Source organism: Primorskyibacter flagellatus (genome assembly GCF_900176485.1).
GTDB classification, from domain to species: domain Bacteria; phylum Pseudomonadota; class Alphaproteobacteria; order Rhodobacterales; family Rhodobacteraceae; genus Primorskyibacter; species Primorskyibacter flagellatus.
The window spans coordinates 114042-170402 of record NZ_FWYD01000003.1 but is presented as its reverse complement, the minus strand read 5'-3'; the positions used below and the strand labels follow the sequence as shown (position 1 = coordinate 170402).

The 56361-nt window shown below is 60.8% G+C and carries 56 protein-coding genes (2 of these 56 running past the window's edge); 26 read left to right on the top strand and 30 right to left on the bottom strand.

The genetic code is table 11. From position 1 onward, the window contains the following. The 6 genes in view from dxs to B8991_RS06230 are tightly spaced (at most 40 nt apart) and all read right to left on the bottom strand, a layout consistent with a single transcriptional unit that may run on beyond the window. Window positions 1–1543, bottom strand: the 5' portion of a protein-coding gene (gene dxs / locus B8991_RS06255; RefSeq protein WP_084351495.1) for a 1-deoxy-D-xylulose-5-phosphate synthase. Its footprint begins 386 nt before the window's first position; the window shows 1543 of its 1929 coding nt (coding positions 1–1543); the start codon lies at window positions 1541–1543; the stop codon falls past the left edge of the window. A 23-nt stretch (window positions 1544–1566) separates the two neighbouring features. After that, on the bottom strand, window positions 1567–2484 hold the full coding sequence (locus tag B8991_RS06250) for a polyprenyl synthetase family protein (RefSeq protein ID WP_084351492.1): 918 nt from the start codon (window positions 2482–2484) through the stop codon (window positions 1567–1569). Next, on the bottom strand, window positions 2485–2727 hold the full coding sequence (locus B8991_RS06245) for an exodeoxyribonuclease VII small subunit (protein ID WP_084351489.1): 243 nt from the start codon (window positions 2725–2727) through the stop codon (window positions 2485–2487). Then, on the bottom strand, window positions 2724–3650 hold the full coding sequence (locus tag B8991_RS06240) for a histone deacetylase family protein (protein ID WP_084351487.1): 927 nt from the start codon (window positions 3648–3650) through the stop codon (window positions 2724–2726). Before B8991_RS06240 ends, B8991_RS06245 begins: the two co-directional genes overlap by 4 nt. A 40-nt stretch (window positions 3651–3690) precedes the next feature. Further along, window positions 3691–4392, bottom strand: coding sequence for a response regulator (locus B8991_RS06235; RefSeq protein ID WP_084351484.1), 702 nt, complete (start codon window positions 4390–4392; stop codon window positions 3691–3693). Beyond that, window positions 4389–4901: a MarR family winged helix-turn-helix transcriptional regulator gene (locus tag B8991_RS06230; RefSeq protein ID WP_084351482.1), complete on the bottom strand. Its 513-nt coding sequence runs from the start codon at window positions 4899–4901 to the stop codon at window positions 4389–4391. The genes B8991_RS06235 and B8991_RS06230 overlap by 4 nt, the downstream gene beginning before the upstream one ends. A 164-nt stretch (window positions 4902–5065) precedes the next feature. On the opposite strand from B8991_RS06230, the gene B8991_RS06225 reads away from it, so the two are divergent. Then, the gene (locus B8991_RS06225) at window positions 5066–5935 is read left to right on the top strand and encodes a branched-chain amino acid aminotransferase (RefSeq protein WP_084351479.1); all 870 of its coding nucleotides are present in this window, start codon (window positions 5066–5068) and stop codon (window positions 5933–5935) included. Between the two features lie 109 nt (window positions 5936–6044). On the opposite strand, the gene B8991_RS06220 is transcribed toward B8991_RS06225, so the two are convergent. The 4 genes from B8991_RS06220 to B8991_RS06205 all read right to left on the bottom strand — a co-directional run bounded on the left by B8991_RS06220 (window position 6045) and on the right by B8991_RS06205 (window position 11323). Further along, window positions 6045–7223, bottom strand: coding sequence for an ABC transporter permease (locus B8991_RS06220; RefSeq protein ID WP_084351476.1), 1179 nt, complete (start codon window positions 7221–7223; stop codon window positions 6045–6047). A gap of 5 nt (window positions 7224–7228) precedes the next feature. Beyond that, the gene (locus B8991_RS06215; protein ID WP_084352183.1) at window positions 7229–8908 is read right to left on the bottom strand and encodes an ABC transporter permease; all 1680 of its coding nucleotides are present in this window, start codon (window positions 8906–8908) and stop codon (window positions 7229–7231) included. Window positions 8909–8995: 87 nt separating this feature from the next. Then, window positions 8996–10111: an extracellular solute-binding protein gene (locus B8991_RS06210; protein WP_084351474.1), complete on the bottom strand. Its 1116-nt coding sequence runs from the start codon at window positions 10109–10111 to the stop codon at window positions 8996–8998. A 108-nt stretch (window positions 10112–10219) separates the two neighbouring features. After that, window positions 10220–11323, bottom strand: a complete 1104-nt coding sequence (locus B8991_RS06205) for an ABC transporter ATP-binding protein (RefSeq protein ID WP_084351471.1) — start codon at window positions 11321–11323, stop codon at window positions 10220–10222. A 397-nt stretch (window positions 11324–11720) separates the two neighbouring features. Here B8991_RS06205 and B8991_RS06200 point away from each other — a divergent pair, with 397 nt between their 5' ends. The 3 genes from B8991_RS06200 to B8991_RS06190 are packed head-to-tail and all read left to right on the top strand — an operon-like array spanning window position 11721 to window position 14715. Beyond that, window positions 11721–12917 (top strand): M24 family metallopeptidase, encoded by a 1197-nt coding sequence (locus tag B8991_RS06200; RefSeq protein WP_084352181.1) that lies wholly within the window; start codon window positions 11721–11723, stop codon window positions 12915–12917. Next, on the top strand, window positions 12914–14074 hold the full coding sequence (argE, locus tag B8991_RS06195) for an acetylornithine deacetylase (RefSeq protein ID WP_084351468.1): 1161 nt from the start codon (window positions 12914–12916) through the stop codon (window positions 14072–14074). The genes B8991_RS06200 and argE overlap by 4 nt, the downstream gene beginning before the upstream one ends. Before the next feature lie 26 nt (window positions 14075–14100). After that, entirely contained in the window at window positions 14101–14715 is a 615-nt protein-coding gene (locus B8991_RS06190) for a GntR family transcriptional regulator (RefSeq protein WP_235866561.1), read from the top strand. Between the two features lie 84 nt (window positions 14716–14799). On the opposite strand, the gene B8991_RS06185 is transcribed toward B8991_RS06190, so the two are convergent. The 6 genes from B8991_RS06185 to B8991_RS06160 all read right to left on the bottom strand — a co-directional run bounded on the left by B8991_RS06185 (window position 14800) and on the right by B8991_RS06160 (window position 18280). Beyond that, window positions 14800–15360, bottom strand: a complete 561-nt coding sequence (locus B8991_RS06185) for a F0F1 ATP synthase subunit B (protein WP_084351463.1) — start codon at window positions 15358–15360, stop codon at window positions 14800–14802. Window positions 15361–15365: 5 nt separating this feature from the next. Further along, on the bottom strand, window positions 15366–15935 hold the full coding sequence (locus tag B8991_RS06180) for a F0F1 ATP synthase subunit B' (RefSeq protein ID WP_084351460.1): 570 nt from the start codon (window positions 15933–15935) through the stop codon (window positions 15366–15368). A gap of 87 nt (window positions 15936–16022) precedes the next feature. Further along, the gene (locus B8991_RS06175) at window positions 16023–16247 is read right to left on the bottom strand and encodes a F0F1 ATP synthase subunit C (RefSeq protein ID WP_084351458.1); all 225 of its coding nucleotides are present in this window, start codon (window positions 16245–16247) and stop codon (window positions 16023–16025) included. A 78-nt stretch (window positions 16248–16325) separates the two neighbouring features. Continuing rightward, a complete protein-coding gene (locus B8991_RS06170) occupies window positions 16326–17081 on the bottom strand; it encodes a F0F1 ATP synthase subunit A (protein ID WP_084351455.1) in 756 nt (251 codons plus the stop codon). Continuing rightward, complete coding sequence (locus B8991_RS06165; protein ID WP_084351453.1) at window positions 17071–17412, bottom strand: AtpZ/AtpI family protein; 342 nt, start codon at window positions 17410–17412, stop codon at window positions 17071–17073. Before B8991_RS06165 ends, B8991_RS06170 begins: the two co-directional genes overlap by 11 nt. Window positions 17413–17746: 334 nt before the next feature. Further along, window positions 17747–18280: an OmpA family protein gene (locus B8991_RS06160; RefSeq protein ID WP_218673191.1), complete on the bottom strand. Its 534-nt coding sequence runs from the start codon at window positions 18278–18280 to the stop codon at window positions 17747–17749. 340 nt (window positions 18281–18620) lie between these two features. Between B8991_RS06160 and B8991_RS06155 the strand changes: the two genes are divergently transcribed. Next, a complete protein-coding gene (locus tag B8991_RS06155; RefSeq protein ID WP_084352177.1) occupies window positions 18621–18956 on the top strand; it encodes an ArsR/SmtB family transcription factor in 336 nt (111 codons plus the stop codon). A 3-nt stretch (window positions 18957–18959) separates the two neighbouring features. Here B8991_RS06155 and B8991_RS06150 read toward each other — a convergent pair whose 3' ends face one another. Both B8991_RS06150 and B8991_RS06145 read right to left on the bottom strand, forming a co-directional pair. Further along, complete coding sequence (locus tag B8991_RS06150) at window positions 18960–19859, bottom strand: DMT family transporter (RefSeq protein ID WP_084352179.1); 900 nt, start codon at window positions 19857–19859, stop codon at window positions 18960–18962. Continuing rightward, window positions 19859–20737, bottom strand: coding sequence for a LysR family transcriptional regulator (locus tag B8991_RS06145; RefSeq protein WP_084351447.1), 879 nt, complete (start codon window positions 20735–20737; stop codon window positions 19859–19861). The genes B8991_RS06150 and B8991_RS06145 overlap by 1 nt, the downstream gene beginning before the upstream one ends. Window positions 20738–20858: 121 nt before the next feature. Here B8991_RS06145 and B8991_RS06140 point away from each other — a divergent pair, with 121 nt between their 5' ends. Then, window positions 20859–21455: an FMN-dependent NADH-azoreductase gene (locus B8991_RS06140; protein WP_084352175.1), complete on the top strand. Its 597-nt coding sequence runs from the start codon at window positions 20859–20861 to the stop codon at window positions 21453–21455. Between the two features lie 57 nt (window positions 21456–21512). Here the strand turns inward: B8991_RS06140 and B8991_RS06135 are convergent, their stop codons facing one another. The 3 genes from B8991_RS06135 to B8991_RS06125 all read right to left on the bottom strand — a co-directional run bounded on the left by B8991_RS06135 (window position 21513) and on the right by B8991_RS06125 (window position 26008). Continuing rightward, window positions 21513–24167 (bottom strand): peptidoglycan -binding protein, encoded by a 2655-nt coding sequence (locus B8991_RS06135; RefSeq protein WP_084351444.1) that lies wholly within the window; start codon window positions 24165–24167, stop codon window positions 21513–21515. A 3-nt stretch (window positions 24168–24170) separates the two neighbouring features. Next, window positions 24171–25403 carry a biopolymer transporter ExbB gene (locus B8991_RS06130; protein WP_084351442.1) on the bottom strand — a complete coding sequence of 411 codons (1233 nt, stop codon included), beginning with the start codon at window positions 25401–25403 and terminating at the stop codon, window positions 24171–24173. Window positions 25404–25480: 77 nt separating this feature from the next. Next, the gene (locus B8991_RS06125) at window positions 25481–26008 is read right to left on the bottom strand and encodes a gamma-glutamylcyclotransferase (RefSeq protein ID WP_084351439.1); all 528 of its coding nucleotides are present in this window, start codon (window positions 26006–26008) and stop codon (window positions 25481–25483) included. A gap of 66 nt (window positions 26009–26074) precedes the next feature. Between B8991_RS06125 and B8991_RS06120 the strand changes: the two genes are divergently transcribed. Both B8991_RS06120 and B8991_RS06115 read left to right on the top strand, forming a co-directional pair. Then, window positions 26075–27049 carry a DUF2125 domain-containing protein gene (locus tag B8991_RS06120; protein WP_084351436.1) on the top strand — a complete coding sequence of 325 codons (975 nt, stop codon included), beginning with the start codon at window positions 26075–26077 and terminating at the stop codon, window positions 27047–27049. Window positions 27050–27543: 494 nt separating this feature from the next. Continuing rightward, entirely contained in the window at window positions 27544–28845 is a 1302-nt protein-coding gene (locus tag B8991_RS06115) for an acetylornithine deacetylase/succinyl-diaminopimelate desuccinylase family protein (protein ID WP_143514503.1), read from the top strand. A 129-nt stretch (window positions 28846–28974) separates the two neighbouring features. Here the strand turns inward: B8991_RS06115 and panC are convergent, their stop codons facing one another. Together panC and panB are read right to left on the bottom strand one after the other, a co-directional pair. Next, window positions 28975–29835, bottom strand: a complete 861-nt coding sequence (panC, locus tag B8991_RS06110) for a pantoate--beta-alanine ligase (protein WP_084351434.1) — start codon at window positions 29833–29835, stop codon at window positions 28975–28977. Then, a complete protein-coding gene (gene panB / locus B8991_RS06105; RefSeq protein ID WP_084351431.1) occupies window positions 29832–30671 on the bottom strand; it encodes a 3-methyl-2-oxobutanoate hydroxymethyltransferase in 840 nt (279 codons plus the stop codon). Before panB ends, panC begins: the two co-directional genes overlap by 4 nt. 160 nt (window positions 30672–30831) lie before the next feature. Between panB and B8991_RS06100 the strand changes: the two genes are divergently transcribed. The 6 genes from B8991_RS06100 to B8991_RS06070 all read left to right on the top strand — a co-directional run bounded on the left by B8991_RS06100 (window position 30832) and on the right by B8991_RS06070 (window position 37972). Further along, window positions 30832–32310 carry an ABC transporter substrate-binding protein gene (locus B8991_RS06100; RefSeq protein ID WP_084351428.1) on the top strand — a complete coding sequence of 493 codons (1479 nt, stop codon included), beginning with the start codon at window positions 30832–30834 and terminating at the stop codon, window positions 32308–32310. A gap of 156 nt (window positions 32311–32466) precedes the next feature. Further along, window positions 32467–33411 carry an ABC transporter permease gene (locus tag B8991_RS06095; protein ID WP_084351425.1) on the top strand — a complete coding sequence of 315 codons (945 nt, stop codon included), beginning with the start codon at window positions 32467–32469 and terminating at the stop codon, window positions 33409–33411. After that, window positions 33408–34235 (top strand): ABC transporter permease, encoded by an 828-nt coding sequence (locus B8991_RS06090; protein ID WP_084351422.1) that lies wholly within the window; start codon window positions 33408–33410, stop codon window positions 34233–34235. The genes B8991_RS06095 and B8991_RS06090 overlap by 4 nt, the downstream gene beginning before the upstream one ends. A gap of 26 nt (window positions 34236–34261) precedes the next feature. Continuing rightward, complete coding sequence (locus tag B8991_RS06085; RefSeq protein ID WP_084351419.1) at window positions 34262–35869, top strand: ABC transporter ATP-binding protein; 1608 nt, start codon at window positions 34262–34264, stop codon at window positions 35867–35869. A 284-nt stretch (window positions 35870–36153) separates the two neighbouring features. Next, window positions 36154–36894: an SDR family oxidoreductase gene (locus tag B8991_RS06075; protein WP_084351413.1), complete on the top strand. Its 741-nt coding sequence runs from the start codon at window positions 36154–36156 to the stop codon at window positions 36892–36894. Window positions 36895–36973: 79 nt separating this feature from the next. Beyond that, window positions 36974–37972, top strand: a complete 999-nt coding sequence (locus B8991_RS06070) for a P1 family peptidase (RefSeq protein ID WP_084351410.1) — start codon at window positions 36974–36976, stop codon at window positions 37970–37972. 159 nt (window positions 37973–38131) lie between these two features. On the opposite strand, the gene B8991_RS06065 is transcribed toward B8991_RS06070, so the two are convergent. Then, on the bottom strand, window positions 38132–38932 hold the full coding sequence (locus B8991_RS06065; RefSeq protein ID WP_084351407.1) for an SseB family protein: 801 nt from the start codon (window positions 38930–38932) through the stop codon (window positions 38132–38134). Window positions 38933–39119: 187 nt separating this feature from the next. Next, window positions 39120–39713, bottom strand: a complete 594-nt coding sequence (locus B8991_RS06060; RefSeq protein WP_084351403.1) for a uracil-DNA glycosylase family protein — start codon at window positions 39711–39713, stop codon at window positions 39120–39122. A 276-nt stretch (window positions 39714–39989) separates the two neighbouring features. On the opposite strand from B8991_RS06060, the gene B8991_RS06055 reads away from it, so the two are divergent. The 11 genes from B8991_RS06055 to B8991_RS06005 all read left to right on the top strand — a co-directional run bounded on the left by B8991_RS06055 (window position 39990) and on the right by B8991_RS06005 (window position 50963). Further along, window positions 39990–40649 carry an ABC transporter ATP-binding protein gene (locus B8991_RS06055; protein WP_084352171.1) on the top strand — a complete coding sequence of 220 codons (660 nt, stop codon included), beginning with the start codon at window positions 39990–39992 and terminating at the stop codon, window positions 40647–40649. After that, window positions 40627–42231, top strand: coding sequence for a KpsE/RkpR family capsule polysaccharide export protein (locus B8991_RS06050; protein WP_084351400.1), 1605 nt, complete (start codon window positions 40627–40629; stop codon window positions 42229–42231). Before B8991_RS06055 ends, B8991_RS06050 begins: the two co-directional genes overlap by 23 nt. 48 nt (window positions 42232–42279) lie before the next feature. Continuing rightward, a complete protein-coding gene (locus tag B8991_RS06045) occupies window positions 42280–43773 on the top strand; it encodes a phosphomannomutase/phosphoglucomutase (RefSeq protein WP_235866559.1) in 1494 nt (497 codons plus the stop codon). A gap of 188 nt (window positions 43774–43961) precedes the next feature. Beyond that, entirely contained in the window at window positions 43962–44882 is a 921-nt protein-coding gene (locus B8991_RS06040; RefSeq protein ID WP_084351398.1) for a manganese-dependent inorganic pyrophosphatase, read from the top strand. A gap of 219 nt (window positions 44883–45101) precedes the next feature. Continuing rightward, entirely contained in the window at window positions 45102–45974 is an 873-nt protein-coding gene (locus B8991_RS06035) for a TIGR01459 family HAD-type hydrolase (RefSeq protein ID WP_084351395.1), read from the top strand. Window positions 45975–46076: 102 nt separating this feature from the next. After that, window positions 46077–46520, top strand: a complete 444-nt coding sequence (locus B8991_RS06030; protein ID WP_084351392.1) for a MaoC family dehydratase — start codon at window positions 46077–46079, stop codon at window positions 46518–46520. 120 nt (window positions 46521–46640) lie between these two features. Further along, window positions 46641–47573, top strand: a complete 933-nt coding sequence (locus B8991_RS06025; RefSeq protein WP_084351389.1) for a bifunctional riboflavin kinase/FAD synthetase — start codon at window positions 46641–46643, stop codon at window positions 47571–47573. Next, a complete protein-coding gene (locus tag B8991_RS06020) occupies window positions 47570–48049 on the top strand; it encodes a YcgN family cysteine cluster protein (protein WP_084351387.1) in 480 nt (159 codons plus the stop codon). Before B8991_RS06025 ends, B8991_RS06020 begins: the two co-directional genes overlap by 4 nt. 3 nt (window positions 48050–48052) lie before the next feature. Then, on the top strand, window positions 48053–49096 hold the full coding sequence (locus B8991_RS06015; protein ID WP_084351384.1) for a threonine aldolase family protein: 1044 nt from the start codon (window positions 48053–48055) through the stop codon (window positions 49094–49096). Window positions 49097–49310: 214 nt separating this feature from the next. Further along, window positions 49311–50363, top strand: coding sequence for a fatty acid desaturase (locus tag B8991_RS06010; RefSeq protein WP_084351382.1), 1053 nt, complete (start codon window positions 49311–49313; stop codon window positions 50361–50363). 135 nt (window positions 50364–50498) lie between these two features. Beyond that, window positions 50499–50963: a MaoC family dehydratase gene (locus B8991_RS06005; RefSeq protein ID WP_084351380.1), complete on the top strand. Its 465-nt coding sequence runs from the start codon at window positions 50499–50501 to the stop codon at window positions 50961–50963. A 1-nt stretch (window position 50964) separates the two neighbouring features. On the opposite strand, the gene B8991_RS06000 is transcribed toward B8991_RS06005, so the two are convergent. Beyond that, window positions 50965–51846, bottom strand: coding sequence for an HpcH/HpaI aldolase/citrate lyase family protein (locus B8991_RS06000; protein ID WP_084351377.1), 882 nt, complete (start codon window positions 51844–51846; stop codon window positions 50965–50967). 215 nt (window positions 51847–52061) lie between these two features. Between B8991_RS06000 and B8991_RS05995 the strand changes: the two genes are divergently transcribed. Next, window positions 52062–53072, top strand: a complete 1011-nt coding sequence (locus B8991_RS05995) for an SDR family NAD(P)-dependent oxidoreductase (RefSeq protein WP_084351374.1) — start codon at window positions 52062–52064, stop codon at window positions 53070–53072. Between the two features lie 2 nt (window positions 53073–53074). On the opposite strand, the gene B8991_RS05990 is transcribed toward B8991_RS05995, so the two are convergent. The 4 genes in view from B8991_RS05990 to B8991_RS05980 are tightly spaced (at most 33 nt apart) and all read right to left on the bottom strand, a layout consistent with a single transcriptional unit that may run on beyond the window. After that, window positions 53075–54421, bottom strand: coding sequence for a sigma-54-dependent transcriptional regulator (locus B8991_RS05990; RefSeq protein WP_084351371.1), 1347 nt, complete (start codon window positions 54419–54421; stop codon window positions 53075–53077). A gap of 33 nt (window positions 54422–54454) precedes the next feature. Further along, window positions 54455–54580 carry a hypothetical protein gene (locus tag B8991_RS22140; RefSeq protein WP_268876729.1) on the bottom strand — a complete coding sequence of 42 codons (126 nt, stop codon included), beginning with the start codon at window positions 54578–54580 and terminating at the stop codon, window positions 54455–54457. A 6-nt stretch (window positions 54581–54586) separates the two neighbouring features. Then, window positions 54587–55906, bottom strand: coding sequence for a c-type cytochrome (locus B8991_RS05985; protein ID WP_143514502.1), 1320 nt, complete (start codon window positions 55904–55906; stop codon window positions 54587–54589). A 4-nt stretch (window positions 55907–55910) separates the two neighbouring features. Next, a protein-coding gene (locus B8991_RS05980; protein ID WP_084351367.1) for a formate dehydrogenase subunit gamma crosses the window boundary here: on the bottom strand, window positions 55911–56361 show its end. The gene runs 749 nt beyond the window's last position; the window shows 451 of its 1200 coding nt (coding positions 750–1200); its start codon lies beyond the right edge, outside the window; its stop codon occupies window positions 55911–55913.

Genomic DNA, 56361 nt, shown 5'->3' with positions numbered 1-56361 from the left:
AGATCGCCACGCCCTTGCCTTCGCGGATCACCCGGCCCTTGCCGATTTCCAGCACTTCGCCGCGTTCCGGCATCTCGACGCCGGTGCCTTCGCCACGCGGATAGCGGAAGGCAATCGGCCCCTCGTCATGCGCGGCGGCGGTGGCGACCATGTGTTTCAGCTCCGCCTCATCGGCAGCCGCCATGACGGTAAAGCCGGGAAGATTGGCGAGATAGGCCACGTCATAACTGCCTGCATGGGTGGCGCCGTCTGCCCCGACCAACCCGGCGCGGTCGATGGCGAAACGCACCGGAAGGCGTTGGATCGCCACGTCATGCACGACCTGATCATAGCCCCGTTGCAGGAATGTCGAATACATCGCGCAGAACGGCCGCATTCCCCCCGCAGCCAAGCCCGCCGCAAAAGTCACGCCGTGCTGTTCAGCAATGCCTACGTCGTAACAGCGGCTGGGATAGCGTTCTGCAAAGAGGTCCAGCCCGGTGCCGTCGGGCATCGCCGCCGTCACGGCACAGATGCGCGGATCCTCGGCGGCCTCTTGCAACAGCGCGCGGGCAAACACCTTTGTATAGCTGGGCGCGTTGGAGGGGGATTTCTTCTGCTGGCCTGTGACAACATCGAACTTCGTGCGCGCATGGCCACGATCATCGGCATCCTCGGCCGGGGCATAGCCCTTGCCCTTCTTGGTCAGCACATGGATCAGGATGGGACCGGTCGCGCGCTGACGGACGGTGCGCAGCACCGGCAGAAGCTGGCCCAGATCATGCCCGTCCAGCGGCCCGATATAGCTGAAGCCCAACTCCTCGAACAGCGTACCGCCCATGGTCATGCCTTTCAGCATATCCTTGGCGCGCCTGGCACCTTCGCGGAACGGTTCCGGCAACAGGCTGACCGCGCCCTTTGCGGCCTGTTTGAAATCCTGAAACGGCGCCTCGGTATAAAGCCTGTTGAGATAGGTGGACATGGCACCGACGGGCGGCGCAATGCTCATCTCGTTGTCGTTCAGGATCACGATCAGGCGCTTTTTCAGATGACCTGCATTGTTCATCGCCTCATAGGCCATGCCCGCGCTCATCGCACCATCACCGATCACGGCAATCGCATCGCCATGCCCGGTCTCGCAGGCACCGCCCAGATCGCGGGCCACGGCGAATCCCAGCGCGGCACTGATAGACGTCGAACTATGCGCAGCACCAAACGGATCATAGGGGCTTTCGCTGCGCTTCGTGAACCCCGACAGCCCGTCCTTCTGGCGCAGCGTGGGCATGCGGTCGCGCCGCCCGGTCAGGATCTTGTGGGGGTAACATTGGTGACTGACATCCCAGATGATCTTGTCGCGCGGCGCATCGAATACGGCATGCAGCGCCACGGTCAGTTCGACCACGCCTAGCCCCGCGCCCAGATGTCCGCCGGTCTGCGACACAGCCGAGATCGTTTCGGCCCGAAGCTCTGCCGCAAGCCGCGCGAGATCCGCATCCGACAAGTGATGCAGGTCGGCTGGCGCGTGAACACGGTCCAGAAGCGGCGTTTCGGGTTTCGGCGACATTGGGGAGCCTCCGGAGGCTTGTGTCAATTCTTGCGCGAGATAACGAAACGAGCGGCTTCCCGCAAGCATTCCGCCGCTGCTCCATAGACAGATAGCGCATCACTCGCTTCGGTCACGAGGGATTGCGCGCGGCGTTTCGCCCCGTCCAGACCCAGATGGCTGACAAAAGTGGCCTTGCCGCGCCCGGCATCCTTGCCCACCGCCTTGCCGACTGTTGCCGCATCGCCGATCACATCCAGAATGTCATCGGCAATCTGGAACGCAAGGCCAAGGCATTCGCCGTAGATACGCAGCTTGTCAGACGCAGCACCCGCCATCACCGGCCCGGCAGTGGCCGACCATGTGATCAACGCGCCGGTTTTGCCTGCCTGCAACTGCGTGGTTTGCTCAAGGTTCAGCGGCGTCTTCGCGGTTTCGGCAGCAATATCCATTGCCTGCCCGCCGACCATGCCATGCGCACCTGCCGCGACGGCCAGCCCGTGGATCAGTGCCACGCAAGGCTTTGCCGGACAGGGGGATTGCGCGGCCAGTTGAAACGCCAGCGCCTGCAACGCATCGCCGGCCAGAACGGCCACGGTCTCGTTCCATTTGCGGTGCACGGTGGGCTTGCCGCGCCGCAGATCATCGTCGTCCATGCAGGGCAGATCGTCATGCACAAGGCTATAGGCATGCAGCGCCTCGATCGCGGCGGCAGCCGGTGCCGCATCCTGCCGGTCGATGCCATGCAGCCGCGCGCCTTCGATCACCAGAAAGGCGCGCAGCGCCTTGCCGCCCTCTACCGCGTAAAGCATCGCCTGCGCCACGTCGCTGTCGAGCCCGGAAAGGGATGTGGCGATCTGTGATTGCGCAAGTTCCGCCGCGCGCGCCAAAGCGGGCTTGAATGGAAGTAAGCCAGTGTCCGGCACGCGGTCCTGTTGCATCGGTGCGCGTATCCCGGACATCTACAGCCCTTCGACCGGCGTCGTCCCCGTCGGCTGGCCATCGGCGTTCAACGTGATGGCCGCGACCTTTTCCTCGGCTTCCTTCAGCTTTGTCTCACAGCGTTTTTTAAGCGCGGCACCACGTTCGTAAAGCTTGATGGAATCCTCCAGCGCGACATCGCCACGTTCCAGCTTGCCCACGACCTGCTCCAACTCGGCCATTGCCTGTTCAAAGCTCATTTCGTCCACAGGGGTTTCGCTCATTTGCCTGCCTCCAGCAATTCCTCGACATGCGCACGGGTGCTTTGCGCAAGCGCCTCAAGATCATAGCCGCCCTCCAGTGTCGAGACCACCCGGCCATCGCAAAGCTCTGCCGCTATTGCGCAAAGCTGACGGGTCAACCAGCGGAAATCATCCGTATCCCAGTTAAGCCCCGCCAACGGATCGTCACGATGGGCGTCGAACCCCGCAGAGATCACGATCAGCTCTGGCTTGAAGGCACGCAGCCGGGGGAAGACCTGCGACTCGTACGCGGCGCGCATCACCGCGCCATCGGTGTCTGGCGCCAACGGGACATTCAGAACATTGTCGAATGCGCCGGTTTCGTCCGGCCTGCCCGAGCCCGGCCACAGCGGCATTTGCTGGCTGGTGACCAGCAGCGCGCGCTTTTCATCCCAGAGCAGATCCTGCGTACCATTGCCATGATGCACGTCGAAATCCACCACCGCGACGCGCGACAGTCCATGATGGTCTAGCGCGTGTTTCGCGGCCAGCGCAGCATTGCCGAACAGGCAGAACCCCATGGCGGTTTCTTTTTCCGCGTGATGGCCGGGGGGGCGGATCGCGCAGAACGCATTTGCTACCTCGCCCGACAGCACCAAGTCGACCGCGCGCACGGCAGCCCCCGCGCCCCGCGTGGCGGCCTCCAGCGAACCGGGCGACAGGAACGTGTCGCCGTCAAGCTGTGCAAGACCTTTGGCCGGGGACGCGTCGCGCAGATCCTCCAGATAAGCCTTGGGGTGGATGCGCAACAAATCATCCTCTGCCGCCATCGGCGCGGTCACGCGCTGCAACTCCAACCCTTCAAGCGCGTGCAGGACATGCTGCAACCTCGCCACCCGCTCGGGGTGTCCTTCGGGTGTGACATGTTCCAGAAAGGCCGCATGGGTAATCAGGGCAGTGGCCAAGGCATCCTCCGCTTTTTATGCATTTTCTGAACCGTGACGATCAGTCAGGGGCCAGCATATAGCCTGCACCGCGCACCGTCTGAAGGTAGCGCGGCTGTTTCGGGTCAGCCTCGATCTTGCGGCGCAGGCGGGTGATCTGCACATCCACAGCGCGTTCCTGGCTTTGGTCGCGATCGCGCCCCAGATCCTCGACCAGTTGCGCACGGCTGACGGCCTCGCCCGGACTGGCCGAGAAAATCCGCATCAACTGGGCTTCGGTCGCAGTCAAGCGCACCAGATCTTGGCCACGCCACATCTCGCCACGTTCGATGTCATAGCGGACAGGGCCGAGAGTCAGCAGTTTTGGGGCCTTGGCATCGGCTTCGGTTTCCGGCATCCGCCGCAGGATCGCATTGATCCGCAGCAACAATTCCTTGGGCTCAAACGGCTTGGACAGATAATCATCGGCCCCGGCTTCCAGGCCAGCGATCCGGTCATCCGTATCCGCCTTGGCGGTCAGCAGCAGGATCGGCGTCTGCGACGTCTTGCGCAGATCGCGTGTCAGGCTGACGCCATCCTCACCCGGCATCATCACATCCAGCACGATCAAGTCGAATTCCAGCCCCGACAGGACGCGCCGGGCATGCGCGGCGTCGCGCGCGGCCGTCACAAGAAAGCCGTGCCGGACCAAGAATCTTTGCAACAATCCGCGAATGCGTTCGTCGTCATCGACGATCAGCAGATGCGCGTCCGGATCACTCATAGGCGTCCCTCCCTGAGCGCACGGTAGTTGTGGCGCATGTCACTGTCCATCATCGCCTCAAGAACCTGACGGAAACCTGCCACCGCGGCTGGTCCGGCATCGCGATATGCAGCACGCATCCGGGCGCGTTGGGCATCGGATAATTTCTGCTCCAACTCCTTGCCCTGCTCGGTCAAGTGCAGGTGGCGTTCGCGCTTGTCCATGCGCCCGATGCGGCTTTCAACAAGTCCGTCGGCGATAAGCGTGCGCAACACGCGGTTAAGCGATTGTTTGGTCACGCCAAGAATATTCAGCAGATTGTTGACCGTGGTGCCCGGTGCGCAATGGATGAAATGCAATGCGCGATGATGCGCCCGCCCGTAGGACATTCCCTGCAAAATGCGATCAGGATCGGCCGTGAAACCCCGATAGGCGAAGAACATCGCCTCAATGCCCTGACGGAGCTGCTCATCCGTCAGATAAAGCAACGCCTCCCCCCCTTGTCCGCCTAGATTTCGTATTTCCGACATGGCTGTTCTCCGGCATTCAGGGCACATTTCCTGCCGGCAATTTTAAGTCAGCCTTATTGACATTCCAAGCCCCAACTGGTAGCGAATCTCAGTTTTCGCGTAATTTTACGTCCACACCGGTCGCAATCTGCGCAATATTTGAAAAGGTAAGGCGGGAGAAAGCCATGGCCGCAGCATATGATGATCGTGACGGCAAGATCTGGATGGATGGGAAACTGGTCGATTGGCGCAGCGCCAACGTGCACATTCTGACGCACGGTCTGCATTACGCGTCCTCGGTGTTTGAAGGCGAACGTTGCTACAACGGCAAGATCTTCGAATCGGTGAAACATTCGGAAAGGCTGCACACGTCCGGCGGCCTTCTGGACATGCCTATCCCCTATTCGGTCGAAGAAATCGAACAGGCCAAATATGATGTGCTGAAGGCAAATGGCTGGGATGATGCATATGTGCGGGTCGTCGCATGGCGCGGCGCTGGCGAAGATATGGGCGTCGCGTCCTCGCGAAACCCTGTACGCATGGCCGTCGCCGCGTGGGAATGGGGCGCCTATTACGGCGATGCGAAGATGAAGGGTGCCAAGCTCGATATCTCCAAGTGGAAACGCCCGTCGCCCGAAACCATTCCCAGCCATGCCAAGGCCGCGGGACTTTACATGATCTGCACGATGTCCAAACACGCGGCCGAGGCCAAAGGCTGTTCGGACGCGATGATGTTCGATTATCGCGGCTATGTGGCCGAAGCGACCGGGGCGAATATTTTCTTCGTCAAGGACGGTGAGGTCCACACGCCCCTGCCCGATTGTTTCCTGAACGGCATCACCCGGCAAACCGTGGTCGGCATGCTCAAGGACCGTCAGATCCCCGTGCATGAACGTCATATCATGCCGGAAGAGCTGGAAAGCTTCGAACAATGCTGGCTGACCGGCACCGCCGCCGAAGTAACGCCCGTCGGACAGATCGGCGATTACAATTTCGAGGTTGGCACAATGGCGCGCGACATCTCAGAAAGCTACGAAAAGCTGGTGCGAAGCTGACACCTGCACCGGGCGTCGACCCGATGCCTCTGCCACACAATGTGAGAGTGGAAAACAAAACAAGGCGAGTGCCAGATGCGCCCGCCTTGTTTTCTGAAATTATCCGCTCTTAGCCGGGGCTCATCCCACGCAGACGTTCGGAACGCCGCCGCAGCATTTCGACAACCGTCAACAAGCAGATAGAGATCGCCACAAGGATGGTCGCCACCGCAAGAATGGTCGGCGAGATCTGTTCTCGCAACCCGATGAACATCTGCCACGGCAAGGTTTTCTGACTGGCAGAGCCGACAAACAGCACCACGACCACCTCGTCGAATGATGTGATGAAGGCGAACAACCCACCCGAGATCACACCCGGCAGGATCAGCGGCATCTGCACCCGAAAGAAGGTCGTGACCGGATCGGCCCCCATATTTGCCGCCGCCCGCGTTAGGGAATTGTCAAAGCCAACCAGTGTCGCTGTCACCGTGATGATGACGAAGGGAATGCCAAGCGCAGCATGCGCCAGGACGACGCCCAGATAGGTGCCCTGCAACCCGATCCGCGAATAGAAAAAATACATCCCCGCCGCCGAGATGATCAGCGGCACGATCATTGGTGAAATCAGGATTGCCATGATCGCGCGCCGGAACGGCACATGCGGTTGGCTGAGGCCGATCGCCGCCAATGTGCCAAAACCCACGGACAGGATCGTCGCCATGGGGGCAATCGTCACCGAATTCCACAACGCCTGTTGCCAGGCGTCAGAGGTGAAGAAATCGCGGTAGTGACGCAGCGAATACCCCTCTGGGTCAAAGCGCAGCATTTCGGGCGTGAAGGTAAAGAAGCTTTCGGCGTTGAAGCTGAGCGGCATGACGACCACGATGGGTGTGATCAGGAAGAAGAAGATCGCACCGCAAATGACGCGGAAAGCGAAATGCCACAACACCTGTCCGGGGGTCAGATAGGGTGCAATCTTGGCGCGATACCGGCCTTCATACAGCCAGTAGGCAAACCAGCCGGTAAACCAGCCGAAAAGCCCGCCAAGCACGGCGCTTGGAATACCTGCAAGGAAAATGCCCAGCACGGAAAAGGCGACGATCAACCCCCAACGCACCGGTTTTTCCGGCAGATCCATCTTCATGATGACAGCCGCGATGGCGGCGAGAAGGACGCCGCCGATCAGGAACCCCAGCAGGGTCGATCCGTTCGCCGTGCCGACGAAGATGCCGAAGAACGCTCCGGCCGCAGCCATGACAGGCACCACGAAGGACATGGGTTTGCGTGAAATCGGTGTAAGTGCTGCCATTGTTTTTACCCCAGTTTCACGTTGTCGATGCCGACAATCTTGTCATAGGCCCAATAGAGGATCATCACGACCGCCAGCAGAATGGTTCCCAGCGCTGCCGCCAGACCCCAGTTGAGCGAGGACGAGATGTGATAGGCGATCCGGTTCGAGATAAACGTACCCGTCGTGCCGCCGACGATCTCAGGCGTGATGTAGTAACCGATGGACAGGATGAACACGAGGATCGATCCCGCGCCAATACCCGGCACCGATTGCGGAAAATACACCCGCCAGAAAGCCGTCCAGTTTGTTGCCCCCAGTGATTTTGCCGCGCGCAGATAGGTTGGCGGAATGGTCTGCATCACCGAATACAGTGGCAGGATCATGAAGGGCAGCAGGATATGCGTCATCGCCACGATCGTGCCGAACTGGTTGTTGATCATCACCAGTCGATCTCCGTCGCCGACCAGCCCCAACCACACAAGGACATCGTTAATTACGCCCTGTTGTTGCAGCATCACCTTCCACGCCGACGTTCGCACCAGAAGCGACGTCCAGAACGGCAGCAATACAAGGATCATCAGCAGGTTGGCGGTGCGCGCAGGCAGGTTCGCCAGGATCCAGGCGACCGGATAGCCCAGCATGATGCAGCTGATCGTGATGACCATCGACATGAACATCGTGCGTTTGAACAGGATGCCATAGATCCGCTCATTCGCGTCGCGCAGCTCTGGCCCGTCCGGGGTCTTTTGCATATCAACGGAGTTGAGAAAATAACCGGAAGTATATTTGGGCGAGTAGGTCTTGATCGTCTGCCAGATTGGCGTGCTTGCCCAATCTTTGTCGATACCTGCGAACCCTTCGGAGAATGTCGTGGACTCGAACCCACCCGCCGCATTTGCGGCTTCCATAAGCAATTCCGCCTCTGGACCAGAGTAGGAGGCAACAGTCGCTCCGCCGGTCAAGTCTTGCCAAAAGGCCGTGTAGACCGGTGACCAAGGATCCTCGGTTGCCGGATTGTCGCCGTCATCTACCCGGACGAAGTTTGCAAAACTGCTATAGGCAGCTGCGGTTTTCGGCAGCAGTTCTTCGATACCTTCGCGCAGTTCCAATTTCGGTGCCAGATCGCCGGAACTTTTCTCCCATGCGTAGGCCTTGTCCTGCCAATCGCCAGACCCCATCAGCAGCGCCCAGGTTTCACCGTCCTCCCAGGCCTCGTTCAGATCCTCGAATTGATCCTGGTAAACTTCGCCAAGATCGTCCAGTCCGCGGCCGGATTTTCGAAACAATGACGATGCGCCGGTGAGTTCATAGTTCAGACGCGACCCCAATCGCGTGTGCAACTTGCGTTCGGCGGCGATGAAAATGTCATAATAGGCGGCTTCATAGACTGCCTCGGAGGGCAGTTCGCCGGTCGTGCTGTCCCAATCGTCCAGCGCCACGACGGTGCGCGGAAGTGTTTCACTGACGATCTGGTTCTCGACGGATCTGAACAGCATATCTGCGATCGGCGCGATAAAGGTCAAAAGGACAAATATCAGCAGCGGCGCTATCAACATCAGCGCCCGAAGTTTTTGTCTGCGCAAGGCGCGCCCAAGGCTGCGCTTCAGCGGTGTACCATCGGCGGCAAGTACGGGGCCGGTGTTTTCATTGTCGGTCAAATTGAGCCCGTCATCCGGCGTCGGTGCTTCGCTCGCGTTGCTCATATCGTCCCCGTTGTTTTTGTTATCAAAGGTCAAAACGAATGGCGTGAAAGAGGCCGACACGCGGCCTCTTTCCGTATTACAGGCGGCTTATTGCGCCAGCCATGCCTGGAACTTCGCGTCGATATCGTCGCGGTAGTCAGCCCACCATGAATAGTTCTGAAGGAACGTGTTCTCGGAGTTGGCCGGATCCGTCGGCATGTGCGGTGCCATGTCGATGCCCAGTTCGGCATGCTGACCCACCAGCGGTGCCGAAGACGCGCGCGCCGGACCGTAAGAAATGTACTTGGCCTGATCTGCCAGGCGCTGGGTGTCCGTCGCGAACTTCAAGAAGTCCTTCACACGGGCCAGGCGTTCCTCGGGCAGCCCAGCGGGAATGATCCAACCGTCAAGATCGTAGACCTGCGCGTCCCACATCATGGCAACCGGCTGGTCCTGCTCTTCGATCACGCTGAACAGACGGCCGTTATAGGTCGAGCCCATGAAAATCTCGCCATCTGCCAGAAGCTGCGGCGTGTCGGCACCAGCCGACCACCAGATCACCTGATCCTTGATCGTGTCCAGCTTGGCCAGCGCCTGGTCCTGACCTTCGTCGGTTTCCAGCACGTCATAGATGTCGTCCTTGGCCACACCGTCGCACAGCAGCGCCCATTCCATCGTGTTGATCGGACGCTTTTCCAGCGACCGCTTGCCGGGATAGGTTTCCAGATCGAACACGTCGCAAATGTCATTCGGCGGCTCGACGCCCTCGGGCACCATATCGGTGCGATATCCGAACGTGGTCGAATAGACGATCTGCGGGATGAAGCAATCGCTGACCAGCAGGTCGCCGAAATCGTCCTCGGCGCTGGTGCCATCGGGTGCGGCGGCCAGCAACTCCTCGGGGTCGTATTCCATCGCCAGACCTTCGTCGCACAGGCGAATTGCGTCGCCCGCTGTCACATCGACCAGATCCCAGGTCACGTTGCCGGCTTCATTCATCGCGCGCAGCTTGGCAACGGCCTCGTTGGAGCTTTCGTCCCAAACGATCGAAACGTCAGGGTGCATTTCCATATAAGGCTCTGAATAGGCCTTTTGCTGCGAATTCTGGTAGGCTCCGCCCCAGGACACGAGTGTCATTTCACTTGCCATGTGGCTTTCAGCAAATGCCGCACCAGCGGCAACAGTGAGTGCCGAAGTTGCCAGTAGGGTTTTCGTCAGTTTCATTAAAATCTCCCAGTTTGCCCAATTCGTAAAGGGGGTCTCGTGCTCGGGCAACAGCCGGCCCCGGACCAGCCGGACACGCCAATGCGGTGTCTCCGGCGATTGTCAGCCCTAGTTCGCGTCGAGCGCACGGCAGTCTTCTGCCTGCCAGCCAATCTCGACGACCTCACCCGGTTTCAGGCGAACCTGATCGGGCGCGTTCCGTGTCTTGATGATGAAATCATCCTTGCCCGCAACCTTCAGGCGGGTTCGGAAGATGTCACCCATATAGATGAATTCCTGCACCTCGGCCTTCAACGTGTGCGAGCCTTCTTCCAGACGGTCGAGATTGAATTCGACACGTTCGGGACGGATCGAGACGCGGGTACGTTCGCCGGGCTTGGAAACGTTGATCGGCTTGGCGTCGATCAGATCGCCATTGTCCAGTTCAACCAGCGCAACACCGTTGGTGATTTCCCGAACCTTGCCTTCAAGCGTGTTGTTTTCACCGATAAACTGCGCGACGAAGCTGTTTTCAGGCGCTTCATACAACGTGTCCGGCGGCGCGAGTTGCTGGATCTTGCCATCGTTGAACACCGCAACGCGGTCCGACATGGTCAACGCTTCGGTCTGGTCATGCGTCACATAGACCACGGTGATGCCCAGATTGTCCGCGATGCGCTTGATCTCGAATTGCATATGTTCGCGCAACTGCTTGTCCAGCGCGCCAAGCGGTTCGTCCATCAGCACAAGCTCTGCCTCAAAGACAAGCGCACGCGCCAGAGCAATCCGCTGCTGTTGACCGCCCGAAAGCTGCGCCGGACGGCGGCCCCCGAAATCGCCCATCTGCACCATTTCCAGCGCGCGTTTGACCTTTTTCTCGCGGTCGGATTTGCCGATCTTCCGAACTTCCAGCGGGAAGGACAGGTTCTCGGCCACCGTCATATGCGGGAACAGCGCGTAGTTCTGAAAGACCATGCCGATGCCGCGTTTGTGCGGCGGAATGTTGTTGATGGCCACACCGTCCAGACGAATGTCGCCGTGGGTTGCGGTTTCAAACCCGGCCAGCATCATCAGACAGGTCGTCTTGCCGGACCCGGACGGCCCGAGCATTGTAAGAAATTCGCCTTTGGGCAAAGCCAGGTTCAGGTCCTTGACGACGAGCGTCTCGCCATCATAGCTCTTCTGCACGCGTTCAAATTCTACGAACGCCTCGCGGCTCGCTGTATCAACCAAACTTGGCTCCCCATATTTTTTCGCGGTTCGTTCCGCATTATCTTCCCTCAACTAAACCCGCTAAGGCCTTTCGTTGCAACCGCTTTGGCTGGAAATAGGCTAAGCGTATGTCAGTGTTACGCAATTCAGGCCGATTCTGCGTATTTTGTACGCAATTCATGGTGTGTTCCTGCTATTGGCAGACGATCTTTGGTCGTGTTTGTCCGCAGGACCGTCCGAGAATCAAAATTCTTCAGTTGATGCGCACAACTTAAAGGCGCACACCCTGAATTTGCTTGTGGATTTGCACAAATTTTAACACGAATCCGCCAAATTCGAGGCCTCATGTCGTTTTTGGATGATCGGGGTTGTGTACATGTACGGCAAACTTGTGAAACCTCAGGCTATGGACACCGCAATGGCATTTCACCGTTTTCACAAAGAACTTCCCTTCACCGCCGCGGAATACGGTCGGCGTCTGGCCCAGACGCGCGCCGCGATGGATCGTGCGGGATTGGACGCGCTGCTGATCACGGATCCTTCGAATATGGCTTGGTTGACCGGGTATGACGGTTGGTCATTCTATGTGCATCAAGGCGTTGTTATTCAGCACGACTTTGATCCGGTCTGGTGGGGCCGACGGCAGGACAGCAACGGCGCGGTTCGGACTGTCTGGATGGCCGACGAACGCGTCTGGGGCTATGCCGACAGTTTCGTGCAATCCACCGAATGCCACCCGATGGACGATCTTGCCGAACGTCTGGTCTATATCGGACTGGAGCGGGCCAGACTTGGCGTGGAAATGGAGAATTATTATTACTCAGCCAAGGCCCATTCTGCGCTGAGTGCCGCAATGCCAAAGGCGACACTGGTGGACGCAACGGCGATGGTGAACTGGGAACGCGGCATTAAGTCCGACGAAGAGATCCTGTTCATGCGCCGCGCCGCCGCGATTTCCGAAAAGATCATCGACGGGCTGGTGGAACGGGTCGAACCCGGCATCCCCAAGAACGAGATCGTGGCCGGGGTCTACCGTGACGCGCTGCACGGGATCGACGGGCATTGGGGCGACTATCCCGCGATTGTGCCGCTGCTGCCTTCCGGATCGGATGCCGCCGCACCGCATCTGACATGGGACGGACGCCCGTTTGCCAATGGCGAGGCGACCTTTTTTGAAATTTCCGGCTGCTATCGCCGCTACCACGCGCCGTTCTGCCGGACGATCTTTCTGGGTCAACCCGATGATACCATCCTGCGGGCCGAGGCCGCATTGGTCGAAGGTTTGGAAGCCGGGCTGGACGTCGCGCGCCCCGGTGCCCGCGCCAGCGACATCGCCGCGGCACTTGCCGCCCCCCTGGACCGCGCGGGGATCGCGCGCAGCGCCCGATGCGGCTATCCGATTGGCCTCAGCTACCCGCCCGACTGGGGCGAACGCACAATTTCGCTGCGGGCCGAAGACGAAACCGTTTTGCAAGCAGGCATGACATTCCACTTCATGCCCGGCCTGTGGATGGAGGACTGGGGGCTGGAGATTACCGAGTCGATCTTGATCCGCGACAACGGCCCGGCCGAGACCTTCTGCAACCGACCACGCAAACTATATGTCAAACCATGAATAACCTCGCCCACACCCAACTTATCCTGCGCGACCTGATCGGCTTTCCGACCGTCTCTTGCGACAGCAACCTCGAAATGATGGACTATATGGCCAACCGGTTGGAGGCATTTGGCGCGCGGGTCGATCTGATGCACGACGAGACGGGCCACAAATGCAACCTGTTTGCCACGCTCGGCCCCGATATCAGCGGCGGTGTCGTGCTGTCAGGTCATTCCGATGTGGTCCCCGTCACCGATCAGGACTGGTCAGGCGATCCGTGGGACATGCGGGAAGAGGATGGTCGCCTCTTTGGGCGCGGCACCTGCGACATGAAGGGCTTCATCGCCGCCACACTGGCACTGGCACCGGTCTTCGCCGCGCGCAATCTGCGCCGCCCGATCCATTTCGCCTTTACCCATGACGAAGAGGTTGGGTGCCTTGGTGCGCAATCGCTGGTCGAGGTTCTTCGCGGCCGCGACACCTTGCCATCCGTTGCGATCGTAGGCGAACCAACGATGATGGGCGTGATCGAGGGTCACAAAGGCTGCTGTGAATACACCACGCGATTTACCGGCCTTGAAGGCCACGGTTCCGCCCCCGACCGTGGCGTGAACGCGGTGTTATACGCGGTGCGCTATGTCAACCGATTGATGCAACTGGCCGATGAGCTGCGCACCCGCGCGCCTGCGTCCAGCCGCTATGATCCGCCTTGGACCACGGTAAATGTCGGGCGTCTGTCGGGCGGTGTCGCGCATAATGTCATCCCCGGCAAAGCCGAGTTGGAATGGGAGATGCGGCCGGTGCGGGATGCGGATTCCGCCTTTGTCAAACAGGCGCTGCATGATCTGGTGGCCAAGGAGTTGCTGCCGGAAATGCAGCGGATCTGGCCGGATGCCGACATCTCGACCGAAACGGTGGGCGAGGTCGTGGGGCTGGAACCCGTCGATGACAATGCCGCGCGGCACCTGATCGCGGAATTGACCGGGATCAACAGCGCCGATGTCGTGCCTTTCGGCACCGAAGCAGGGCTGTTTCAGGCGCTCGGCATGTCGGTGGTGCTGTGCGGGCCGGGATCCATCGCACAGGCGCATAAACCCGATGAATTCGTCGCCCTCGACCAGCTATCGCAATGCCTGACCATGCTGGAGCGCCTAGGCGAAAGCTGCGCCGCGTGACCGAAGCATCGGAACGGTTCGCACGCATGCACGCGGCCCTTCGCGACCGAATTTGCCTGCTGGACTACACGCCCGGCACCCGCCTGTCAGAGGCCGAACTGGCGACAGAGTTCAAAACGTCGCGGACCCCGGTAAGGCGGGTATTGGCGCGGCTGGAAGACGAAGGGTTGGTTCAGACCCGGCACGGGATCGGCACCATCGTGACCGATGCCAATATAAGAACAATGGCCCAAACCTACGAATTGCGGATGGAACTGGCGCAGTTGGCAGGACAGCTTTCGCCCCGCCCCGTGCGGCCCGCCGACCTGCAACGTCTTGATGCGCTTTGTCGTCAGACCGAGGCGCTGGTTATAAGGCCGGACCCGCGCGCCTTTGCGGTCCTGAACATGCATCTGCATCAATTCCTGACAAGCCTGACAAGCAACGCCGCGCTGTGTCAGGTGTCAGACCGGCTGTATTACCAGACGGCGCGTATCTGGCTGCTCGCGATCCCGGATCTGGACCTGCTGTCAGAGGTCCAGATTTTCGCGGCCGAAATCTGGCAGATCCACACGGCATTGAGCACAGGCGACCTTCGGGCCGTGGGGCTTTTGCGGCGCGCCCATATCTCTATGAGCTTCAAGCGGCTTGGCGGTTTCTGATCCCTCAGATCCCATCCTGAAAACGCGAAAAGGCCCGACGCGATGCGGGCCTTGTCACAATCTTTGTCAGCGTGAAGCGTCCGTTCAGTGCAGCTTTTGCCCAACAACGCTTATGGAGTCGTCGATCAGTTTTTTGCTGTCTGCTTCGGACATCTGTTTGGCGATCACATCGCGCGCCGCAGCAACGGCAATGGTGATTGCCTTGTCGCGAACATCCTTCACGGCAGCCGCCTGGGCAGAGGTGATCTGCTCTTCGGCGGCGTGCAGACGGCGGGCGATGGATTTTTCCAGATCGACCTTCGCCTGCTCCGCTGCAAGCTCTGCTTCGGTGCGGGCATGGGCGACGATGCGGTCCGCCTGATCCTGCACTTCGCGTTGCTTGCGCTCATATGAGGCCAGCAAGGTCTGCGCTTCTTCACGCAAGGCACGCGCTTCGTCCAGATCGTCGCGGATGCCCTCGGCGCGCTTGTCCAGCATACCGCCCAGCATCGACGGCACTTTGAAATAGACCAGCACGATGAGGAAAAGCAGGAAGGCCAGCAACACGACGAAATCCGTGTTGTGAAGCGAGAAAAACGGCCCCGTCGCGGCATGTGCCGGGGCAGCGGTCAGTCCCAGAAGGGCAGTCAGTGTCAGCTTGCGCATGTCTTTCACCCCTTGATCCGGTTGTTGACGGCGGCATCCACGGTGGAGGCATCAGCCTTGCCACCCAGTGCACGCACGATCTCGCCTGCGGTGTCCTTTGCGACAACCTCGACATTTTCCATCGCCGTGGCGCGGATTTCAGCGATTGCCTTTTCCGACTCGGCAGATTTGGCAGCGATTTCGGCGTCGGCCTTGGCGATTTGCACGTCCAGCTCTGCCTGAATCTCTTCCTTGGCTTCGGCAACGATTTTCTGCGCCTCGGCGCGGGCATCGGCCAAGGCCTTGTTATATGTTTCCTCAGCCTCAACGGCCTGACGCTTCAGGTCCTCCGCTGCGGTAAGGTCATTCGTGATTGCCCCCTGACGTTCCGCCAGAACCGCAGCAATGCGTGGCAACGCAATGCGCGAGAGGACAAAATAGATTACGACCAGCGTGACCATCAGCCAGAAGATCTGGTTGCTGAAGGTCGAGAAGTCGAGTTGCGGCATCCCCGGAGCGGCATCGGCGCCATGCGCCGCAACCCCGGTGGCGTCCGCAAGGCCCTCGCCTACGGCCTCATGCGTTTCGGTTGCCATGTCACCGTCCTCCGTCGGAAATTTCGCTACAACGGGCGGCCCACGCGTGGTGGCTCCGCCCGTCCGTAAGGATCATATCCGTGCGGTTTAGACTGCGAACATCAGCAGCAGAGCAACGAGGAACGAGAAGATCCCCAGGGCTTCTGCAAACGCGATACCGATGAACAGCGTTGCTGTCTGACCAGCGGCTGCCGATGGGTTGCGCAGAGCGCCGGACAGGAAGTTGCCAGCCACGTTACCAACACCGATAGCGGCTGCGCCGGAACCGATTGCTGCCAGGCCTGCGCCGATATGTGCGAGATCGCCTTCCATGTGAATTCTCCTTACGATTGGAAGTTGAGTATTGTCAGAGTGTCGGGCGTGGGGCGGGCTGTCCCGCCACCACGGTCGTTAATGGGACGGGTGCAGCGCGTCCTTGAGATACACGCAGGTCAGGATCGTGAAGACGTAGGCCTGAATGAAGGCCACCAGCAGTTCCAGACCGTACATGGCGGTGATCGCAACCACCGAAAGCGGGCTGACAACTGCGATAGCAGCGAAGCCTGCGAAAACCTTGACCACCGCGTGGCCGGCCATCAGGTTGCCACCAAGACGAATGGAGTGGCTGACCGGGCGCACGAAGTAGGAAATCACCTCGATGATCGCCAGAACCGGACGCAGCGCCAGCGGGGCCGAGGCAACCCAGAAGAGGCCCAGGAATGTCGTGCCGTGCTTGACGAAGCCCACGATTGTCACAGTGAAGAACACCAGCAGTGCCAGCACGCCGGTCACAGCGAAATGCGAGGTCGTGGTGAAGGCCATTGGCACCAGACCAAGGAAGTTGGCGGTCACGATGAACATGAACAGGGTCATGATATAGGGGAAGAACTTGACGCCATCCTTGCCGGCGACGTCTTCGACCATCTTGTAGACAAAGCCGTAGGCAAGTTCTGCAATCGACTGACCGCGCGACGGAATCACACCACGGCGCGAGGTTGCCAGAACCATCAGCCCGACGATTGCCAAGACGGCAATCGCCATCCAAAGCGTCACGTTGGTGATGGTGAACATGCCAACATTCCCGTCGCCGAACAGCGGCTTGACGATGAACTGATCCATCGGGTGGAAAACCAGGCCGCCCTCTTCGCCCTGCGCTTCAGTCGCCATCCTCTATCCTCTCGTCGTCGCGGGCCTGTTCGGCCTCAGTGTTTTTCTGGATCTCCTGCGCGGTGCGAAGCATCGTCTTCACGCCCGCAGCAAGGCCCAGCATTACAAACAGCACCATGAGGAACGGGGTGGTCCCAAAAAGGATGTCCAGCCCGTATCCGATGCCGAAACCGATCCCTAGACCGGCAACAAGTTCGATCACCATGCGCCAGGCAACGTTTGCCTGACTGTAGTGTTCTTCCTGATGAGGCTTTGGTGCCTTGGCGGATTTCGCCGCCTCGATCCGCTTTTCCAGCTCGGCGAGACGCCGTGTCTGATCGGGATCGGTCACACCTGTGCCCCTTCAATCGGTTGCGCTGTTGCTATGTCGAGGGGGTCATTGAGTCAAGCGCCCTTGGTGCCGCGCCAACGGGAAGATACAGGACTGATAAATAACGATATTATTGATCCGTCACCGCCAGAGGACAACCTGCCACAGTGCCAGTTGACCGGCGCGGGCCCCTCTGACGTCATTCAACCAGATGGTTGAGTGACCAATTGGCCCTGCATGTCATCGCGACACACAAAAAATCCGGGACGCGACCAGCGTGTCCCGGATCTTTTCGCTTTGCCTGACCATGCCCGGTCTGGAACGGGCGGTCAGACAAGCGCGAAGTCGTGTCAGGCTAGTTTGAACCGCCCGTGCCCGATGTGCTGCCCGAGGACGAATCGTCGTCGGTCATCACAGCCAACACGCCCAACGCGCCGACCGTGGCAGCGACACCCAACCCAGCGCTCGCGTCACCCGGAGCTTGGGCACCCGGACCGACACAGCCATCCTTGATGACCTCAACGCGCCGGTTGCGGGGATCCGCAGGACCGGTGGTTCCGGGACGGGTCGCCTCGCCCTGCCCTGTGGCGCTCGTCACGCTCGAACCGGATACAGCCCTGACGATCGAAGCAACGTTCTCGGCGCGACGCTGCGATATCGACGCGTTCGCGGCGGCAGATCCTGTAGAGTCTGTGTATCCGGCCAAGCTATACGCGCCGGGATTCGCCGCGATATTTGCCGCCAGTGCTGTCTGTTCTGCGCCGGACAGCGCCGTCTGACCGTTCGCGAAAAAGAGGATCACACCGCATTGGGTCTGCGCCGCAGCCCCCCCGGCGGTAAGCAAACCAAGTCCGGCGGCAGTCGCGCATCCTAAAAAATGTTTGTACATGAAAGTCTCCATTCGGTGCTATGTTTCTAGTCCGCATATCGCGGATCACCCATCGGCGTTCAAAGCCGCCCCGCACCAACAAAGCGCAGCGCCAAAGGCAGTTGCGCGCGAGGCCAGTGCTGGGACGCTTACTACGACGCTACTGTAGGGGCAACTCCGCCGGGAAGGGCGATGTTCCGCGCACCGCACACCATCGGCGCAAAGTCGCCTTTGGATCGGTGCTATTGCGGCCATTTTTCGCCTATGCTGGCCTGCGTATAAAATTGCATGGAACTTTCTGGCCGCCCACGCATCTCAGCACTGCCTTGACGCGGCTCGGGCGATGTCGGCTTATGCGGGGATGGTTACTGACCTCGATACCGTCTTTGCGGCCCTGGCCGATCCAACCCGTCGCGCGATCCTGTCGTTGCTGCTGGAGGATGACATGGCGGTGACGGATGTGGCCGAGCCGTTCGAGATCAGCCTCGCGGCGATTTCCAAGCATCTGGCCATCCTCACCCGCGCGGGCCTGATTTCCCAAGAAAAACGCGGCCGGGTCAAATGGTGCAAGCTGGAGCCGGACGCACTTCGCGAGGCCAGCGTCTGGATGCAGGGTTTCGGACAGTTCGAGCCGGTCAATCTTGAGGCGTTTGAGCGGTTTCTGGCCAGCGAGTTTGGCGATGGGGACACGGCCTGAACGTCAAACCCTGAGCGGCACCCTCTCTTCGTCCTTTAGAAGCAAAACCAACGCCATGATTGTCAACCCGACCCCGCAGATCACCAGCGCAGGCGGAATGCCGTGGCCCAGCCCCAATTCCCACAGCAGCACCCAACTGGGCGTGAGGTAGGTATAAGCCAACACCTTGGCCGAGGGCAGCCTGAGCGCCGCAAATTGCAACAACAGGAAAGTCAGCGCACTGGCGGCGATCGCCACATACAAAATCGTGAACCAGACCAGCCAAGGCAGTGCCAGCCAGTCGGTTACTAGGATGTCACGCCACCCCCAGATGCTGACCATGAGAAATCCTGCGGCAACCGTACAGAACGAAAAAACAAACGCGGATTCACCGCGGTTCAGCAACCGGACCATCGGCGTATAAAGGGCGTGCGCGATGCTGCCGACAAAGAAGATCAACTCGCCCTGCCCGACCTCGAACGCCAGCAACCTGTCCAGATCAGCCCGGAACACCACCCAAAGCGCCCCCGCAGCCCCGATGGCCAGCGCCAGCGCCATGCGTGGCGTCGTCACCTGCCGCAATATAAGCCAGCCAAATATGGCGGACATCAGCGGATTAAGCGTGAATACAGCCGACGTGCTGACCGGGTTTGCGGTCTTCAGCCCTTCGAACATCATCACAAAGTAGAACGCGAACAGCCCGCCGAGCACCAGATACCGCCACGGCGCGCGAAGCGCCTTTCTGGGGATGCCACCCGTGGCAAACACCACAGCACCTAGCGCCGCCCCGGCAATGAAGAACCGCATCGTGTTCAGGGCAGCAGGCGCGATCTCATTGGCCACCAGGCTGCCCAGCGAAAAAGACCCCGCGACCAGCGCCGAGAAGGCCAGCATCGCCAGGTGCCCTTGAGCGGGCCGGGTCATCATCTCTTGACGCCCGCGGCATAGTCTTTGAGAAAGCCCAGGAACGCCTGCACCTTGGCCGTGCGATGCAGATCGACATGCGTGACCAGCCAAAGCGCCGAGGCCCAGCTTTCCTGGGGTGGCATGATCTCGACCAGATCGTCGTCATTCCCGGCTTTGGACGTTTCCAGAAAACCGATGCCGATACCTGCGCGGATAGCTGCATCCATGGCGCGTTTTTCATTGGACCGAAACGCGATTTGTTCCGTTGTCACATGCTGACGCAGCCATTGCTGGAATCCGGCCCGCACATCCAGATCGTCAAAGGCCACAAACCGATGGCCCGCAAAATCGTCTGGCCCGGAGGGCTGTCCATGACGCGAGACATAGTCACGGCTCGCAAACAGGCCGTATGCTACGGAACAGAACGGCTGGACGACATTATCCGGCTGGTCGGGTGCCCGCCCGGCGCGCACGGCAACATGGGCCTCGCCATATTCGAGCCGGAACAGCCGCTCGCCGGTCAGATAGCGCACGGTGACATCCGGATAGGTGCGTTGAAAAGCAGCGATCACCGGGGTCATCAGAGTAGAGAAGCCAACCAATGAGGTGACGACAAGCTCTCCCGAAACCTCCGCCCCACGACCCTTGATCCGGCCTGCAAGCTGGCTGAGCTGGTCGTCAGTCGCCTGCGCCACACGCGCCAGATCCTGCCCCGCTTCGGTCGCAGTGTAGCCCCGCGCATGACGTTGAAACAGCTTGACCCCGATGCGCGTTTCCAACGCGTCGATATGGCGGATCACGGTCGCATGATGCACGCCCAACACCTCTGCGGCCCCGCTGACAGTGCCCAAACGCGCCACCTGATAGGCCGTGCGGATTTCATCCCAGTTTTCCATTGCAAACCTTTTTGTGTCTGTGCGCCTGCTCACAGGTTCTGCGCATGTGATGAGATTGAGTTTGTTTTTGCAAGGTCTATTTATGAAGCGGATCGTGATTCATTCTGCAAAAGGGCATCCCATGACACATAAAATTCTCCGCATCGACTCCAGCATCAAATCCGAAGGCTCTATTTCCCGTCAGTTGAGCGACGATATTCTTGCCCGGCTGAAATCGTCCTACCAGAATGCAGAGGTGGTGACCCGTGATCTGGGTGCCAATCCGCTGCCGCCGACGGATGCACATTGGCTGGGGTCCTTCGCCACGCCGGTTGATGAACGCAGCCCGGCGCAGGCCGAAACGGTCGCGCTTTCCGACACGTTGATTGCCGAAATCAAGGATGCCGACACAATTTTGATCGGCCTGCCGATCTACAACTTCGCAGCCCCTGCCCAGCTGAAGACATGGCTTGACCAAATGGCCCGCGCCGGCGAGACGTTCCGCTATTCCGAAACTGGTCCCGAAGGTCTGGTCAAGAACACCCGCGCCATTATCGCATTCAGCTCCAACGGCACGCGATTGGGATCAGACATTGATTTTGCATCTAAATATGTCCGCCACATGCTTGGATTCTTCGGCATCACCGATGTGCAGTTCGTGGCCTCCGATCATTACGCGATCGACGCCGACAGCTCGCTCAAAGCGGCGAATGAAGGCGTTGCGGCCATCGCAGCCTGATCCGGAAATTCGGCGCGCCGGGCATATCGCGGTCCGGCGCGCTGTCTGTTTCGCCAGTTATTTCTCTGTCAGCTTCATCTCGATCCGACGGTTGCGCGCCCGCGCCTCTGGCGTATCCGCATCTTCGACCGGCTGGAACTGGCCAAACCCGTTGGCCGCCAGTCGATCCGGCGGAATGCCAAGCACATCTATCATGTATTTGACCACCGACAGCGCCCGCGCCTGACTGAGTTCCCAATTGTCGGCAAATGCTGCCCCCGGACGCAGAGGCACATCGTCTGTATGCCCGTCGACGCGGATCACCCAGTCGATGCTGTCCGGGATCTGGTCCGAGACGCCGCGCAAGATCTCGGCAACCTTCGCGATTTCCTGTTCTCCCGTTGCCGAAAGATCTGCCTGGCCAAGCGCGAACAGCACTTCGGAGGAAAACACAAAGCGGTCGCCCTCGATCCGCACACCTTCGGTATTGTCCAGAAGCTCGCGCAGCCGACCGAAAAATTCCGAGCGATAGCGTTCAAGGTTCTCGGCCTCGGCTTGCAGGCGCGCGCGTTCGGCGGCTTCCAGTTCTGCCCGGCGCTTTTGTTCGGCCGCCGCTCGCGCCAGTGCGGTGTTCAGCTCTGACCCGAGGTTCTGGATCTGCGCTTGCGAGGCGACGTCACGATCATTCGACTCGTCGATGATTGCCTGTAGCCGCCCCAGTTGCTCGCGCAGGGCGGTCAATTGTTGGGTCAGTGCTTCGGTCCGTCGAGTGGCCTGCGACGCCCGCTGTTGCTCATCCGCCAGTTCCTGCTTGGCCGTGGCCAATAGCTGCGCGCGGGTTTCGGCCTCTGTCATTTCAACACTCAGGGTCTGCTCCGCCGCGCGTTTCTGCGCCAGCGCTGCGGCCAGTTTCTCGCGGGTTTCGGCAGCGGTCTGTTCGACCGTCAGCTTGGCAGCAAGCGCGGCGGCAAGGCGTTCCTCCAACGTCCGGTTGTCATCTTCGAGCGTTTCGGCCCGCGCCAAAGCATCCGCCTCAGCACGAGTCAGTGCGGCCTGGGTCTCGTCAAGCCGGGTCTTCAGCGTGGCCGCATCTCCCAAAGCCTGCGCCAGCGCGGTTTCAAGCTCTGCCTTCTCGGCCATCAGTTCGGATTCCGTGGTCTTCAGACCGTCGCGCAAGGCCGCCAGATCCTGTTGCGCACGCTCAAGCGCGGCATTGGTCTGGTCAAGATCCACATTAGCGGCGTCCTGCGCCGCCAAAGCGCTGTCCCGCGCAGCCTCTGCCTCTTCGGCGCGCACAGTTTGGGTCTGGGTGTCGCGGGTTGCAGCCTCCAACCGGGCCAGAGCCTCTGCCAGCCTGCTGCGCATATCCTCGGCCTGCGCGTCCTGCGCCGCGCTTTGATCCAGCGCGGTCTGCCGGGCCGATGCCAGCGCGCTTTCGGCCTCGGCAATGCGAGCACGCAGATCGCCAACCATCGTGTCGCGGCGGGCGTCGCGGTCAGTCAGCGTTTCGACCTGTGCCGTCAGTTGCCGGTTTTGCGCCTCAACATTCGCCAGCCGCTGAAGCTCGTCCCGCGCGCCATCCGCGCGCAACAACGCCTCGGCCAGCGCGGTTTGCAGCTCCGTCAGACGTGACCGGGCGTCATCGCCCGCGCTTTGAGCTTCGGCCAATGCGGCCCGCGCTTCTTCATTGGCCTGACGCTCGTCAGCCAGTTGCGCCTCTGCTTCGTCGATGCTCTGCGCTAGTTCGGCAGCGCGGGCGGCCTGTGCGTCCATCGCGGCCTGCGTTTCGGATTGCGCCTGCGTCTGCGCGCGCAACTTTGATGCCGCGTCCTCGCCCTCCAGCAAGGCGGCGGCAAGCTGGACGTTCAGATCCTCTTCTGCCTTGCGCGCGGCGGCGAGCAGGGTCAACGTATCTTCAGCCTTCTGGCGCTGTTGTTCCAAAGCCAGCGTCATGGCGCTTAATTCTGCATCAGCAGTTTCAAGCCGGGCGCGCAGGGCGGCGGCGGCCTCTGCCTCTGCCAGACGCTGCGCCTCTTCTTCGGTCAGTGCTTGCTGCAACTCTTCGGAGCGTGCCGTCAGGGCGGCGTTGCTCTGCGCGGCATCGGCATTCTGTGCCCGCAGATCTTCCACCAACGCCTGCAACGCTTCGCGGCGGGCGGCAGCAAGACGGGCCTCCTCGGTCTGGGTGTCGATTTCGTCGCGCGCCGTCGCAAGGGCAAGGTTCAATTGCTCCTGCGCGCTCAGCAATTCGGCACGCTCTGCCTGTAGCGCATCGCGATTGTCCTGAAGTTGCGAAACATTTGCCAACGCATCGTCGCGCGCAGCGATCAGTGACGCGACCTGCGCCTCGAAGCTGCTGATCCGGCCCTGCGCCTGCGTCAGCGCCGCATCCTTCGCGTCCCGTTCACCGGTCAGGGACGCGATCAACGCCGCTTGTTCCTCGGCACGGGTCTCGGCATCGGTCAGGGTTGACGAAAGCAACCCGATATCGGCCTGTAGCCTGCTGGTGGTCTGTCGCTCCAGCCCCAGCGCGCGGGCCAGCTCCGCCACTTCGGACGACAGCGAGTCAAGCTGGGTCTCCTGACCACTGATGGTTTCGCGCAGCACGAACTGCACGACCATAAAGATCGTCAGCACGAACATCAGAACCAGCAAAAGCCCGGTCATCGCATCCACGAATCCCGGCCAGATCGAGGCCTGAAACCGCTGCCCGGTGCGACGCGAAAGGGCCATGGATCAGCTTTCCTCCCTGCCGCCACGCGGTTTGGGCAGGGTTTCCGTGGGCCGGAACCTGGCGTGGGCAGGCTCGGCTTTCGGGGCCGCCAACTGTTGCAATATGCGATTAAGCCCCGCCAGATCGGTGCGCAACTCGGCCATGCTTTCCTGTCGTCCGGCGGCGATTTCCTCAAGGATGCGCAGCATCTGCACGTCGATCGAGCGCAGACGCATCCGGCTTTCGGCATCCAGACCTTCGCTGACGCCTTTTCCGTGCATGGCTTCGACCAGCCTTTCCTGCCCCTCGGCGACCCGCAACAGCGCTGTGGTCGACGGGCTTGACGATTCGACACGTTCGGTCATGCGTTCCACCGCATCCACCAGCCGTCCCAGCTTGTCGTCAACCTCGGATCGGCTCTCATTGGAGGCCGCAAACATCTCTTGCAAGCCCAGCATCTGTTCCGCGATCTGGTCGAGCGCGTAAGCGCCACCGGCCGATGTTCCGGCACCTTCGCCGTCGCTGTCGCCCGAGGCGAAGCCAAGACGGGTGATCGACGATAGCCATTCCTCAAGCTCGCGGTAAAACCGGTTCTGACCGTGACCCGCGAACAGCTCCAGCAAGCCCACGACAAGCGACCCGGCCAGCCCCAGAAGCGACGACGCAAACGCCACGCCCATGCCGCCCAGTTGTGACTCCAGCCCGTTCATCAGCCGCGAAAACAGATCCGCGCCGCTTTCGCCCTCTTGCGGCACAAGCGAACGAATGGTGTCGACCAGCGCAGGCACGGTGGTCGCAAGCCCGTAGAACGTGCCCAGAAGCCCCAGAAAGATCAGCAGGCTGACGATATACCGCGTGATTTCGCGCGCCTCGTCGATGCGGGTGGCAACCGAATCCAAGATCGAGCGCGTTGATGCCGTGTTGATCTGCATCCGGCGCCCGCGCATGCGCAGCAGCGTGGCCAGCGGTGCCAGAAGCAGCGGTGCCTTGCGGGACTCGCGCTCGGTGACGAATTCCTCGATCCACCGGACCGAGTTGATAAGCTGTCCGACCTGCCAGAAACATGCCAGCACGCCAAGGCCAAAGACAAACAGGATAAAACCGTTCAGATAGAGGTTCGACTGGAACACCGGCAGAACCCGCGGCAGCGCAAGGAACGCCCCCGCGCCTGTCAGGCCCAGCACCACAAGCATCAGGATCACCTGCCGGACGGGCTGCGAGAAATGTGCCTGTGCCTCTAGGTCCGGCTGCTCCATCTGGGCGGTTCCTGCCATCGTTCTACAACGCTTTTATCGGCCAGACCGTAGTGCGGATGCCCTTGCAAGCCAAGCGGTTATCCACATAGCGACCTGACGCGGTTGGAAAGCCATTGCAGTTCTGCATCGCGGATGCCGATCTCGTCCAGATGGCGGGCCGTGTTGTACAGATATTCGCTGTTGGGTCCCCGACCGCCATGCGCCCGTGCGATGATCTGCGCCTGCTCTTCCAGTGGCAGCGCACCGCAATATTGCACATGGTCGGCGTCGATTACATAGGTCACGGCGGTCACCTGCCGACCATCGGCAAGCTGAACATCCAGCATCTTTTCCAGATAGGCAGAAGAGACCAGCTCCCGCTCGCGCAGATAGGCCAAGACCGCGTCCCGGTCCCCGCCCGCCTGCAAGGCAACACCCGAACAGGCCGCTCCGGTGGTCTCGTCCAGCGCCAACACCAGACCGGGGTCCTCTTCGGTGCCGCGGTGGTGGATAGAGCGCATGCAAAAGCTGCGTGAATACCCCGGCAGCGTTGCAGGTTCCTGGCGCAAAACCTCGAAACCGGGGTTCCAAAGCAGCGATCCGTAGGCGAAAACCCATAATGTCATGTCGTCTGGTCCTTGTCGCATGGGCGCTGTAAACACCATTCCGGACGGGCTGAAAAGGGGACGGCAATGAAACGCTTGTTGATCGCAGTGATCGTTGGCGGGCTGGCATGGTCGGGCTGGTGGTTCTACGCCGCCAATCAGCACAAGGCGGCACTGGAAGCCTGGTTCGAGGCCCGTCGCGCCGATGGCTGGGCCGCAGAGTATCAAAGCCTTCAGGTGCGCGGTTTCCCCAACCGGCTGGATGCCACCTTCACCGAGCTTGTTTTGGCCAATCCCGACAGTGGCACGGTCTGGCGGGCGCCGCTGTTCCAGATCCTGATGCTCAGCTACAAACCGGAACATGCCATTCTGGTCTGGCCGCACAGCCAGACGCTCACGCTCTCTGGAACCGACTGGACCATGGACAGCGAGAGCATGCGCGCCAGCGTCATTCTGGAAGGCGACGCGGCACAAAGCCTGTCCCGTGCGAATTTCGAGGCGGAGGTGCTGAACCTCACTTCCGACCAAGGTGCTGCGGCTATGGCCGCGCTGAACATCGCACTGGCAGATACCGGCCCCGAGCTTTACCGGATCACCGCCTCGGCAACGGGCTATGCCCCCGGCGGCCCGCTTCCCGCAGACCTGCCCCTGCCCGACAGCCTGTCGGCGCTGCGTGCAGACCTGACCCTTGCGTTGAACGCTCCGCTGGGCCTGACGACGCTTGAAGCTGGCCCGCCTCGCCCCACCCATCTGGACCTGCGTCTTGCCGAGGCGATCTGGGGTGGGCTGGAGCTGAAACTGGCAGGCGCGGCCGACGTCACCGCATCGGGGCACCTTGATGGCCAGATGACAGTGCGCGCCGTCAACTGGCGCGAGATGATGCACCTTTCGTCGATATCGGGAACTCTACCGCAGGGGGTTGCCGGAATGCTGGAACAGGCCTTGGATCTGGCCTCGAACCTTTCGGGCAATAAAAACACATTGGATCTTACGCTTGATTTCAAGCGCGGACGGACCTGGCTCGGAATGATCCCCCTCGGTTCGGCTCCAAGGCTTCGTTAAGTCAAGCGCCATCGCTGTCAAGCAACCCTGTCGCGCTGCAATAATGCCCAACGCCCCTGCCTGTTTCTCATCGGCAAAAATACTCCGGGGAGCGCGAGGGGCCGGCCCCTCGCCCCAAAGCAGATCGACATAAGTTTGTCGCCAGACCAAACCGAACTAGCGGATATTTGTCGGGTGAATGTGACCGCATCCAATTGCAAAGACTGCCCGGCTACCCTGGCTTTGCAGGTCCCTCCACCCGCGTTAATCCGGCCTGTAAATTGGCGGCTCGGCACTCCCAGCCTATAAGACGACCGAACGAGGTTCTTCTAGAAGCTCGATCGCGACACTCGAAACGCCGTCCGCAAGGCCCCGGATCAAGTCCGGGGCGATGGCGAACCGCAAGCTGCCAACGCAATCCCTCCCGGCAAACCAATCCCAGACACGCCTCTCTTGAACCTTGCACCAAAGGCAGAGACACTGGACATCACACCCCAACGTTCGGGAGGCATTTCATGGCGGATATCAGCACTGACATTGATCTGGGCGCGCACCTTTCTGGCCGGATCGACGGCATGCGGGACGCGTTGATCGCCCTTGCTCAGGATCTGATCCGCATTCCCACGCTGAATCCACCGGGCGAGAACTACGCTGCAATCTGTGACTATCTGGATCGGCGCCTGAAGGCGTCCGGCTTTGAAACGCAACTGATCCGTGCGACCGGTGCGCCCGGAGACAGCGACCGCTTTCCGCGCTGGAACATCGTGGCCCGTCGCGAAGGCGCGCGGGCCGGGGATTGCGTGCATTTCAACAGCCACACCGATGTGGTCGAGGTCGGCCAGGGCTGGACCTGCGATCCGTTCGGCGGCGAACTGCGCGACGGGCGCATCTACGGTCGCGGGGCCTGCGACATGAAGGGCGGGCTCGCCACCTCCATCATAGCGGCCGAGGCGTTCATTGCCGAATGCCCGGATTTCGCCGGTGCCATCGAGATTTCGGGCACGGCGGATGAAGAATCCGGCGGATATGGCGGTGTGGCCTATCTCGCCGAGCAGGGGTTTTTCGCTCCGTCGCGTGTGCAGCACGTCATCATCCCCGAACCGCTCAACAAGGACCGGATCTGTCTAGGGCATCGGGGCGGCTGGTGGGCCGAGATCGAGACCAAAGGCGAGATCGCACATGGCTCCATGCCATTTCTCGGCGATTGCGCGATCCGCCATATGGGTGCGGTCCTCGACGCCTTCGAGGAGACACTTTTCCCTGCCATGGCGGCGCGATACACTGAAATGCCCGTGGTTCCGGATGGAGCCAGACAATCCACCATGAATATCAACTCGGTCCATGGCGGCCAACCCGAACAATCGTCCGATTACACCGGCTTGCCCGCTCATTGTGTCCCTGACAGTTGCCGCATCGTGATCGACCGCCGCTTCCTGATCGAGGAAAACGTAGACTCCGTGCGGACAGAGATCACCGAGCTTCTAGAGGGGCTGAAAGCCACGCGCCCGGACTTTGACTACACCCTGCGTGAGATCAACCGCGTGATCCCGTCCATGACCGATCGCGCGGCACCCGTCGTCACCACGGTAGGGGCCGCAATCCGCTCGGTGATGGGCAAAGACCCGACCTATGTCGCCTCTCCCGGCAGCTATGACCAGAAGCATATCGACAGGATCGGCAAGCTGAAGAATTGCATCGCCTATGGCCCCGGCGTGCTGGAGCTCGCCCATAAACCCGACGAATGGATCGGCGTCGATGACATGCTCGACAGCGCCAAGGTGATGGCCCATAGCCTCCGCACCTTGCTCGCGCCCTGACCCCCGCGCGGCCGCCACGATCTAATCAGGCACCCCGATAGGGGACCTGCCCCTCAATTCTCATTGGCCAAAATACTCCGGGGAGCGCGAGGGGCTGGCCCCTCGCTCCCGGACTTTCCAGATTTGCCGTCAGTCGAGACGTGGCGGGACCGCGATATTGTCGATCAACCGAACTCCGGCCAGCCACGCCGCCGCCAGCAGGCGTGCAGGACGGTCGGGCGTATCCAGAACCGAAAGATCGTCACAGGCGCGCAGATCGAAGTAATCCATTTCGGTAAATCCCGCGCGTAGAATCCGGGCTTCAGCGGCGGCTTTCAACTCACCGAAGGCCTTTCCCCGCGACAAGCCTTCGGCCACATCCTGCATCACCTCGTGCAGCATCGGTGCAGGGATCCGCGCGCGGTCGGACAGCAACAGGTTGCGCGAGGACATGGCCAGCCCGTCCTCCTCGCGGATCGTCGGGCAGCCCACAACCTCGACCGGAATATCCAGATCGCGCGCCAAACGTCTGACGACCTGCAATTGCTGGTAATCCTTTTCACCGAAAAACGCCTTGTCGGCCCCGGATTGCAAAAACAGCTTGGTGACGACTGTCGCCACACCGTCGAAATGTCCGGGCCGATGCGCCCCGCACAGCACATTCGTCAGCCCTGCGACCGACACAGTCGTGGCAAAGCCATCGGGATACATCTGCGCGCCATCAGGAACGTACAACACGTCCACCTTGAACGGTGCCAATTTCGCGGCATCACCCTCTTCAGTCCGGGGGTAATTCTCCAGATCCTCGGGGTTGTTGAACTGCTTGGGATTGACGAACAGCGTCACCACGACCCGGTCGCATACTTCCTTTGCCGCCCGCACGAGGCTGAGATGCCCCTGATGCAGCGCGCCCATCGTTGGCACCACCCCGACAACCTCTCCGGCGGCCTTCCAGCCCAGCACAGCCGTCTGCAAATCCGTGCGGCTGCGCAGGATCGGCACGCCGCTCATGTATTGGGTGCTTTCACGGGCGTCGTGTCGGCAAATACATGCTCTGGCGCAGGGAAATCCCGTGCGCGGACCTCTTCGGCATAGGCAGCAACGGCAGCTTCTGCATCCTCTCCCAGCGTGGCATAGCGTTTCACGAATTTCGCCTTGAAGGCCGTGAACAGCCCCAGCATGTCATCGACGACAAGGATCTGGCCGTCACAGCCCGCCGATGCCCCAATGCCAATCGTCGGGATCGGAATGTCCGCCGTGATCCGGTCCGCCAGCCCCTGCGGCACCTTTTCCAGCACCACTGCGAAGGCACCGGCCTCCGCGACGGCGCGCGCATCCGCCATCACGGCCTCGCCTTCCGCGTCGCGCCCCTGCACACGGTAACCGCCCAGCGTGTTCACCGATTGCGGGGTCAGCCCGATATGCGCCATCACCGGAATGCCGCGCGCGACAAGAAAGCCGATGGTGTCGGCCATGGCCTGCCCGCCTTCCAGTTTTACCGCGCCTGCGCCGGTCTCGGCCATCAGCCGCGCTGCATTGCGGAATGCCTGTGCCGGGCCTTCCTCGTAGGATCCGAAGGGCATGTCGATCACCATCATCGCCCGTTCCAATCCGCGCTCCACCGCCTGCCCGTGCAGGATCATCATCTCCATGGTCACGCCCAGTGTCGAGGGCAGCCCGTGCAGCACCATACCGACGCTGTCGCCCACCAGAACAAAGTCGCAATGCGCGTCCATGACCTGCGCCATCGGGGTGGTGTAGGCGGTCAGGCTGACCAGTGGTACGCCGCCCTTGCGCGCCCGAATATCAACGGGCAACGGTCTGTTCTTGGCTGCTGTGGCGCTCATCCTGGTTTCCTCCGCCTGAGATGCTGCATGTGCGAAATAACAAATCCTGCACCATCTTGCTACTGCACAAATGCAGCATCCGCTTGATCATGCTGCGATTCGCGTCAACACTCATTGTTGACAGGGGACCTTACGGCCCAAGACAGCGGAGTGAGCGACGATGAAGCGACTGAACCTCGGGGCCCTTGCGGCCATTTCAATCTGTGCAGGCGCGGCGGTTCACGCGGCCCAGACCGACATCACCGTTGCCATGCAACTGGAGCCTCCGCATCTTGATCCGACCAGCGCGGCCGCTGGCGCTATCGACTCGGTCCTGTATTCCAACGTCTTCGAAGGCCTGACACGGTTCGACGCAGATGGGGCCGTCATTCCCGGACTGGCCAGTGACTGGGAGATTTCCGAAGACGGGCTGACCTACACCTTCCATCTGCAAGAGGGCGTGACCTTCCACGACGGCACAGAGTTCGAGGCAAGCGACGTCAAGTTCAGCCTTGATCGCGCGCGGGCCGAGGACAGCACGAATGCCCAGAAAGCCCTGTTCGAATCCATAGATTCGGTCGAGGTCGTGGATCCGCTGACCGTGCGCGTCACGCTCAGCCAACCCATCGGCGCGCTTTTGTTCAATCTGGCATGGGGCGACGCGGTGATCGTAGCGCCCGAAAGCATCGACGAGATCAAATCCCGTCCCATCGGCACAGGCGCGTTCAAATTCGTCAACTGGGTGCAGGGCGACCGGATCGAGATGCAGCGCAATACCGACTACTGGGGTGACGCCCCCGCGCTGGAAACGGCCACATTCCGCTTCATCTCGGACCCGTCCGCCGCCTTTGCCAGCGTCATGGCAGAGGATGTGGACGCTTTCGTCGGCTTCCCCGCGCCGGAAAACCTGCCACAATTCGAGGCTGATCCGCGGTTTCAGGTCCTCGTCGGATCCACCGAGGGCGAAACCATTCTGGCGATGAACAACAAGCAACCGCCCTTCGACAACCCGCTGGTGCGCGAGGCCGTGGCCCATGCCATCGACCGTCAGGCGATCATCGACGGTGCGATGTTTGGCCTGGGCACACCCATCGGCACGCATTTTGCACCGCACAACCCGGATTATGTCGATCTGATTGATCTGTCGAATTATGACCTTGAAAAATCCCGGCAGCTGCTGGCAGAGGCCGGGATGGCCGATGGCTTCACCACGACGCTGAAGCTGCCGCCGCCCTCTTATGCGCGGCGCGGCGGAGAAATCATCGCAGCGCAATTGCGTGAGGTCGGCATCCAGACCGAGATTACCAACCTGGAATGGGCGCAATGGCTCGAAGAGGTGTTTCGCGGCAAGAATTTCGGACTGAGCATCGTCAGCCATACCGAACCAATGGATATCGGCATCTATGCCCGGCCCGACTATTATTTCCAATACGGCAAGCCGGAATTTGCGGCGATCATGGAGACGCTCAATGCCGAAACCGATCCGGACGCCCGTTCTGCCCTGCTGAAAGACGCGCAGCGCTTGATTTCCGAGGATCACGTCAACGGCTACCTGTTCCAGCTGGCCTTTCCGACCATCGCCAATGCCAAGATCGAGGGGCTTTGGAAGAACCAGCCGACACAAGCCACAGATCTGACCGGGGTGCGCTGGACGGAATGACTGCTTCCGTTTTCATCCGTTCCCTCGTTCCTACGCGCTTGACCGCGCGCCAGCGCGACCTGCGATCGCGCGGCTGGCCCGCAGCCTTGGCGCGACCTGATCCAGCCGCCGCGTGGCAGTGGCGCGTCGCGTTGCCGTCCAGCACCGCATGACCCGATGCTGACATATCTGCTCAAGCGCCTGACCTCCTTGGTGATCTCGCTGCTGGTCGCCAGTCTGGTGATCTTTCTGGTCGTCGAGGTGGCCCCCGGTGATCCGGCCTCGTTCATGCTGGGGCTGAACGCCCAGCCCGATACCGTGGCCGCGCTGCGGGCAGAGCTTGGGCTGGATGTGCCGAAGTTCGCGCGGTATTTCGCTTGGCTGTCGGGCATGATCTCGGGCGATTTCGGCATGTCCTACACCTACCGCACGCCCGTGGCGCAGATGATTGCCGACCGGTTCTGGGTCTCGATGCCATTGGCGCTGATGGCGTTGGCACTTTCGACCTTGATCGCCTTTCCCGCCGGGCTGTTCGCCGCCGCTCGTCGCGGCAGTGCAGGCGACATGGGCGTTATGGGGGCCACGCAGTTGGGTGTCGCGATCCCGAATTTCTGGTTCGCGATGATGCTGGTGCTCGTCTTCGCCATCAACCTGCGCTGGTTTTCAGCTGGCGGCTTTCCGGGCTGGGACGATCCGCTTTTGGCGCTGAAGGCGCTGACCCTGCCCGCCATCGCGCTTGCCCTGCCGCAAGCCGCCATCCTGACGCGGGTGATGCGCTCTGCGTTGCTGGATATTCTGGGCGAGGATTTCATGCGCACCGCCCGCGCCAAGGGGTTAAGCGCGCGTCAGGCGATCTGGCGGCATGGATTGCGCAACGCCCTGATTCCGGTCCTGACCATCATCGGACTGCAATTCTCGTTCCTGCTGGCGGGTGCCATCATCATCGAGCAGGTGTTCTTTCTGCCCGGTCTTGGACGGCTGGTCTTTCAGGCCATCACCCAACGCGATCTGATCGTGGTAGAATCCGTGGTCATGCTGCTGGTCTTTGCGGTGATCGTGGTGAATTTCGCGGTTGATCTGGCCTACGCCGCCGTCGATCCAAGGCTGAGGGCGCGGACATGACCCTATGGTACAGCCGCAACCTCCTGCTCGGCGGCACGCTCAGCCTGTTCTTCGCGGCGCTGGCGCTGATTTCCTTCGTCTGGACGCCTTTTGACGTCGAAAGCCTGAACATCGCCGCAAAGCTGAAGCCACCGGGCGCGAGTTATTGGCTGGGGACGGATCATTTTGGCCGCGATGTGTTTTCGATGATCATGGTCGGCGCGCGGACATCCATTGCGGTGGCGCTTGTCGCGGTGGGCATCGGCATGGGGGTGGGCGTCCCGCTGGGATTGACCGCCGCGGCGCGCAAAGGTGGCTGGCTGGACGAGGTCATCATGCGCGGCAATGACCTGATCTTCGCCTTCCCCAGCCTTGTCATCGCGATCCTGATCACCGCCATTGCCGGGCCGGGGGCCATCAACGCGATCATCGCCATCGGCATTTTCAACATCCCCGTTTTCGCCCGTCTGACCCGCGGTGCGGCACTCAGCCTGTGGGAGCGTGAATTCATCCTTGCCGCCCGCGTCTGCGGCAAGTCCCGGACCCGCATCAGCGTGGAACACATCCTGCCCAACGTCACCAACCTGCTGATCGTGCAGGGCACCATCCAGTTCAGCCTTGGCATCCTTGCCGAGGCTGGCCTTAGCTATGTGGGCCTTGGCGCGCAGCCGCCGACGCCCAGTTGGGGCCGGATGCTGGCAGAGGCGCAAACCATGGTCAGCTTTGCGCCGCATCTGGCGCTGGTGCCCGGCCTTGCCATCGTGCTGACCGTGCTGGGGCTGAACCTGATGGGCGACGGGCTGCGCGACGCGCTTGATCCGCGCATCCGGGTGGCACGGACATGACCGGTTCCGCGCCTTCCGCGACACCTATGCTCATCCTTGATGGGGTGAATGTGGCGATCTTTGGCAAGACGATCCTGAAAGACGTTTCACTGACCCTCCGGCGGAAGGAAATTTTGGCGCTCACCGGCGAGAGCGGATCCGGCAAGTCGATGACCGCCCTTGCAGTCATGGGGCTGTTGCCCGGACGGATGCGGGCGACCGGCACCCTTCGACTGGATGGTGCAGACCTTCTGTCCAGGACCGAAGCGCAGATGTGTCGGATTCGCGGCAATGAAATCGGCATGGTTTTTCAGGAACCGATGACAGCACTGAACCCGGTGCAGACCATCGGTGATCAGGTGGCCGAGACAATCTTGATCCATTCGGCGGCTGACCGCCGGGCCGCGCGTACCCGCGCGGCAGAGGTGCTGGCGCGTGTCGGCCTGCCGCAGGACCGCTTTCCGCTTGGCCGCTATCCGCATGAACTGTCCGGCGGGCAGCGCCAGCGTGTCGTTATTGCAATGGCCATCGCCCTGCGCCCCAAGCTACTGATCGCAGACGAGCCGACGACCGCGCTGGACGTCACGACGCAGGCGCAGATCCTTGACCTGCTGAAGAGTCTCGTCCGCGAAGAAGGCATGGCGCTGCTGATGATCACCCATGATCTGGCCGTGGTCAGCGACATGGCCGACCGAATTGCCGTCATGCAACACGGCAAAGTGGTCGAAACCGGGCCGACGTGCCAGCTTTTCGCGCGTATGGAACACCCCTATACAAGGCAACTATTTGCAGCTTCCGGCCACCGCGTGTCGCTACCGCCGCAGCCATCCGCCGCCCGACCTCTGCTGGAGGTGCACTCGGTATCGCGCGATTATCCTTTGCCGCGCCGCATTCCGTTTGCACCGCGCAAGACGTTTCGCGCCGTCGATAACGTCAGCTTCACTATGCGGCAGGGGGACCGCGTCGGTCTTGTCGGCGAAAGCGGATGCGGAAAGTCCACGCTGACCCGCGCCATACTGGGCTTGGAGCCGGTGCAGGAAGGACAGATCGCGCTGGACGGCGCGCCGGTCTTCTCGCACGGCCGACCCAATCCAGAGGTCCGCCGCAAGATGCAGGTCGTCTTTCAGGATCCTTATGGCAGCTTCAACCCGCGTCACAAGGTCGGCAAGCTGATCTCCGAGCCATTTCATCTGCTACCCACCAAGCCGGATACATCCGAGCGTAGAGACCGCATCGCCCAGGCGTTATCCGCAGTAGGACTGTCGCCCGACGACGCCGATAAGTACATCCATGCCTTCTCCGGCGGACAGAGGCAGCGCATCGCCATTGCGCGCGCGCTGATCATCCGGCCGGAACTGATCATCTTCGACGAGGCGGTCTCGGCGCTGGATGTCCGGGTCCGTGCGCAGATACTCGACCTGATGGCCGATCTGTCGCGGCAATACCGGCTCAGCTATCTGTTCATCAGTCACGACCTGTCCGTGGTTCGCACGATCACCGACCGCGTTCTGGTCATGCAGAACGGCGAGATTGTCGAGGACGGTCCGACCGGACAGGTCTACACGAACCCGCAGCATCCCTATACACGGCAATTGCTGGACGCCGCCCCCCGCCTGCCGGACATCACCCCGGAAATGCTCCATGTCCCTGCCTGACTTGCCTTACGGTCTCGCGCCTGTGCTGATCGAAGACTCCGGCCGTCCGGTCGTTGGGAGCCTTGCCAATAGCCCCCTTCGGACGACAGCATTCTATGCGACGGTACATGCCGGGGTGCCGCAAAGATCGACGCCGCGCTGTCCGCCGCGCAGACGATGTTTCAACACAAGACCCGCAAGCAACCGTTTTCCCCGCTCTTGAACCTCGCCCTTGCTTGGAACATCTTGGCGTTGATCGGCTGGGTCACCCTGCGTCTGACCTGTCCTGACCAAAGGAGGCTTCCATGCGGCTTCGCGACAAGACTGCCATCGTCACCGGTGCCGGATCCGGCTTCGGCACCGGGATCGCGCGTAAATTTGCCGCCGAGGGTGCCCGCGTCATGGTGGCCGACATCAATGCGGATGCGGCCGCGAAAATTGCCGATGAGATCGGTGGCGTGGCGCAAACTGTTGATGTGACCGACGGTGTGAGCGTCAATGCGATGATCGCTGCGGCTCAGGCCAGTTTCGGCAAGATCGACATTCTGGTGAACAATGCCGGCGTCACGCACCTGCCCGCAGCTATGGAGGATGTGACGGAAGACGATTTCGACCGCGTCTTTGCCGTAAACTGCAAGGCGATCTACCTGACCGCCCGTGCATCGGTGCCACTGATGAAGGCGCAGGGAACGGGTGTGATCCTCAATATCTCTTCCACCGCAGGCCTGTCGCCGCGCCCCCGTCTGAACTGGTACAACGCATCCAAGGGCTGGGTGAACACGGCAACCAAGGCGATGGCGGTAGAGCTGGCCCCCAAAGGCCTCCGCGTCAATGCGCTGAACCCTGTCGCGGGCGAGACGCCGCTTTTGGCCAGCTTCATGGGCGAGGACACGCCCGAGATGCGCGCGAAGTTCCTGTCGACCATCCCGATGGGTCGCTTTTCCACCCCCGAAGACATGGGCAATGCTGCGGCCTTCCTGTGCTCTGACGAGGCCGGGCTGATCACCGGCGTCTGCATGGAAGTCGATGGCGGGCGCTGCATCTGAACGACGACACACCCGCACCGCGCTTGACGCGGTGCCTTTTGTTCAGCGGGCCATCGCCCGCCTATCACGGAGCTGTTCCATGACCCCCGGACCGCGAAACCTGATCACCGATGTCACCGGCCTGCGGGTCGGCAACGCGCAGGACGAGGTGCTGAAATCCGGCACCACGGTGCTGACGGCAGATGCGCCTTTCGTGACCTCCTACGCCGTCATGGGCGGTGCGCCCGGCAGCCACGAGACGGACCTTCTGGAACCAGACAAGACCGCCCCTGCCGTCGATGCGCTGGTGTTGTCGGGCGGATCGGCTTTCGGCCTTGCGGCCGCGACCGGCGTGATGGAGGCGCTGCGGACTGAGGGGCGTGGCTTTGCAGTTGGGCCTGCGCGCGTGCCCCTGGTGCCTGCCGCGATCATCTTTGATCTGGTGAATGGCGGGCGCAAGGATTGGACAGAAAACCCGTACCCCGCTTTAGGGGCACAAGCCTACGCGGCAAGGAATGAGATGTTCGAACAGGGCAGCTTTGGTGCCGGAACCGGTGCGCTGACCGCGATGCACAAGGGCGGGCTGGGATCAGCCTCGCTGGTGCTGGACAATGGCGTGACGGTGGGCGCGCTGGTGGCCGTCAACCCGATGGGGTCCGTCACCACGGATGGAGAGCAGCATTTCTGGGCCGCCCCGTTCGAGATTGGGACAGAGTTCGGCGGGCTGGGCCCGGATTTGCGTAGCGGGTTGGGGCGAAAGACCGACAGCCGGAAGATGGCGTTGATCGGAGGCGTCCAGGGGGCGAACACGACCATCGCCATTGTTGCCACCGATGCCGCCCTGACCAAGACACAGGCCAAACGCATGGCCGTGGCCGCACATGACGGAATAGGTCGCGCCATCGTGCCGGCCCATGCGCCGGTGGATGGCGACTTGGTATTCGCCGCATCCACTGCAGCCCGGCCGCTCGAAGACCCGTTAGGGGGGCTGGCCGAGATTGGACACGCCGCCGCGCTTTGCCTGTCGCGGGCCATTGCACGGGGTGTCTACGAAGCCGAGCCGAAGCAGGGCGACGCGCTGCCGTGCTATCGCAGATAAAGAACAGCCCCAGGAATGGCCACCGAAGCGAGGGGCCAGCCCCTCGCACTCCCCGGAGTATTTTTGCCAAGAAGAAAGAGACTGATGAGCCTGGCTGGAACCGCGTTTTTGCAATTTTGACAGCATGATCCGAGATTCTGGGAGCCCGCGTGCGATTGGTTACCGCAGGATTGGCGGTTTTTCAGGGTCCGAACCCGGCGCTGCCGGAGCATCTTGACAGCGAGACTGCGAAGGTTGTGGTGCGGGCAGGTCAAACGGGCGGGCGAGCGGTATCAGACGCCCAAGCATCGGGTCATCCTGCGCCAGAAAGACGACATCAAGTGCGCCGGCTTCGACCCCAGAAAAGGTGAGCGCTTGATTGACCGCGCCAGCGAGCGCGTGCTCGGCTCCCTGCTCTGCCCCCGCGAATGCCAGAAGGTGAGTTTTGCGGCTGTCATCATAGGTGACGCCGACCAGATAGGCGGCCTGCGCCAACCCCGCCGCGCTGGCCAGCTTGGTATCAAGCGCCGTGTTCAGCGCCTCGGGCACATCCGTGGGGGCGTGGAATTGGCGCGGTCTGCCTTGCGCGGTCTGCGGTGCGTGGGCAAGGGTTTGCGCCAGCCAGTCCACCGCCTGAGGAGGAAGCAACATGGATGACGGCGCGGTTTCGAGGTTCAAGCCCAGCCCGAGATTTCGGCCCGCCAGAAGTCCGGCAATGGCCCGACCCGGCAGGGCTGCGTAGGGTACGGCCCGGCCGACAAACCCCGCAAGCCGATCTTCGCGATCAAAGATGAGAACGAAGGAGTTGTCTGAAATCTCGAAGATCTCCGGCGAAAGAGAGCCGCCCTGTGCCTCTTCAGTCAGCATCAGGAACAGTTCTGTCGAGGCGAGCGTCTCGAAGAAGCTTAGACGCAAGGTGTCGTCCTGCGGCGCGGCCTGCATGCGCTCGTGGGCGACGTCGAGCGGAGTGGTCTCAGTCATCCCGAACCTCATTCTGCTTTGGCACGGATCCGACAAGGGGGTGGAACCGGCACACTACTTCGCGACGATGTAGTCCGCCCTTGGCTTTGCAACAAGAGGAACCTGTCTGGCACTTCGTCGCGTCAGAAATCCTGAGGATCGCCTGAAATCCATAGGCACATCCAAGTCGCGAGTGTTGTCTGATCGCCTAAGCCAGGACATTTTTCACCGCAGCCTGCAATTCCGGAAGAAGTTCGGTCTCAAACCACGGGTTGCGCTTTATCCAGGCATTATTGCGCCACGATGGGTGCGGCAGAGGGAACGTGGCCGGGGCGTGGCTGCGCCATCCGGCCACCACTTGCGTCATCGGCGCGGTTGAACCGAGATGTCGCCGGATTGCGTAGGCCCCGACAATCAGGGTCAGACTGACCTTACCGATTTCTTGCAGGGCGCGGTCGTGCCATGTTTCCCAACAGATCGGCGGTGGCGGCAGATCCGCGCCCTTGGCATCATAGCCGGGAAAACAAAACGCTGTCGGCAGCACGCCGATCCGGTCAGTGTCATAGAACGTGTCTTTGTCGATCCCCATCCAGTCACGCAACCGGTCACCTGAACGGTCAAAAAACGGCAAGCCGGTTTCGTGCACTCGCTTGCCGGGTGCCTGTCCAGCAACAAGTATGCGAACGCCCGGCTGGAACCAGGCAACGGGACGTGGCGTGTGGCGCGTGGCAGTGGCAAGAAAACGCTCTTTGCAGATCGAGCAATTGCGGATCTGCTCGGTCAAGGGCGGGTTAGTGGCCATATGGGCGGCTTGGCGTTGTGCGGTGCATTTTCAGATCATCGTTGGATTTTCTTGACCTGAATCGTATCGCGCCGACTGGTTTTTTCAATGTCAGGCAAGAAAGAACGCCGTGCCAACGTCGCCTGCGCCGCGTTTGTACGTCTGCAATCGAAACAATTCGTCAGGATGTTGCCAATTGATCAACCAAACCGTCATAATATGGGCCGTATACACGCCTGGTTCGTGCAATATGGTCAGGCACCATACAGGCAAAGCGCATTTGCGCCGGAGCATTCGATGCTGGAATTCAACAATGTGAGCAAGTCCTTCTGGACCGGCACACAACGCAAGGTAATCCTCGACAAGGTCTCGTTCCAGGTTCCCTTGGGCGAAAGCCTGGGCATTCTCGCGCCGAATGGCACCGGCAAGACGACGTTGATCAAGATGATGGCAGGGCTGGAAAAACCCGATGAGGGGGAAATTCGCCGCAGCTGTCGGGTGTCGTTTCCGCTTGGTTTCATGGGCGGCGTGGTGGGCAAACACTCGGCGATGGAAAATTCGCGCTACATCGCGCGGCTTTACGGGCTGGACCCCGACTATGTCGAAGCCTTCTGTCGTTGGCTCTGTGGGCTGGAGGAGTATTTCGACCAGCCTCTGGGGACATATTCAGCGGGCATGCGGTCGCGGTTCACCTTTGCATTGATGCTGGCACTGGATTTTGACATCTACCTGATCGACGAGGGCATGCCGAATTCGACGGATGTGGCGTTCAATCGCAAGGCAGGCGATCTTCTGGCGGAAAGATTGCGCACAACCACGATCATCATCGTCTCGCACCAGGCCAAGGTGCTGGAGAAATTCGCCCGGAAGGCTGCCGTCTTGATGGATGGCCAGCTACATATGTTTGAAACCTTGGAAGAGGCGAAGCAGCTTTATGACTACGAAACCCAAGGCTAGAAAATTTCGCATTCCGCAGCGGCCTGTGCCCCGCAATGCGCCGGAGCCAGATGCTGTTGCCGAAGACGCAGCCCCTGCGCCGACAGAGCAGGAAACAGAAAACCCGCTGGGCTCGACCGATCTGGAAGAGATCCACAAAGAAGGGCTGACCGGCCGACAGTTGCGCATGGCGCGCCGACTTGCGCAGAAACACGGGCTTGCGCCGCCCACGGACCACGATGCCGTGCGGCTGCTCCGCATCAAGGGAATTGATCCGTTTTCCCGCGTCAACACGCTGGAGCTGGTGATGGCGGGCCGCGCCCCAGATGCAGAAGGCGATGGCGGGGCAGGTCAGCGGCCATCCGGGAAAATACCGCCGGACGACCGCGTGCAACTGCCTCAAACCCTGCCCGAAAAAGGCAATACCCTGCCCTCGACCGAGATCAGCCCGGCCGAACGCCGCTCTCGCGAGATCATGAAGGTTCAGCGCGACATCGCAAAACGACGACGGCGGCGGACCGCCCTGTTGTTGACGCGGCTGGCTTTCTTCGTGCTGCTGCCGACGATTCTGGTGGGCTACTATTTCTACAATATCGCCACGCCCATGTACTCGACGAAATCCGAATTTCTGATTCTGAAATCCGATGGCGGTGGCGGTGGCGGGTCAAGCTTTTTCAGCGGCACACAATTCGCGACCAACCAGGACGCGATCGCGGTTCAGTCCTATCTGCAATCCAAGGACGCCATGCTGCGGCTGAATGAGGATGAAGGGTTCAAGGCGCATTACAGCGATCCGGCAATAGACCCGATCCAGAGGCTGGAAAGTGATCCGTCCAACGAGCAGGCCTACAAGGTCTACAAGCGCAACATCGAGATCGGCTATGATCCCACAGAAGGCGTGATCCGGATGGAGGTGGTGGCCGCAGACCCGGTCCTTGGCGCTGAATTCAGCCGCGCCCTGATCGCCTATGCCGAGGAAAGGGTCGATAACCTGTCTTTGCGCAAGCGGTCCAATGCCGTGCAGGATGCTGAGCAGGCCCTGGAAAAGGCGCAAGCCGAACGGCGCAACGCCCAGGAACGGCTGGTTCGAATGCAGAACGAAGGGCAGATCCTTGATCCCGAGGGGCGCATTGCGGCTCTGCGCGGGCAGATCAACAATATCGAGGTGCTGTTGCAGGAAAAGCAGCTGGAACTTCAGGCGCTTCTGGACAATGCCCGCCCCAACAGCAGCCGGGTCGAGGGATCGCGCGCCGATGTGCGGCGGCTCGAAGCATTGCTGGCGGACCTCAGATCGCAGATGACGGCAACGGTTTCGGGCGAAAACTCATTGGCCGAACTGGCCGTGCAAATTCAACTGGCGCAGGCAGATCTGGCCGCCGCCAACGAAGTGCTGCAATCGGCATTGGTCACGCTGGAAACGTCACGGCGCGATGCCAGCAGTCAGGCACGCTACCTGACAACCAGCGTTGTGCCGGTCGCCTCCGAAGACCCCAGCTATCCGCGCAAATTCGAAAACACCGTGTTGGCATTCCTGATCTTTGGCGGGATTTACCTCATGATCTCTCTTACCGCGTCGATCCTGCGCGAACAGATTTCCTCATAACCGAACCTGCGGTCCCGATGCGGCACCCGACATCCAGAAAGTGATCCCATGAAGCCATTGGAAACCGTGACGCCCAACTGTTGGGCGTTTCTCAGCCAGCCGATGATCGCACCAACCGGCTTTCGCGAATATGACGCGCGGTGGAAATACCCGTCAGAGATCAATCTGCCCGGCATGACGGCGCTCGGCCTGGGGTTGGGCACGCAGATGCACGCGCGCGGGATCGCTCCGGTGATCGCCGTGGGGAACGACTACCGGGCCTATTCGCAAGAAGTGAAGAACGCCCTGATTCTGGGGCTGATGCAGGCCGGTATCAAGGTGCTGGACATTGGTGTGGCCGTGTCTCCGATGGCCTATTTCGCACAGTTTCATCTGGATGTGCCTGCGGTGGCGATGGTCACCGCGTCACATAATCCGAACGGCTGGACTGGAGTGAAAATGGGGTTTGAACGCCCCTTGACCCATGGTCCCGAAGAAATGGCAGAGCTGCGCGATATCGTGCTGGAAGGCCGCGGCGTCGCAGCTCCGGGTGGCTCATGGGAGGTGGTTGAAGGCCTGCGCGAGGCCTATCTCGACGATCTTGCTGGCGACTTCCGTCTCAGTCGGCCGCTGCGCGTGGTTTGCGCCACCGGCAATGGCACTGCAGGTGCCTTCGCACCCGACTTGCTCCGCCGTATCGGTGCCGACGTGGTCGAAAGGCACTGCACGCTCGACTATACTTTCCCCCATTACAACCCCAATCCCGAAGCGTTGGAGATGCTGCATGACATGGCAACCTGCTTGCGTGACAACAACGCTGATCTGGCGCTCGGTTTCGACGGTGACGGTGACCGTTGCGGTGTCGTGGATGACGAAGGAGAAGAAATTTTCGCCGACAAGATGGGCGTGATCATGGCGCGCGATCTGTCAGGGCTGTATCCGGGTGCCATGTTCGTGGCAGATGTGAAATCCACCGGCCTCTTCGCCTCTGACCCCGTGCTCCAGAAGAATGGCGCGCGGTCCGATTATTGGAAAACCGGCCACAGCCACATGAAACGACGCGTGAAAGAGCTGGGCGCGCTGGCCGGTTTTGAAAAATCGGGCCACTACTTTCTGGCCGAACCCTTGGGCCGCGGCTATGATTGCGGGCTCCGCGTCGCCGTTGAGATCTGCAAGCTGATGGACCGCAACCCCGACAAGAAAATCTCGGATCTGCGCCGCGCTCTGCCGCAGACATGGACGACCCCGACACTGTCGCCCTTCGCCGCCGATACGCAAAAGCGCGACATCCTCGCCCGCATCGTCACCCGACTGGAAGAGATGACAGAAACAGGCGGCACCTTGGGCGGGCGGCCAATCTCCGGTATCGTCACCGTGAACGGCGCGCGCGTATTGCTGGAAGACGGCAGCTGGGCGCTGGTCCGCGCCAGCTCCAATACTCCGAATCTCGTGGTCGTCTGCGAAAGCACCAGAAGCGAGGCGGATCTGCGCGCAATCTTCGAAGATATCGACGCAATTATCCGAACAGAACCGGACGTCGGCGCCTATGACCAAACCTTCTGACACCGCCCCTCTTCTTCTTGGCAAAAATACTCCGGGGAGCGCGAGGGGCTGGCCCCTCGCTCCGCTCCGTGCGCAATCACAAACCTGACCGACTGCAATGTCGCACCCCGGCAGCGACGGGTGACAAGCCTCCAGCGCTTGCCTATAAGGCGCGCAAATTGCCTTGGGACATCAAGAGGACGCATGACATGACCACGCAGGTTTTTGGCCACAAATCTCCCGACACCGACTCGACCGGTTCGCCGATCATCTGGGCCTGGTATCTCAATGAGGTGAAGGGCGAGGCTGCGGCGCCCAAGCTTCTGGGCGAACCCAATACCGAAGCCGCCTTCATGCTGGAACGCTGGAACCTCGACAAACCCGAAATCATCTCGGACGTGGCCGAAGGCGCTCCTGTGATCATCGTCGACACCAATAATCCCGCCGAACTGCCCGAAGGCATCAATGCGGCGGATATCGTGGGCATCATCGACCACCACAAGCTGGTCGGCGGCCTGGAAACCAAGGGCCCGATCGACATCACCGTGCGCCCGCTGGCTTGCACCGCCACGATCATGGTCGATCTGATGGGCAAAGACGCCGCAAAGATGCCCGACGCCATCAAAGGTGCCGCGCTCAGTTGCATCCTGTCGGACACGCTGGAATTCCGCTCGCCCACCACAACCGACCATGACCGCGCCGTGGCCGAGACCCTGGCCGAGCAACTGGGCATAAATATCTCCGAATATGCCGCCGAAATGTTTGCGGCCAAATCAGACGTCAGCGAATTTTCAGATGCCGAGCTTCTGCGCATGGATTCCAAGGAATACGGTGTCGGCGACACAAAATTCCGGGTCTCGGTTCTGGAAACCACCGCGCCGGCGCAGGTTCTGTCGCGCAAGGACAGCCTGATGGCAGCAATGACCGACGTGGCCAAGGAAGACGGCGTCGATCAGGTGCTGTTGTTCGTCGTGGACATCCTGAACGAAGAGGCGACGCTGCTTGTTCCGAACGATCTGGTGAAGGCCGTGGCCGAAAAGAGCTTTGACGCGTCAGTCAACGGTGACACAGTCGTGCTGCCCGGCGTAATGAGCCGCAAAAAGCAGATCATTCCGAACCTCAAGGTCTGAACCACCAGGATTTCAGAATTGCATCAGGGTGCCCGCGGGTGCCCTGTTCGTTTTCAGCACGTCAATGCAGCCACCCGCTCCGTTCTGAGGACTTCTGAACGGATCGTGCGCGTTTCAGACAAAACACCTTGTGCGCGGAGTTTTGCAATGGTGTGGTCAAACCGCGCGGGCTACGGCATAGATCGGTGAACATGATGCTGTCACCGAAAGGCCCCTTCCATGACCCAGATCATCTCTGCGCTTTCCGAGATTTCCGATACCTATGACGCGATGTTCGTGGACCTTTGGGGATGCGTGCATGATGGCATAAAGGCCCTGCCGGACGCGGTCGCGGCATTGCAGGCTTACCGGCAGCGTGGTGGCGCGGTGGTTTTGCTGACCAACGCCCCAAGAGCCCGCAACGAGGTTGCAAAGCAGCTTGAGAAATTTGGTGTGCCGACAGATGCCTATGACACAATCGCCACGTCGGGCGATTCCGGTCGGGCTGCGATGTTTCGCGGTGCCGTCGGCCGCAAGGTCTGGTTCATCGGCCAGCCCCATGACCTGAGCTTTTTCGACCCGCTGCATCTGGTGGAAGATCCGGTCGAGATTGTCCGGGTGGAACTGGATGAGGCCGAAGGCATCGTTTGCTGCGGCCCCGAGGACCCCCTCGCCGATCCCGAGGTCATGCGACCCGAGTTCCTGATGGCCAAGACCAAGGGACTGCCACTTCTTTGCGCCAATCCCGACATCATTGTTGACCGCGGGGACCAGCGCGAATGGTGCGCAGGGGCACTTGCCAAACTTTATACTGAAATGGGTGGCGAGAGCCTCTATTTCGGCAAGCCCTACCCGCCGATCTATGATCTGGCGCGGCGCAGATTGGCGGAACTTGGCAAGGATGTGGCCGATTCTCGCATTCTGGCGGTCGGGGACGGCGTCTTGACCGACATTCAGGGCGCCATGGGCGAAGATATCGATTCGCTGTTCATTTCCGGTGGGCTTGCGGCAGAAGAGACCAAAACCTCTCATCAGCCCGACGAATCGGCGCTGAAAACCTATCTCGAAAAGGAACAGGTTTCTCCAACCTATACTATTGGACAGCTTCGCTGACCTTAAAAAGACTTGCTTTTCTGCGACTGCGAAGTAATAAAGTTTCCCAGAAGGGCGACTTATCGTCTGAATATTACAAGGCAGTTTGCCATGGAGGGCCGGATGTTCGACAATTTGCCTCGCGGAACCATCTGCATCGAAGATATCGAGATGGGGATGACACGCCACCTGCGCAAACAGGTGACCGATCGCGATATCGAGCTGTTCGCCGAGGTCTCCACCGACCGGAACCCTGTGCATCTGGATGATGACTATGCGCAGGATACAATATTCGAGGGCCGAATTGCACATGGCATGCTGACCGCCGGGTTGATCTCTGCGGTGATTGGCGAACAATTGCCCGGACATGGTACTGTCTATATGGGTCAGACGCTGAAATTTCTCGCACCTGTGCGTCCCGGCGACATGGTTTATGCAGAGGTCAAAGTGGCCGGGATTGATCATGGCAAGCGTCGTGTGACGCTGGAATGTCACTGCGCGGTCGATGGCAAGAAGGTCCTGATCGGTGAGGCTGTCGTTTTGGCGCCGTCACGCAAGTTCGACTGACCGAAGGTACAGCTTTTGCGGCATGACGCATGGCAGCCGGCCCGTCACAGACGCCCATAGTTGGCCGCGACGACACATCTCTCGCTTGAACACGACGCGCGGGGCGGATAGGCCAATCGGATGAGGATCATCCGCGACTATCAGTATGTAGCCCCTGAAGATCGCGGCGCCAGCGTCGCTATCGGAAATTTCGACGGCGTGCATCTTGGGCACCAAGCGGTGATCCGGATGGCACAGGAGGCCGCGCCGGATGCGCCCTTGGGCGTATTGACCTTCGAGCCGCATCCGCGTGAATATTTCGCCCCCGAAAGCCCGCCTTTCCGGTTGATGCGTCGCACGGCGCGCACCTCGCGTCTGGAAAAACTGGGGGTTGAACGGCTGTATGAGCTGAATTTCAACGCCGCTCTCGCCTCTTTGACGCCTGATGAATTTGCCCGCCGCGTGATCCATACGGGGCTTGGCCTTCGGCATGTCGTGGTTGGCGCGGATTTCTGCTTTGGCAAAGGCAGGTCGGGCAATGTCAGCGATCTACAACAATTCGGGCGGCAAATGGGCTTCGGCGTGACGGTAGCTAAACTGCTGGAAGGCTCAGGCGGGCAGGTCTCCTCGACCGCGATTCGCACGGCTTTGTCAGAGGGCCGCCCGCGTGACGCGGCGGCGCAACTGGGCCACTGGCACCGAATCGAAGGCCGCGTCATCGGCGGCGAACAACGTGGCCGGGTTCTGGGCTACCCAACGGCCAATATGTCCATCGACGGGCTGCACCGGCCAAAATTCGGCGTCTACGCAGTGCTGGTAGACGTATTGGACGGTCCTCATGTGGGGCAGTATCACGGCGCTGCATCTATCGGGATCAGGCCGATGTTCAACGGCGAAAAACCCAATCTTGAAACCTTCCTGTTCGATTTTTCAGGCGATCTATACGGCGCAACGCTGTCCGTCGGGCTGGTGGAATTCCTGCGCGGCGAAGAGAAATTCGAAAGCCTGGACGCTTTGATCGCGCAGATGGACGAGGACTGCGTCCGGGCACGCAAAATTCTGGTTCAGGCATGAAGCCGGCCAAGGACCCCATCGACCGGACTGGTTTGGCTCCACGCTTCTGGGAGACCAAAGGCTTGCGGCAGATGACGGTCGCGGAGTGGGAGGCGCTCTGCGACGGGTGCGGCAAGTGCTGCCTGAACAAGCTGGAGGACGAGGATACCGGCCATGTAGAGCTGACCCGCGTTGCTTGCCGGCTGTTTGACGACACCACCTGCCGTTGCGCAAAATACGAGATCCGCCACCAGTTTGTACCTGAATGCATCGTGCTTAAACCCGAAAATATTGACAGTCACGCCTATTGGATGCCGCGCACCTGTGCCTACCGGCTGCTATGGGAGGGCAAGCCACTATACGATTGGCATCCGTTGATTTCAGGGGATCCCGACACGGTTCATGCCGCGGGCGTGTCGATGCAACATCGCACCGTCCCGGAGTTCGAGATCGACGAAGACGACTGGGAAGACCACATCATCGAGGAGCCGATCTAGAAGATGTATTTCGCATCAGACAATTCCGGCCCGGTCCCGCAAGAGGTGCTGGACGCGCTCGCAGAGGCGAATTCCGGCTATGCGATGGGCTATGGCGACGATCCACTGACCGCCGAGGTGCAGACCCGCATCCGGGAGATCTTTGAAGCACCGCAAGCAGCGGTCTACCTTGTCGCGACCGGCACGGCCGCCAATGTATTGGGTCTGGCAACGGTCACGCAGCCCTGGCAGACGATCTTCTGCACCCCGGTGGCCCATATCCATCAGGACGAATGCAATGCGCCGGAATTCTATACCGGCGGCGCGAAACTGACGCTGGTCGGCGACGGGGACCGGATGACGCCGGAAACCTTGCGCGCGGCGATCGAGGCCGAGGGCAATCGGGGTGTGCATGGACCACAGCGGGGCTGTGTCTCGCTGACCTCAGTCACCGAATGCGGCACCGTCTACGGGCTGGACGAATTGCACGCGCTCGCCGCTGTCGCCAAGGGTTACGGCCTGCCCGTGCATCAGGATGGTGCGCGGTTCGCCAATGCGCTGGTGGCGCTGGACTGTTCCCCTGCTGAGATGACATGGAAGGCGGGCGTCGATGTGCTGTCCTTCGGTGGCACCAAAAACGGCCTGATGGGTGCCGAGGCAGTTGTCCTGTTTGATCCGGATCGCGCGCAGGAATTCGAATATCGGCGCAAGCGCGGCGGTCATCTGTTTTCCAAACACAGATATCTTTCAGCGCAGATGGCAGCCTATCTGACGGACGATCTGTGGCTGCGCCTCGCGCGCTTGGCCAACGAGCGGGCGGCACAGTTGGCCCAGGGGCTGCGCGACTGCGGCGTGGACTTTGCCTTTGAACCTGCCGCGAACATGGTCTTTGCACAGCTGACCCGCGCGACGCATAAACGCCTGCAAGACGCCGGTGCGATCTATCACCTGTGGGAAGGCACGCAGGAAGGTAACGACCCCGACGAATTCCTGACCGGCAGGCTGGTATGCGACTGGTCCCTGCCAGAGCAAGATGTCACAAGATTTTTGACCGTCCTGAAGGGCTAGTTGCAATATCCTCAAAGGACACAATGCATGGCGTTGACTGCCCCCTGACGCGTATTGCAGACAGCGGACTCAACCAGATGTCGATGTATGCCCGGAGACGGCAATAAATATGGCATCAACGCGCGCGATTCTGCGATCATGTCCAAAATGCGCAGTTTCCGACTGCGGTGTATTGGTCTATGAGATCGGGTGACAACGATAAAAAAGCAGGCACATGTTCGATCAAACTGACCCGACCCGGCTTCAGGCCGCCAACCGACCTGCAAGAGAATGGATCAAGATCCTTTCAGGATACCGTGAGCCTGACACATCCCGCAGCCTTTTTGAGCTTGGCGTGACGCTTGGCCCCTTCGTCCTGCTATGGGCGCTGGCCTGGTGGTCACTTGGGATCAGCTATTGGCTGACTCTGGCGATCTCGGTGGTCAATGCCGCATTCCTGTTGCGTCTTTTCGCCATTCAACATGATTGTGGGCATGGTGCCTATTTCAAGAACCGCTCGATGAGCGACTGGCTGGGCCGGGTGATCGGCGTGCTGACCCTGACCCCCTACGGCGTCTGGCGACACACCCATTCCGTCCACCACAGCAGCTCTGGCAATCTGGGGCGGCGAGGCATGGGCGACATCCATACCATGACAGTTGCAGAATACCGCGCACTGACGCCATTCCACCGGCTGATGTACCGGTTGTACCGACACCCCGTCATCCTGTTCGGCTTGGGGCCGGGATATATCTTTCTGGTGCAGAACCGCGTGCCACTTGGGCTGATGGGGCGTGCGCGGTTTTGGGTCAGCGCGATGTGCAACAATGCGGCAGTGCTGATCGGGTTGGGCCTGATCCTGTATTTCGGCGGCGTGATGCCGATTCTGTTGATATTTCTGCCCTCGACCCTGCTGGCGGCCACCACGGGCGTTTGGCTTTTCTACGTCCAGCACCAGTTTGAAACGGCTCACTGGGACACGGACGAAAACTGGCAACTGCATGACGCGGCGCTGCACGGAAGCTCGCATTATGTCATGCCTGCTGTCCTGCAATGGCTGAGCGCCAATATCGGCATCCACCATGTGCACCATCTTTATAGCCGCATCCCGTTCTACCGACTACCGGAAGTCCTGCGCGATCATTCCGAACTGGCCGATGGCAACCGCTTGACCATCCGCGAGAGCTTTCGCAACGCCCGGATGCATCTGTGGGATGAAGAAACGCGCCGCCTGCTGACGTTTCGCCAAGCCCGCGCAAAGTTTGCGCAACCTGCCCCGGTCATCTGAACCGGGGCCTCGCCACGCGCGCCGCGCATGACGCCCTTCGCACCACAAGACAACCGGCGCGACGCTTGCTAATGTCTGATTTACCAAGCCGGCCGCGTGATCCGCGCGACCGGCACCGTAAATAAGGGGCAACAGATGGCAGGTCTATATTTCGATGAGCTGGAGGTCGGGCAGGTTTTCAAACATGCGCTGCACCGCACCGTCACCGAGACGGATAACGTGATGTTTTGCGCAATGACGCATAATCCCGCACGGCTGCATCTGGACGAAAAATACTGCCAGGAAGAAACCGAATTCGGCCAACGCATGGTCAATAGCGGCTTCACGCTGGGGCTGATGGTTGGCATTTCTGTCGGCGACACGACGCTGGGTACGGCCATTGCCAATCTGGGCTGGGACGAGGTGCGCTTTCCCGCGCCGGTGTTTCACGGCGATACATTGCGGATAGAAACCGAGGTGGCAGAACTGCGCGACAGCAAATCGCGCCCCAATGCCGGAATCGTCACCTTCATCCACCGTGCCTACAATCAGAACGACGTGTTGGTCGCGCAGTGCAAACGCAGTGGGCTGCAACTGAAATCCCCGGCGGCCTCGGGCTGATTCAACGTCTCTCGGCAAACCCTTCGGCCAGCGCAATGATGTCGCGGGCGGTCTTTACATGGGCGATGTCGATATGCTCGCCATCATACATGACCGACGCCCGCCCGGCCGCCTGCGCCGCGTCCAGCGCATCGACCATGCCCCTGTAATAGGCGACCTCCTCGAGCGTGGGGGTGAAAACGCGGTTCACGACCTCGACATTCGAGGGGTGCAGGATCAAATCCCCCGCCATGCCCAACTGGCGGTCGTATTTCGTGAAGCTCTCCAGCCCGTCAAGATCCTTGACCTGCTGCCATAGCCCTCCAATCGGCAGCTTTCCGGCGGCGCGGGCGGCCATGACCACACGCGATTTGAGGTAATCGGTTTCGCGCCCTTCCACGGTCCAGATGAACCCCAGCGCGCGGGCCACATCGGCATTTTTTGCCGTACATCCGACAATCCCGGCAACGCGCGGATGCTCTGCAATCTCGAAACACAACTGCATCGACCGGGCGGTTTCAAGGATCGGGATCAGCCTGACAGAGCCGATCTCCAGATTGTTGCGGCTCTCGGCCTCCGCGACCATACAGGCTGCGGTATGCACATCCTCCGGCCCCCAGGGTTTGGAAACGACGATGCCTTCCAGTCCCGGCTGCACCACGGCCATCAGATCGTCGTAGTCATAAAGATGCGCCGACTTGTTGACCCGAACCCAGACGCGCTGCCCCTTTGCCGCCAAACCTTCAATCTTGCCTGCGACCAGCGCACGGGCCTGTGCCTTTTCGTCCGGCGGCACGCTGTCTTCGAGATCGAGGATGATCGCATCGGCACCCGCATCCGCGGCCTTGTCGATCATCCGTTCCTTATTGGCTGGTACGAACAGAAATGAGCGGATCGGTTTCATCCAAGGGGTCCTTTGTCGAGATGCCGGCAGACAAAGCCTAACGCGGTGCCTTGACGGTTGGAAGATGCGGCGTGCGTTTGGGTTTTGCGAACGTACCATGTGCAAACCGAGCAACATGGACAGTCTGACGTCGACACCGGCCCGATCCTCTGGCAGATACGCGTCAGGCCTGCATCATTTATGCACCCAGAAGAAACAGACCGTGGAGACCTGATATGCGCCGCATCCTGATCACCGGAACCGCAGGGTTCATCGGCTTTCACCTTGCGCAGCTTCTGCTGGCCGAAGGTTACGCGGTACACGGGTATGACGGGATGACGGATTATTACGACGTCACCCTGAAACAGCGCCGCAACGCGATGCTGCTGCAATCGGACAGGTTTTCGATGACAGAGGCGATGCTGGAAGATGTTGCCGCCTTCGACAAGGCGGCCGACGATTTCCGCCCCGACGTGATCGTGCATCTGGCCGCCCAGGCGGGTGTGCGCTACAGCCTTGAAAATCCGCGCGCCTATGTCGATGCCAATGTCACCGGCACATTCAACGTGATGGAGGCCGCCCGTCGACACGAAGTGGATCACCTGCTGATGGCCTCCACCAGCTCTGTCTACGGCGCGAACACCGAAATGCCCTTCCGCGAGACCGACAAGGCCGACACGCCGATGACGATCTACGCCGCCACCAAGAAGGCGACAGAGGCGATGGGCCATTCCTATGCGCATCTGTGGAACCTGCCCACGACGATGTTCCGGTTCTTTACTGTTTACGGCCCATGGGGACGGCCCGACATGGCCTATTTCAAATTCGCCAACGCGATGCTGAAAGGCGACCCGATCGACATCTACAATCAGGGCGACATGTATCGCGACTTCACCTATGTCGAGGATCTGGTCCGCGCCATTCGGCTGCTGATAGACGCAGCACCCGTGCGGCCCGAAGATGGCGTGGTGCCCGAGGGCGACAGCCTGTCGCCAGTGGCACCCTACCGCGTCGTCAATATCGGCAATTCGGACAAGGTACGGCTGCTGGATTTCATCGAGGCGATCGAAGACAGCCTTGGCGTGAAGGCAAAGCGCAACTACATGGAAATGCAGAAAGGCGACGTGCCCGCCACATGGGCCGAAGCTTCATTGCTGCACACGCTGACCGGCTATCGCCCACAAACGGACTTTCGCGAGGGGATCGACCGGTTCGCGCGCTGGTATCGCGACTATTACAACGTCTGAGGCTAGGCCTCCCAACTGGCAACCTTGCGGTCGATGGTCTTGCGCGACACGCCCAGCCGACGCGCGGCCTCGGCCCGGTTGCCATCACAAAGGTCCAGAACGTGCAGGATGTGGCGTTGCGTGACCATATCCAGATTCTCGATCGCCTGCGTGCCCGAGATGGCCGCACCGCCCGTAAACCCCTCGGGGAACGCGCCAAGAATCACCGACCTCTCAATCAGGTTCTTCAACTCGCGCACATTCCCCGGCCAGTCGTAGCGCCGCATCTTCAACAGCGTTTCCGCATCAAGATCCAGCCCCGGCATGCCCAGCGTCACGGCAAACTGGTCCATGAACAACGCCGCCAATTCGACAATATCCTCTGACCGGTCCCGAAGCGGCGGCATGGAAATCTCGAACACGTTGATGCGGTGGTAAAGATCGGCGCGAAACCTGCCATCCGCCACGGCCTGTTCCAGATCGGCATTGGTGGCAAACAGGAAGCGCAGGTTCAGCATCAACTCGCGTTCAGCGCCGACCGGGCGGACGCGCTGATCCTCCAGCACCCGCAAGAGCGCGACCTGAAGCTGCTCGGGCATCTGCGCGACCTCGTCCAGAAACAGCGTCCCGCCATCAGCCAGGAGCAACAGACCGGGGCGCAGCCGGTCGTTCTCTTCGACCACACCAAACAGTTCCGCGGCAATCCGATCCAGGGAAATCGCCGCGCAATTGACGGTGACAAACGGCTTTTCGGCGCGGTCCGACAGCTTGTGCAGATGCCGCGCCGCCAATTCCTTGCCGGTGCCGCTGGCCCCCGTGAACAACACCGGTGTCGGTAAAGGTGCCAGCTTGTGCAGCAGCGCGCGGACGGCACTCAACGCCTCGGACTTGCCCAGCAACTGCCCGTAACCGACATCCGACAACAATTCCCGGCGCAGAAGCGTGTTGTCCCGGCGCAGGTATTTGCGATCCAGCGTGCGGGCCACGGCACCAAGGATCTGATTGGCGCGAAACGGTTTCAACACAAAATCGCTCACCCCGGCGCGCAGGGCGGCAATCGCGGTTTCCAGATCGGCATAGGCGGTCATCAGGATCGTGTCCGCGAAAAACCCCAGCCGCTGCTGCTCGGTCACCCAGTCCAGCCCGGACATTCCGGGCATGATGTTATCCACGATGACCAGATCGAAATGCGTCTCATCCAGCCTGCGCGACGCCTCATTCGCACTCGCGGCTTGCTCCACCCGCTTGACCCTGGGTTCAAGGATTTTCTTCAGAAAATTGCGCATTCCGGGTTCGTCGTCGATCACCAGAATCGACGCCCCGGACAAGGGCGCGCTATATTCATCGGACGCGTTGATTGGACCCTTCATCGCAAAGATACCCCTTCGCAACGCCTGTAAAGGTCAGTCAAGCCGGACGGACGGCCCGGAAGAGACCTCTTGCGCCGAGAACCCCACCTCTTGCAGCGCGTAATGCGCGCCCACACCGATCACGGCGATGGCGACAAAGGCGATCAACATAGATTTCATTTTGCCCTACTCCTCATGTTCCACCGGTGCGCGCGTGGCCTGTTTCAGGAACTCTATCAGATCGGCACGATCCTGCTGCGCTGCGATCACCTGCATCGGCATCTTTGTTCCCGGAACATAGTGGTCCGGGCCTTCGTCGAACAGAGCGTCCACGGTTGTCTCATCCCAGAGGATCGTCGATCCGGTCAGTGTCGCGGAATAATTGTAGCCCGGCACTGTCCCGGCACGCCGACCGAACAGACCGTGCAGGCTCGGCCCGGCCTTGCGGGACGCTTCCGCCCCAAGCGCGTGGCAGATCGAACATTTGCGCATGAACTGCCGCTCACCATTGCTCATGTCCTCGGCGGGGCGCAGGAAACTGCGCGCGCCGGAAATCCCAGGCTCAAATGCATCCAGCGCGGCAACGGGCCAGCCAAAGGCCACGTCATCCAGCCCGCCCGCCCAGATCGTCGTCCCGTCAGGCGAAAAGGCAAGCGCCCAGACCGGGCCTTCGCGTGTGGCCCGAAAGTCGCGCGTGATCCGCCAATCTTCGGTGTCCAGCATCATGATATAGCCATGCCCGTCCCCGACGGCGAGCTGATGGGTCCCGGCATGATGGGCCATCGACAGGATCGGGCGCCGGTCAAGCGTGAAATCGGCAATCTCGGCACCTTCATGATCAATGATGCGGGTGCCGCCATCCACCGCGCCATAGGCGATCCAGTCATCCGTCACGATCACCTCGTTAATCCCGAACCCGTGACGGATAATCGGCAGCATCGCACCCTTCGCAAGGTCAAAGCGCATCAACTCGCCCGTAGATGTCCCGGCATAGAGCGTATCTGGACCAGAAAATGCCACCGCATTTACCGCTCCCGGCGCTTCCAGAAACCGTGGCTCAGGCTCTTCAAGCGGCGGATAATGCGCGCTGGCCCAGTCTGCATCCAACGGCATCAGCCCGATGGTCCCGTCCCAGGATGCACTCGCCACCAGCCCCGCTTCGGTCGAGACGGCGACATCCGTGACCTTGCCCCGGTGCTGCCCCAGCACGCGGCTCACGCCACCTTCGGACCAAAGACGCACGCTGAAATCATCGCCGCCTGACACCAGCATCCCGTCGCCGTGGAATGTCACCACGCCGACCGCAGCCGCGTGCCCTTCCAGCCAGACAGGTGCGCCCCCTTCCCAAAGGCCCACCGAATTGTCGAAACTGGCGGTTGCAACGCGCCCGTCACCATCCACGGCAATATCCATGATCGGGCCGCCATGCCCTTTCAGCGTGGTGAAATCCTGCGCGCCCGCAGAGGTCGCACAGAGCCAGATGGCGAGGATAAGCGCGCGTTGCACCCGCCTACTCCGCTGGCGTGGCGTCGCTGGCCGGGGACTTTTCTTCGGCTTTCACCTCCTCCAGCCAGATCGAATGATGCTGATGCGCCCAGGCTTCATCCACCTCGCCAGAGCCCATGGCGTCAAACGCGCCCTCCATTCCCAAAGTCCCGATATAGATATGCCCAAGAATGATCGCCATCATCACGAAGGCAACGATGGCGTGCCATAGCTGCGCCAGTTGCATTTCCTCTTGCGGGGCCAGCGACGCGGGCAAGGGGTCCATACCGAACCAACCGGGCGCGCCCATATCGTTGAGGATGCCAAACGTCTTGGCAAATAGCGGCATTTCGAACGGGAACAACAGGGACAACCCCGAAACCGACAGGGACGCCCCCAGGATGATCACCGACCAGAAAACCAGCTTCTGCCCGGCATTGAACTTCTTTGCCGGCGGATGCTTCTTGCCGATGATA

What these genes read in the sequence shown, in the direction of transcription:
- B8991_RS06045 (WP_235866559.1), top strand. Translation starts at nt 42,280, where the DNA reads ATGAAGCCATTGGAAACCGTGACGCCCAACTGTTGGGCGTTTCTCAGC.
- B8991_RS06215 (WP_084352183.1), bottom strand. Translation starts at nt 8,908, where the DNA reads ATGAGCAACGCGAGCGAAGCACCGACGCCGGATGACGGGCTCAATTTG.
- B8991_RS06070 (WP_084351410.1), top strand. Translation starts at nt 36,974, where the DNA reads ATGACCCCCGGACCGCGAAACCTGATCACCGATGTCACCGGCCTGCGG.
- B8991_RS06160 (WP_218673191.1), bottom strand. Translation starts at nt 18,280, where the DNA reads ATGTACAAACATTTTTTAGGATGCGCGACTGCCGCCGGACTTGGTTTG.
- B8991_RS06000 (WP_084351377.1), bottom strand. Translation starts at nt 51,846, where the DNA reads ATGAAACCGATCCGCTCATTTCTGTTCGTACCAGCCAATAAGGAACGG.
- B8991_RS06185 (WP_084351463.1), bottom strand. Translation starts at nt 15,360, where the DNA reads ATGCGCAAGCTGACACTGACTGCCCTTCTGGGACTGACCGCTGCCCCG.
- B8991_RS06090 (WP_084351422.1), top strand. Translation starts at nt 33,408, where the DNA reads ATGACCCTATGGTACAGCCGCAACCTCCTGCTCGGCGGCACGCTCAGC.
- B8991_RS06140 (WP_084352175.1), top strand. Translation starts at nt 20,859, where the DNA reads ATGACACATAAAATTCTCCGCATCGACTCCAGCATCAAATCCGAAGGC.
- B8991_RS06220 (WP_084351476.1), bottom strand. Translation starts at nt 7,223, where the DNA reads ATGGCAGCACTTACACCGATTTCACGCAAACCCATGTCCTTCGTGGTG.
- B8991_RS06190 (WP_235866561.1), top strand. Translation starts at nt 14,101, where the DNA reads ATGCACGCGGCCCTTCGCGACCGAATTTGCCTGCTGGACTACACGCCC.
- B8991_RS06245 (WP_084351489.1), bottom strand. Translation starts at nt 2,727, where the DNA reads ATGAGCGAAACCCCTGTGGACGAAATGAGCTTTGAACAGGCAATGGCC.
- B8991_RS06025 (WP_084351389.1), top strand. Translation starts at nt 46,641, where the DNA reads ATGAGGATCATCCGCGACTATCAGTATGTAGCCCCTGAAGATCGCGGC.
- B8991_RS06230 (WP_084351482.1), bottom strand. Translation starts at nt 4,901, where the DNA reads ATGTCGGAAATACGAAATCTAGGCGGACAAGGGGGGGAGGCGTTGCTT.
- B8991_RS06100 (WP_084351428.1), top strand. Translation starts at nt 30,832, where the DNA reads ATGAAGCGACTGAACCTCGGGGCCCTTGCGGCCATTTCAATCTGTGCA.
- B8991_RS06145 (WP_084351447.1), bottom strand. Translation starts at nt 20,737, where the DNA reads ATGGAAAACTGGGATGAAATCCGCACGGCCTATCAGGTGGCGCGTTTG.
- B8991_RS06180 (WP_084351460.1), bottom strand. Translation starts at nt 15,935, where the DNA reads ATGGCAACCGAAACGCATGAGGCCGTAGGCGAGGGCCTTGCGGACGCC.
- B8991_RS06155 (WP_084352177.1), top strand. Translation starts at nt 18,621, where the DNA reads ATGGTTACTGACCTCGATACCGTCTTTGCGGCCCTGGCCGATCCAACC.
- B8991_RS06020 (WP_084351387.1), top strand. Translation starts at nt 47,570, where the DNA reads ATGAAGCCGGCCAAGGACCCCATCGACCGGACTGGTTTGGCTCCACGC.
- B8991_RS06125 (WP_084351439.1), bottom strand. Translation starts at nt 26,008, where the DNA reads ATGACATTATGGGTTTTCGCCTACGGATCGCTGCTTTGGAACCCCGGT.
- B8991_RS06055 (WP_084352171.1), top strand. Translation starts at nt 39,990, where the DNA reads ATGCTGGAATTCAACAATGTGAGCAAGTCCTTCTGGACCGGCACACAA.
- B8991_RS06135 (WP_084351444.1), bottom strand. Translation starts at nt 24,167, where the DNA reads ATGGCCCTTTCGCGTCGCACCGGGCAGCGGTTTCAGGCCTCGATCTGG.
- B8991_RS06010 (WP_084351382.1), top strand. Translation starts at nt 49,311, where the DNA reads ATGTTCGATCAAACTGACCCGACCCGGCTTCAGGCCGCCAACCGACCT.
- B8991_RS06200 (WP_084352181.1), top strand. Translation starts at nt 11,721, where the DNA reads ATGGCATTTCACCGTTTTCACAAAGAACTTCCCTTCACCGCCGCGGAA.
- B8991_RS06015 (WP_084351384.1), top strand. Translation starts at nt 48,053, where the DNA reads ATGTATTTCGCATCAGACAATTCCGGCCCGGTCCCGCAAGAGGTGCTG.
- B8991_RS05995 (WP_084351374.1), top strand. Translation starts at nt 52,062, where the DNA reads ATGCGCCGCATCCTGATCACCGGAACCGCAGGGTTCATCGGCTTTCAC.
- B8991_RS06225 (WP_084351479.1), top strand. Translation starts at nt 5,066, where the DNA reads ATGGCCGCAGCATATGATGATCGTGACGGCAAGATCTGGATGGATGGG.
- B8991_RS06030 (WP_084351392.1), top strand. Translation starts at nt 46,077, where the DNA reads ATGTTCGACAATTTGCCTCGCGGAACCATCTGCATCGAAGATATCGAG.
- B8991_RS06095 (WP_084351425.1), top strand. Translation starts at nt 32,467, where the DNA reads ATGCTGACATATCTGCTCAAGCGCCTGACCTCCTTGGTGATCTCGCTG.
- B8991_RS06170 (WP_084351455.1), bottom strand. Translation starts at nt 17,081, where the DNA reads ATGGCGACTGAAGCGCAGGGCGAAGAGGGCGGCCTGGTTTTCCACCCG.
- B8991_RS06175 (WP_084351458.1), bottom strand. Translation starts at nt 16,247, where the DNA reads ATGGAAGGCGATCTCGCACATATCGGCGCAGGCCTGGCAGCAATCGGT.
- B8991_RS06235 (WP_084351484.1), bottom strand. Translation starts at nt 4,392, where the DNA reads ATGAGTGATCCGGACGCGCATCTGCTGATCGTCGATGACGACGAACGC.
- B8991_RS06250 (WP_084351492.1), bottom strand. Translation starts at nt 2,484, where the DNA reads ATGTCCGGGATACGCGCACCGATGCAACAGGACCGCGTGCCGGACACT.
- B8991_RS06035 (WP_084351395.1), top strand. Translation starts at nt 45,102, where the DNA reads ATGACCCAGATCATCTCTGCGCTTTCCGAGATTTCCGATACCTATGAC.
- B8991_RS06050 (WP_084351400.1), top strand. Translation starts at nt 40,627, where the DNA reads ATGACTACGAAACCCAAGGCTAGAAAATTTCGCATTCCGCAGCGGCCT.
- B8991_RS06040 (WP_084351398.1), top strand. Translation starts at nt 43,962, where the DNA reads ATGACCACGCAGGTTTTTGGCCACAAATCTCCCGACACCGACTCGACC.
- B8991_RS06075 (WP_084351413.1), top strand. Translation starts at nt 36,154, where the DNA reads ATGCGGCTTCGCGACAAGACTGCCATCGTCACCGGTGCCGGATCCGGC.
- B8991_RS06120 (WP_084351436.1), top strand. Translation starts at nt 26,075, where the DNA reads ATGAAACGCTTGTTGATCGCAGTGATCGTTGGCGGGCTGGCATGGTCG.
- B8991_RS06085 (WP_084351419.1), top strand. Translation starts at nt 34,262, where the DNA reads ATGCTCATCCTTGATGGGGTGAATGTGGCGATCTTTGGCAAGACGATC.
- B8991_RS06060 (WP_084351403.1), bottom strand. Translation starts at nt 39,713, where the DNA reads ATGGCCACTAACCCGCCCTTGACCGAGCAGATCCGCAATTGCTCGATC.
- panC (WP_084351434.1), bottom strand. Translation starts at nt 29,835, where the DNA reads ATGAGCGGCGTGCCGATCCTGCGCAGCCGCACGGATTTGCAGACGGCT.
- panB (WP_084351431.1), bottom strand. Translation starts at nt 30,671, where the DNA reads ATGAGCGCCACAGCAGCCAAGAACAGACCGTTGCCCGTTGATATTCGG.
- B8991_RS06115 (WP_143514503.1), top strand. Translation starts at nt 27,544, where the DNA reads ATGGCGGATATCAGCACTGACATTGATCTGGGCGCGCACCTTTCTGGC.
- argE (WP_084351468.1), top strand. Translation starts at nt 12,914, where the DNA reads ATGAATAACCTCGCCCACACCCAACTTATCCTGCGCGACCTGATCGGC.
- B8991_RS06065 (WP_084351407.1), bottom strand. Translation starts at nt 38,932, where the DNA reads ATGACTGAGACCACTCCGCTCGACGTCGCCCACGAGCGCATGCAGGCC.
- B8991_RS05990 (WP_084351371.1), bottom strand. Translation starts at nt 54,421, where the DNA reads ATGAAGGGTCCAATCAACGCGTCCGATGAATATAGCGCGCCCTTGTCC.
- B8991_RS06150 (WP_084352179.1), bottom strand. Translation starts at nt 19,859, where the DNA reads ATGACCCGGCCCGCTCAAGGGCACCTGGCGATGCTGGCCTTCTCGGCG.
- B8991_RS22140 (WP_268876729.1), bottom strand. Translation starts at nt 54,580, where the DNA reads ATGAAATCTATGTTGATCGCCTTTGTCGCCATCGCCGTGATCGGTGTG.
- B8991_RS06130 (WP_084351442.1), bottom strand. Translation starts at nt 25,403, where the DNA reads ATGGAGCAGCCGGACCTAGAGGCACAGGCACATTTCTCGCAGCCCGTC.
- B8991_RS06210 (WP_084351474.1), bottom strand. Translation starts at nt 10,111, where the DNA reads ATGAAACTGACGAAAACCCTACTGGCAACTTCGGCACTCACTGTTGCC.
- B8991_RS06005 (WP_084351380.1), top strand. Translation starts at nt 50,499, where the DNA reads ATGGCAGGTCTATATTTCGATGAGCTGGAGGTCGGGCAGGTTTTCAAA.